61 protein-coding genes, 1 other RNA gene and 1 other annotated feature (1 of these 63 running past the window's edge) are annotated in these 54,462 nt (G+C 39.9%); of the genes, 5 read left to right on the top strand and 57 right to left on the bottom strand.

Annotated elements, in window-relative coordinates; translation table 11 throughout:
• Window positions 1-227, top strand: a 227-nt coding sequence (locus tag PT278_RS05035) for a hypothetical protein (RefSeq protein WP_277130693.1), incomplete at its 5' end; no start/stop codon positions are given.
• Here the strand turns inward: PT278_RS05035 and PT278_RS05030 are convergent.
• The 10 genes from PT278_RS05030 to mutS all read right to left on the bottom strand — a co-directional run bounded on the left by PT278_RS05030 (window position 224) and on the right by mutS (window position 12,573).
• Complete coding sequence (locus PT278_RS05030) at window positions 224-736, bottom strand: hypothetical protein (RefSeq protein WP_277130692.1); 513 nt, start codon at window positions 734-736, stop codon at window positions 224-226. The genes PT278_RS05035 and PT278_RS05030 overlap by 4 nt on opposite strands.
• A 161-nt stretch (window positions 737-897) precedes the next feature.
• Window positions 898-2,259, bottom strand: coding sequence for a DEAD/DEAH box helicase (locus PT278_RS05025; RefSeq protein WP_277130691.1), 1,362 nt, complete (start codon window positions 2,257-2,259; stop codon window positions 898-900).
• The gene (locus PT278_RS05020; RefSeq protein WP_277130690.1) at window positions 2,252-3,208 is read right to left on the bottom strand and encodes a bifunctional oligoribonuclease/PAP phosphatase NrnA; all 957 of its coding nucleotides are present in this window, start codon (window positions 3,206-3,208) and stop codon (window positions 2,252-2,254) included. The genes PT278_RS05025 and PT278_RS05020 overlap by 8 nt, the downstream gene beginning before the upstream one ends.
• A 53-nt stretch (window positions 3,209-3,261) precedes the next feature.
• On the bottom strand, window positions 3,262-4,398 hold the full coding sequence (gene dinB, locus PT278_RS05015) for a DNA polymerase IV (RefSeq protein WP_277130689.1): 1,137 nt from the start codon (window positions 4,396-4,398) through the stop codon (window positions 3,262-3,264).
• The gene (gene zwf, locus PT278_RS05010; protein ID WP_277130688.1) at window positions 4,391-5,839 is read right to left on the bottom strand and encodes a glucose-6-phosphate dehydrogenase; all 1,449 of its coding nucleotides are present in this window, start codon (window positions 5,837-5,839) and stop codon (window positions 4,391-4,393) included. The genes dinB and zwf overlap by 8 nt, the downstream gene beginning before the upstream one ends.
• Window positions 5,840-5,981: 142 nt before the next feature.
• The gene (gene yajC / locus PT278_RS05005) at window positions 5,982-6,404 is read right to left on the bottom strand and encodes a preprotein translocase subunit YajC (RefSeq protein WP_277130687.1); all 423 of its coding nucleotides are present in this window, start codon (window positions 6,402-6,404) and stop codon (window positions 5,982-5,984) included.
• A 68-nt stretch (window positions 6,405-6,472) separates the two neighbouring features.
• A complete protein-coding gene (gene ruvB / locus PT278_RS05000; RefSeq protein WP_277130686.1) occupies window positions 6,473-7,495 on the bottom strand; it encodes a Holliday junction branch migration DNA helicase RuvB in 1,023 nt (340 codons plus the stop codon).
• Between the two features lie 36 nt (window positions 7,496-7,531).
• Complete coding sequence (ruvA, locus tag PT278_RS04995) at window positions 7,532-8,116, bottom strand: Holliday junction branch migration protein RuvA (RefSeq protein ID WP_277130685.1); 585 nt, start codon at window positions 8,114-8,116, stop codon at window positions 7,532-7,534.
• A 3-nt stretch (window positions 8,117-8,119) separates the two neighbouring features.
• Entirely contained in the window at window positions 8,120-10,000 is a 1,881-nt protein-coding gene (gene mutL / locus PT278_RS04990) for a DNA mismatch repair endonuclease MutL (RefSeq protein ID WP_277130684.1), read from the bottom strand.
• A gap of 2 nt (window positions 10,001-10,002) precedes the next feature.
• Window positions 10,003-12,573, bottom strand: coding sequence for a DNA mismatch repair protein MutS (gene mutS, locus PT278_RS04985; RefSeq protein ID WP_277130709.1), 2,571 nt, complete (start codon window positions 12,571-12,573; stop codon window positions 10,003-10,005).
• Window positions 12,574-13,437: 864 nt separating this feature from the next.
• Between mutS and PT278_RS04980 the strand changes: the two genes are divergently transcribed.
• Window positions 13,438-14,214 (top strand): matrixin family metalloprotease, encoded by a 777-nt coding sequence (locus tag PT278_RS04980; protein WP_277130683.1) that lies wholly within the window; start codon window positions 13,438-13,440, stop codon window positions 14,212-14,214.
• A 683-nt stretch (window positions 14,215-14,897) separates the two neighbouring features.
• Here the strand turns inward: PT278_RS04980 and groL are convergent.
• The 5 genes from groL to PT278_RS04955 all read right to left on the bottom strand — a co-directional run bounded on the left by groL (window position 14,898) and on the right by PT278_RS04955 (window position 21,274).
• Entirely contained in the window at window positions 14,898-16,526 is a 1,629-nt protein-coding gene (groL, locus tag PT278_RS04975) for a chaperonin GroEL (RefSeq protein WP_277130682.1), read from the bottom strand.
• Window positions 16,527-16,543: 17 nt separating this feature from the next.
• Window positions 16,544-16,828 (bottom strand): co-chaperone GroES, encoded by a 285-nt coding sequence (gene groES / locus PT278_RS04970; protein WP_277130681.1) that lies wholly within the window; start codon window positions 16,826-16,828, stop codon window positions 16,544-16,546.
• Between the two features lie 293 nt (window positions 16,829-17,121).
• Complete coding sequence (locus PT278_RS04965; protein ID WP_277130707.1) at window positions 17,122-19,002, bottom strand: M13 family metallopeptidase; 1,881 nt, start codon at window positions 19,000-19,002, stop codon at window positions 17,122-17,124.
• 294 nt (window positions 19,003-19,296) lie between these two features.
• Window positions 19,297-20,478, bottom strand: a complete 1,182-nt coding sequence (locus PT278_RS04960) for an MFS transporter (RefSeq protein WP_277130680.1) — start codon at window positions 20,476-20,478, stop codon at window positions 19,297-19,299.
• 148 nt (window positions 20,479-20,626) lie between these two features.
• Window positions 20,627-21,274, bottom strand: coding sequence for a redox-sensing transcriptional repressor Rex (locus PT278_RS04955; protein WP_277130679.1), 648 nt, complete (start codon window positions 21,272-21,274; stop codon window positions 20,627-20,629).
• Between the two features lie 418 nt (window positions 21,275-21,692).
• Between PT278_RS04955 and PT278_RS04950 the strand changes: the two genes are divergently transcribed.
• Entirely contained in the window at window positions 21,693-23,615 is a 1,923-nt protein-coding gene (locus PT278_RS04950) for an ABC-F family ATP-binding cassette domain-containing protein (RefSeq protein ID WP_277130678.1), read from the top strand.
• A gap of 51 nt (window positions 23,616-23,666) precedes the next feature.
• Here PT278_RS04950 and tsaD read toward each other — a convergent pair whose 3' ends face one another.
• From tsaD to PT278_RS04860, 18 genes are all read right to left on the bottom strand, one after another.
• Window positions 23,667-24,716: a tRNA (adenosine(37)-N6)-threonylcarbamoyltransferase complex transferase subunit TsaD gene (gene tsaD, locus PT278_RS04945; protein WP_277130677.1), complete on the bottom strand. Its 1,050-nt coding sequence runs from the start codon at window positions 24,714-24,716 to the stop codon at window positions 23,667-23,669.
• A complete protein-coding gene (rimI, locus tag PT278_RS04940) occupies window positions 24,713-25,306 on the bottom strand; it encodes a ribosomal protein S18-alanine N-acetyltransferase (protein ID WP_348636158.1) in 594 nt (197 codons plus the stop codon). The genes tsaD and rimI overlap by 4 nt, the downstream gene beginning before the upstream one ends.
• Window positions 25,272-26,012: a tRNA (adenosine(37)-N6)-threonylcarbamoyltransferase complex dimerization subunit type 1 TsaB gene (gene tsaB, locus PT278_RS04935; protein ID WP_277130676.1), complete on the bottom strand. Its 741-nt coding sequence runs from the start codon at window positions 26,010-26,012 to the stop codon at window positions 25,272-25,274. The genes rimI and tsaB overlap by 35 nt, the downstream gene beginning before the upstream one ends.
• Window positions 26,013-26,041: 29 nt before the next feature.
• Window positions 26,042-26,560, bottom strand: coding sequence for a folate family ECF transporter S component (locus PT278_RS04930; protein ID WP_277130675.1), 519 nt, complete (start codon window positions 26,558-26,560; stop codon window positions 26,042-26,044).
• A 58-nt stretch (window positions 26,561-26,618) separates the two neighbouring features.
• A complete protein-coding gene (locus PT278_RS04925) occupies window positions 26,619-27,356 on the bottom strand; it encodes an acyl-ACP thioesterase domain-containing protein (protein WP_277130674.1) in 738 nt (245 codons plus the stop codon).
• Window positions 27,356-28,219 carry a 16S rRNA (cytidine(1402)-2'-O)-methyltransferase gene (gene rsmI, locus PT278_RS04920; RefSeq protein ID WP_277130673.1) on the bottom strand — a complete coding sequence of 288 codons (864 nt, stop codon included), beginning with the start codon at window positions 28,217-28,219 and terminating at the stop codon, window positions 27,356-27,358. Before rsmI ends, PT278_RS04925 begins: the two co-directional genes overlap by 1 nt.
• Window positions 28,220-28,231: 12 nt before the next feature.
• Window positions 28,232-28,579, bottom strand: a complete 348-nt coding sequence (yabA, locus tag PT278_RS04915; protein WP_277130672.1) for a DNA replication initiation control protein YabA — start codon at window positions 28,577-28,579, stop codon at window positions 28,232-28,234.
• 11 nt (window positions 28,580-28,590) lie between these two features.
• The gene (locus PT278_RS04910; protein ID WP_277130671.1) at window positions 28,591-29,451 is read right to left on the bottom strand and encodes a DNA polymerase III subunit delta; all 861 of its coding nucleotides are present in this window, start codon (window positions 29,449-29,451) and stop codon (window positions 28,591-28,593) included.
• Window positions 29,451-29,774, bottom strand: coding sequence for a cyclic-di-AMP receptor (locus tag PT278_RS04905; protein ID WP_277130670.1), 324 nt, complete (start codon window positions 29,772-29,774; stop codon window positions 29,451-29,453). Before PT278_RS04905 ends, PT278_RS04910 begins: the two co-directional genes overlap by 1 nt.
• 4 nt (window positions 29,775-29,778) lie before the next feature.
• Entirely contained in the window at window positions 29,779-30,426 is a 648-nt protein-coding gene (tmk, locus tag PT278_RS04900; RefSeq protein WP_277130669.1) for a dTMP kinase, read from the bottom strand.
• 103 nt (window positions 30,427-30,529) lie between these two features.
• On the bottom strand, window positions 30,530-30,760 hold the full coding sequence (locus PT278_RS04895; RefSeq protein ID WP_277130668.1) for a YaaL family protein: 231 nt from the start codon (window positions 30,758-30,760) through the stop codon (window positions 30,530-30,532).
• The gene (gene recR / locus PT278_RS04890; protein ID WP_277130667.1) at window positions 30,760-31,359 is read right to left on the bottom strand and encodes a recombination mediator RecR; all 600 of its coding nucleotides are present in this window, start codon (window positions 31,357-31,359) and stop codon (window positions 30,760-30,762) included. Before recR ends, PT278_RS04895 begins: the two co-directional genes overlap by 1 nt.
• The gene (locus PT278_RS04885; RefSeq protein ID WP_277130666.1) at window positions 31,360-31,698 is read right to left on the bottom strand and encodes a YbaB/EbfC family nucleoid-associated protein; all 339 of its coding nucleotides are present in this window, start codon (window positions 31,696-31,698) and stop codon (window positions 31,360-31,362) included.
• Between the two features lie 15 nt (window positions 31,699-31,713).
• The gene (gene dnaX, locus PT278_RS04880; protein WP_277130665.1) at window positions 31,714-33,531 is read right to left on the bottom strand and encodes a DNA polymerase III subunit gamma/tau; all 1,818 of its coding nucleotides are present in this window, start codon (window positions 33,529-33,531) and stop codon (window positions 31,714-31,716) included.
• 52 nt (window positions 33,532-33,583) lie between these two features.
• An RNA gene (gene ffs / locus PT278_RS04875) (signal recognition particle sRNA small type) lies at window positions 33,584-33,683 on the bottom strand.
• Between the two features lie 25 nt (window positions 33,684-33,708).
• Complete coding sequence (gene tadA / locus PT278_RS04870; protein ID WP_277130705.1) at window positions 33,709-34,203, bottom strand: tRNA adenosine(34) deaminase TadA; 495 nt, start codon at window positions 34,201-34,203, stop codon at window positions 33,709-33,711.
• A gap of 2 nt (window positions 34,204-34,205) precedes the next feature.
• Window positions 34,206-34,826, bottom strand: coding sequence for a class I SAM-dependent methyltransferase (locus PT278_RS04865; RefSeq protein WP_277130664.1), 621 nt, complete (start codon window positions 34,824-34,826; stop codon window positions 34,206-34,208).
• A 72-nt stretch (window positions 34,827-34,898) separates the two neighbouring features.
• Window positions 34,899-36,041, bottom strand: a complete 1,143-nt coding sequence (locus PT278_RS04860) for a serine hydrolase domain-containing protein (RefSeq protein WP_277130663.1) — start codon at window positions 36,039-36,041, stop codon at window positions 34,899-34,901.
• Window positions 36,042-36,232: 191 nt separating this feature from the next.
• On the opposite strand from PT278_RS04860, the gene PT278_RS04855 reads away from it, so the two are divergent.
• Window positions 36,233-36,766 (top strand): hypothetical protein, encoded by a 534-nt coding sequence (locus tag PT278_RS04855; protein ID WP_277130662.1) that lies wholly within the window; start codon window positions 36,233-36,235, stop codon window positions 36,764-36,766.
• A 39-nt stretch (window positions 36,767-36,805) separates the two neighbouring features.
• On the opposite strand, the gene PT278_RS04850 is transcribed toward PT278_RS04855, so the two are convergent.
• From PT278_RS04850 to PT278_RS04840, 3 genes are read right to left on the bottom strand one after another with little or no spacing between them, the layout of a single operon-like run.
• Entirely contained in the window at window positions 36,806-37,789 is a 984-nt protein-coding gene (locus PT278_RS04850; protein WP_277130661.1) for an SLAP domain-containing protein, read from the bottom strand.
• A gap of 32 nt (window positions 37,790-37,821) precedes the next feature.
• Window positions 37,822-38,379 (bottom strand): L,D-transpeptidase, encoded by a 558-nt coding sequence (locus PT278_RS04845; protein ID WP_277130660.1) that lies wholly within the window; start codon window positions 38,377-38,379, stop codon window positions 37,822-37,824.
• A 9-nt stretch (window positions 38,380-38,388) separates the two neighbouring features.
• Window positions 38,389-39,387, bottom strand: coding sequence for a serine hydrolase (locus PT278_RS04840; protein WP_277130659.1), 999 nt, complete (start codon window positions 39,385-39,387; stop codon window positions 38,389-38,391).
• Between the two features lie 118 nt (window positions 39,388-39,505).
• Between PT278_RS04840 and PT278_RS04835 the strand changes: the two genes are divergently transcribed.
• Window positions 39,506-40,540, top strand: a complete 1,035-nt coding sequence (locus PT278_RS04835; protein ID WP_277130658.1) for a C40 family peptidase — start codon at window positions 39,506-39,508, stop codon at window positions 40,538-40,540.
• Between the two features lie 38 nt (window positions 40,541-40,578).
• Here PT278_RS04835 and PT278_RS04830 read toward each other — a convergent pair whose 3' ends face one another.
• The 21 genes from PT278_RS04830 to cysS all read right to left on the bottom strand — a co-directional run.
• Window positions 40,579-41,616, bottom strand: coding sequence for an NlpC/P60 family protein (locus tag PT278_RS04830; protein WP_277130657.1), 1,038 nt, complete (start codon window positions 41,614-41,616; stop codon window positions 40,579-40,581).
• A gap of 86 nt (window positions 41,617-41,702) precedes the next feature.
• Window positions 41,703-42,653 (bottom strand): C39 family peptidase, encoded by a 951-nt coding sequence (locus PT278_RS04825; protein WP_277130656.1) that lies wholly within the window; start codon window positions 42,651-42,653, stop codon window positions 41,703-41,705.
• 293 nt (window positions 42,654-42,946) lie between these two features.
• Entirely contained in the window at window positions 42,947-43,102 is a 156-nt protein-coding gene (locus tag PT278_RS04820; protein WP_277130655.1) for a hypothetical protein, read from the bottom strand.
• A 238-nt stretch (window positions 43,103-43,340) separates the two neighbouring features.
• Window positions 43,341-43,703: a 50S ribosomal protein L7/L12 gene (gene rplL, locus PT278_RS04815; RefSeq protein ID WP_277130654.1), complete on the bottom strand. Its 363-nt coding sequence runs from the start codon at window positions 43,701-43,703 to the stop codon at window positions 43,341-43,343.
• A 49-nt stretch (window positions 43,704-43,752) separates the two neighbouring features.
• Window positions 43,753-44,262: a 50S ribosomal protein L10 gene (gene rplJ / locus PT278_RS04810; protein ID WP_277130653.1), complete on the bottom strand. Its 510-nt coding sequence runs from the start codon at window positions 44,260-44,262 to the stop codon at window positions 43,753-43,755.
• Between the two features lie 34 nt (window positions 44,263-44,296).
• Window positions 44,297-44,421: a sequence feature (ribosomal protein L10 leader region), on the bottom strand.
• A gap of 32 nt (window positions 44,422-44,453) precedes the next feature.
• Entirely contained in the window at window positions 44,454-45,122 is a 669-nt protein-coding gene (gene phoU, locus PT278_RS04805) for a phosphate signaling complex protein PhoU (RefSeq protein ID WP_277130652.1), read from the bottom strand.
• A gap of 13 nt (window positions 45,123-45,135) precedes the next feature.
• Window positions 45,136-45,891 (bottom strand): phosphate ABC transporter ATP-binding protein PstB, encoded by a 756-nt coding sequence (pstB, locus tag PT278_RS04800; RefSeq protein ID WP_277130651.1) that lies wholly within the window; start codon window positions 45,889-45,891, stop codon window positions 45,136-45,138.
• A 12-nt stretch (window positions 45,892-45,903) separates the two neighbouring features.
• Window positions 45,904-46,704, bottom strand: a complete 801-nt coding sequence (gene pstB / locus PT278_RS04795) for a phosphate ABC transporter ATP-binding protein PstB (protein ID WP_277130650.1) — start codon at window positions 46,702-46,704, stop codon at window positions 45,904-45,906.
• Window positions 46,705-46,713: 9 nt separating this feature from the next.
• The gene (gene pstA / locus PT278_RS04790; protein WP_277130649.1) at window positions 46,714-47,607 is read right to left on the bottom strand and encodes a phosphate ABC transporter permease PstA; all 894 of its coding nucleotides are present in this window, start codon (window positions 47,605-47,607) and stop codon (window positions 46,714-46,716) included.
• 3 nt (window positions 47,608-47,610) lie between these two features.
• A complete protein-coding gene (gene pstC, locus PT278_RS04785) occupies window positions 47,611-48,603 on the bottom strand; it encodes a phosphate ABC transporter permease subunit PstC (RefSeq protein WP_277130648.1) in 993 nt (330 codons plus the stop codon).
• A complete protein-coding gene (locus PT278_RS04780; RefSeq protein ID WP_277130647.1) occupies window positions 48,596-49,471 on the bottom strand; it encodes a phosphate ABC transporter substrate-binding protein in 876 nt (291 codons plus the stop codon). The genes pstC and PT278_RS04780 overlap by 8 nt, the downstream gene beginning before the upstream one ends.
• Before the next feature lie 144 nt (window positions 49,472-49,615).
• Window positions 49,616-50,308 carry a 50S ribosomal protein L1 gene (gene rplA, locus PT278_RS04775; protein ID WP_277130646.1) on the bottom strand — a complete coding sequence of 231 codons (693 nt, stop codon included), beginning with the start codon at window positions 50,306-50,308 and terminating at the stop codon, window positions 49,616-49,618.
• A 74-nt stretch (window positions 50,309-50,382) separates the two neighbouring features.
• Window positions 50,383-50,808: a 50S ribosomal protein L11 gene (gene rplK, locus PT278_RS04770; RefSeq protein WP_277130645.1), complete on the bottom strand. Its 426-nt coding sequence runs from the start codon at window positions 50,806-50,808 to the stop codon at window positions 50,383-50,385.
• Window positions 50,809-50,932: 124 nt separating this feature from the next.
• Window positions 50,933-51,481: a transcription termination/antitermination protein NusG gene (gene nusG, locus PT278_RS04765; protein WP_277130644.1), complete on the bottom strand. Its 549-nt coding sequence runs from the start codon at window positions 51,479-51,481 to the stop codon at window positions 50,933-50,935.
• Window positions 51,482-51,582: 101 nt separating this feature from the next.
• Entirely contained in the window at window positions 51,583-51,753 is a 171-nt protein-coding gene (gene secE / locus PT278_RS04760) for a preprotein translocase subunit SecE (protein ID WP_277130643.1), read from the bottom strand.
• A gap of 6 nt (window positions 51,754-51,759) precedes the next feature.
• The gene (gene rpmG / locus PT278_RS04755) at window positions 51,760-51,909 is read right to left on the bottom strand and encodes a 50S ribosomal protein L33 (protein WP_277130642.1); all 150 of its coding nucleotides are present in this window, start codon (window positions 51,907-51,909) and stop codon (window positions 51,760-51,762) included.
• 223 nt (window positions 51,910-52,132) lie between these two features.
• Window positions 52,133-52,348, bottom strand: a complete 216-nt coding sequence (locus PT278_RS04750) for a hypothetical protein (RefSeq protein ID WP_277130641.1) — start codon at window positions 52,346-52,348, stop codon at window positions 52,133-52,135.
• A gap of 78 nt (window positions 52,349-52,426) precedes the next feature.
• Window positions 52,427-52,993, bottom strand: a complete 567-nt coding sequence (locus PT278_RS04745; protein WP_277130640.1) for a sigma-70 family RNA polymerase sigma factor — start codon at window positions 52,991-52,993, stop codon at window positions 52,427-52,429.
• Window positions 52,994-53,205: 212 nt separating this feature from the next.
• On the bottom strand, window positions 53,206-53,961 hold the full coding sequence (rlmB, locus tag PT278_RS04740) for a 23S rRNA (guanosine(2251)-2'-O)-methyltransferase RlmB (protein WP_277130639.1): 756 nt from the start codon (window positions 53,959-53,961) through the stop codon (window positions 53,206-53,208).
• Window positions 53,948-54,391, bottom strand: coding sequence for a ribonuclease III domain-containing protein (locus tag PT278_RS04735; RefSeq protein ID WP_277130638.1), 444 nt, complete (start codon window positions 54,389-54,391; stop codon window positions 53,948-53,950). The genes rlmB and PT278_RS04735 overlap by 14 nt, the downstream gene beginning before the upstream one ends.
• Window positions 54,384-54,462, bottom strand: partial view of a cysteine--tRNA ligase gene (gene cysS / locus PT278_RS04730; RefSeq protein WP_277130637.1) — the 3' portion only. The gene runs 1,346 nt beyond the window's last position; only the last 79 of its 1,425 coding nucleotides appear in the window; the start codon falls outside the window, past its right edge — the gene reads right to left on this strand; it ends in the stop codon at window positions 54,384-54,386. Before cysS ends, PT278_RS04735 begins: the two co-directional genes overlap by 8 nt.

Below are 54,462 nucleotides of genomic sequence, written 5' to 3'. Positions count from 1 at the left end.
CCCCTCCTGAAGAAATTTTCAACTCCCTCAGCAGCGTTTATTATCTTACTAAACCTTCGAACTCTTGTCAAGCCCTTACGCTTAGTTTTTATTTCGCCGCCTTGCTCTCAAGCCTTTCGCTCTCTTGCCCGACGACAGTTATTAATATTACCAACTTGTCCCTTCTTTTGCAAGCTTTTTTTGCAAAAAAACAGGATGTTATTTCTAACATCCCTCAAAAAGCCTAATTCTTCAACGGTTTTTCAATATGTGATAATAGCAAATTAATGCACTGATAAATGTCTCTTATGTCAGTTTTGCACTCATGAATTACCCAATTATAGATAATTGCATAGACACCGTTAGCAACTAAATCGATTTGTCTAACTGAAAAAGCACCGCGCGGCCTCATGTAATTTTCAATCGCAATTGCGAATTCCTTGCGTAAGGTAATATAAAAATTTCTAGGGTCTTTGCTAATTAGCAGCAAGTTATAGTAGAAAATACGATTTTCTTTAATTTGTGTAAGCATTCGATAAAACATTCGGTTCATCGTCTCGCCATTAAAACTGCGCAAAGTTCTCTGTACTTGCAAAACAACCACTGACACAAACATGTTCGACATATTGCTATAGTGATTATAAAACATTCCCCTATCAATCTGTGCCTTTCGACAAAATTCCGTTACAGTATATTTGTCACATATTTTCTTGCTCAAGTCCTTCTTAAGAATCTTTTCAGAGTATGGTATAGCCATGTTCTAATTCTCCTATTAAATTTATTGTAATCAATATATCAATAAAAGCGCTAACATGCAATAACTTTTTATTTTAAGTTGATTCTCCCTAAGCCCATTACAGCAAAATATTGTCCTATACAAATAAAAAGCAAAGCTGCATTACAACTTTGCTTTTTTAGTTAATGATTATTTTCCCGACGCTGCTTACGTTGGCGTTTAGCCTTACGAACTTCGTGGCGCTGCTCAACTTTGCGCTTTTGCGCCTTATCCTTTTGGATAGCCTGTTTAATCTTCTTCTTATAGCCTGGCTTGCGCTTTTTCTTGGCTTTTTTAACCAGACCATTCAGCTTATTATCAATTTTATGATTGGCAGCATTACGGTCAGTTCGGCGATGATAGTGTTTACGCGGCACTAATTCACCATTCTTAATTTCGACAAAATCAAAATGGACGCCCATCTTTTCTAATCCGGCAATTCGGTTCATTTCTTCTTCACGAATTAAAGTAACGGCGTGTCCAGACAGACCATTACGACCAGTCCGTCCAATTCGGTGAACAACAAAATCCAAGTCGCGCGGAATTTCATAGTTAATAACTAGACTAACACCATCAATATCGAGTCCACGCGCTGCCAAATCGGTAGCAACAACATACTGGAATTGTCCGGCTTCCACTTCCCGTAATGCACGTTTACGCTCACGCTCAGTGATACCACCATGAATTTTAGCCACTTTTAGGCCTTGAGATTGCAAATATTCAGTTAATTCATCAACTTTTTGCTTAGTATTAGCAAAGACAACCGCCAAATACGGCTGACCCATTGTCAATAACTGGTACAAAATCTTTTTGCGATTTTTAGAACCAACGTCTAGCAAATCATTCTTAATTGTTCCAGAAATAACGGTTGGATTATCAATGATAATTTGCTCAGGCTTAGCCATATATTTACGTAAAAAGTTGCTCAATTGCACTGGAATTGTTGCTGAAAAAGCCGCAAACAGCAGCTCTTTCGGCATTCTTTGTGCGATAAAATCAACATCATTTAAAAAGCCCATGTCTAAGGTCATATCGGCTTCATCAATGATGAAGTCCTTGACGTAATCCAAAAACAGCAGCTTCTTTTGGACAAAATCGTGCAGCCGCCCCGGTGTTGCAATAACTAACTGTGGTTTATTGCTGGTAATCTTCTTTAATTGGCGTTCACGATCTGTCCCACCAGCTAAGTGAGCAATCGAAATATTCAGCCCTGATGCATCCCGCAGTTGTCTTGCAACTTGATAAAGCTGCTCTGATAGTTCACGGCTCGGTGCGGTAATAATTGCCTGCGTATATGCAAGTTCTGGATCAATGTCATTCAACACGGGCACCAAAAATGCATGTGTCTTCCCTGACCCAGTAACGGCCTGGACAACCGCATTCTTGTGCTCTAATAACACAGGAATAACTTCTTCCTGAACCTTAGTCGGCTGCGTAAAATTAATCTTGCTTAAACCAGCTTGTAATTCTGGCTTAAGTTTAGCGTCTTTAAAAATATTATTCATGTGTTTTTCGATATTCCTTAGTTACCTGTACCAATTCCGCAAAAATTTGCTTAACTTCAGCTAAATCTTGAGCATTGGCACCACTGGCTAAAGCATGACCACCACCATCATGCTTAGCTGCTAATTCGTTAATGACTGGACCCTTTGAGCGGTAGTGAACGCGATAAGTGCCATCAGGCTTTTCAACAAAAACATTCCAGGCAATGATGTCTTTAATTCGACCTGGTGTTGAAACCGTGCACGAGGCTTGACTAAAATCAGCCCCCAACTTATCAAGAGCTTCCTGCGTCAAAACTGCATAGGCAGCACCGCTAGGGTCAACTTCCATATAATCGAGTACTTCTGCCTGCAATTTTGCCTGCACAAAGGTGACGTCACTCATATTACGAGCAATTTCAGTAATATTAATCCCCGTAGCCGCTAATTTGGCAACAACGTTAAACGTATGCGCTGTAGTTTCAGGATACATAAACCGACCTGTATCGCCAACTATCCCCGCATATAACGGATAAGCAACCTCAGCTGGCATCGGCAAATTTTCTGCCGCTAAAAAGTCCGCGATAATCTGCGAAGCAGCTGGTGCCTCATCATCGACATAACTCATATCAGCATATGGCTCAACATCTGGGTGGTGGTCAATCTTAATTAAAAAATCCCCCTGATCGTATAACTTATTGGCGATCCGTGCCGTATTAGCAGTATCCGTTGTAATAACCAGTGCGCCTTGATAATCTGCCTTAGTTACCGGATCCATCTTGTTAATCCAATCAAGGTCTCCCTCATCGTTTTCACCAGCACACAAAATGCGTTTGTCAGGAAAGTGCAACTTTAATGACCGCGCTAACCCAGCCTGTGAACCCAAGGCATCTGGGTCTGGGCTAGTATGACGGTGCAAAATAATTGTCGAATATTGTTCGATTTTTTGATATATTTCCGCAAAAGTGCTCATAATTACTCCTTCATCTATTAATTGTTTATCCTTTAGTTTACCAGAAAAGTTGCTCAATCTGAAAACAAGTCTAAGTTGACATCTTCAAAATCAGCTTCTAAAAAATCGGTGGCCGTCACTCCCAACAAACGAATGCCATTAGTAAGAAAACTATTGGCCAGCGGCTCAAACAATTCGCGGGCTGCTTGATAAATTTCGGTTGCATTACGCGTTGCATGTGGTAATTTTCGCCGTTTAGTCACAGTCACAAAATCATTATTGCGAATTTTTAGAACAATTGTATTGGCAAAAAAGTTACGCTCCTGCAGCTTTTCTTCCAAATTAGCAGCATAATTGCGAATGTTAGTCAGTGCTACCTGCTCATCAAAAACGCATGGCTCATAAGTCCGCTCAATGCCAATCGACTTACGATTATGTTCATCATCAGGAACAACCCGCGACAAATCAATCCCGTTAGCGTGTTCGGCCATCAAATAACCCATGCGGTTAAAATGCTTAATTAGTTCGCGCACATGGATCTGCTGCAGCCCCTTGCCAGTATAGATTCCCATCTGATGAAGACGTTCCTGCGTTCTGGGACCAATGCCATGAAAATTTTCAATTTTTTGCCTTGCCAAAAAAGCTTTCGCTTCCTCAGGCAAAATGACCGTCCGTCCGAATGGTTTAGCATATTCTGAGCCCATTTTTGCCAAAAACTTATTATAAGTAGCACCAAAAGAACAATTCAGTCCCTCTTCCTTACGAATTCGCGTCTGCAAGTCAATTGCCAGTTGAACAGCCGAAGTTGAACCCAACTTATTCTCAGTTACATCTAAATAAGCTTCATCAAGTGCAATCGACTGCACCGAATCCGTAATTTCGTGCATCATTTCGTGAATTGTCGCCGAAACTGCGCGATATTTAGTAAAGTCTGGCCGCAAAAAGACCAATTTATCTGCCGGTACTAATCTGATTGCCTTAATTGACGGCATTGCTGAATGCACGCCATACTTACGAGCAACGTAATTTGCTGTTGCCACGACACCATGACCATGATTTTTTCGGGCATCTTGACCAATAATCAGCGCCTTATTTTTCAGTGCCGGATGATCGCGCATTTCTACTGAAGCATAGAAGGCATCCATATCAATATGAATAATGCGCCGATGGGTATCATTAAGTGGCAGCAAGTCATCACTTGGGTTAGTCATAAATCCAATGTTCAGTTGCAGAGTCAAAAATCTGGTCTGCAGCCTTTGGCCCCATGCGGTAAGGTAAATATTCTACTGGCTTTTTGCCAGCTTGATTATCTTGATGCCAAGCGTCCTCAATCAGGTCAATAAACTTCCAGTAATTCTTCAATTCACTCCAATGGGTAAAATTAGTTGAGTCATTAACGAAAACATCGTGCAATAAACGCTCATAGCCGTCTGGCACTTGAGCTAGTTCAGACTTAGCAAAAGTATAATCTAAGTTTTCACGGCGAATACCACTCGTTGAAATTTTCTTACCATTAATTGTAATGTAAATTTCCATTTGCGGGTCAATCACAATCGTAATGTTGTTGGAATGTGCCTGACCGTAAGGATTAGACATGTGCTTTAACACGATATCGATGCGGCTTTCCTTTTCCCTAAATTCTTTCCCCGTTCTAAAGTAAATCGGCACACCAGCAACCGGGCCCTTTTGGAATTTAATTTGCCCAGCAGCAAATGTTTCTGTCGTCGAGTCCTCGGCAACATTCGGTTCTTGCTTATAACCAAAAGTCGTATCGCTGCCGAGATATTGTCCACGAACAAAGTGCTGGTCAATCTCTTCCTTAGTCGGCATTACCAGACTATCAAGCAGTTCTTGTTTAGCTTGATGGATACTCTTTGCAGTCAAATCAGTGGGCTGCGGCATTGCCAGCAATGTAATAATTTGAAAAATATGGTTCTGCACCATATCGCGCAAGGCCCCAGAAGTTTCATAATACCCACCGCGAGCTTCAACACCGAGCCGTTCTGCTAAAGTAACCTGAATATTCTTAACGTTGTCACTATTCCACACATTTTTAATTAACGGATTGGTAAACCGCAATGGCAAAATATTCTGCACCATTTCCTTGCCCAAGTAATGATCGATTCGAAAGATGTCATCTTCGGCAAAAGAAGCAGTGATTTGCTGGTTTAACTTTTCAGCAGAAGCAAGGTCACGTCCGAATGGCTTCTCAACAACTATTCTGTTAAAGCCCGTACTTGTCAGATGCTGGTCATTAATGTGCGTTGCAATCGTGCCAAAGAAGCGTGGCGCCATTGCCATGTAGAAGATCCGATTGCCTTGTGCACTATAGCGATCATCAAGTTCTTGTGCCAATTCTTTAAGTGCTTGATAATGTTCAACATTCGTCACATCATGAGATTGATAATAAAAATGACTAACAAAAGCTTGAACATCATTTTCGCTGACTTCTTTGTGAGTTTCATGAATTGCATCACTGACTTGTTCACGCAGATATTCGTGCGTCCATGGCCGCCGCGCCGTGCCGATAACTGCAAAATTATCACGAATTAAGCCTTGCTCATATAAATTGAACAAAGCTGGATACAATTTACGATGGGCCAGGTCGCCACTGCCGCCAAAAATAATCATTACAACTGGAATATTGTTCATAAGGGTACCCTTTCCTAAAATTAAACTTAAGTTAATTCCATTTTATACTATTTTGCATTCAAACTTTAGTTTTTAGACAACTAGACTAATAATTTTTTAGCGCAAAATAAAAAGCGTCAATTGACGCTTTTATTTAAATTTTTTATTCTTCAGTAGAATCATCGTCTGACTTTGGCTCTGCTTCAGTAGGCTTATCAGCAGGTTCTGCTGGTTTTTCTTCCTTTGTAGGTTCTTCCTCAGCTGGCTTCTCAGTAGTATTAGCTTCAGCAGCTGGCAAAATTTGTTGAACAGCCATCCGACTAAAAGTCAGGTAGATACCATCAGCATCAACAACAACTGTCTTGTCATTAGTATCAACAGAATCAATCTTGGCGTGCAAACCGTCAATTAAAATAACGTTGTCACCCTTCTTTAATTGGTTCATCATTTCCATTTTCTTCTGTTGTTGCTTCTTTTGCGGCTTAATCATTGTAAAGTACATGAAAGCAATTAAAACAATAAAGATAATAATCATCACAAAGCTGCTATTGCCGTTACCTGCAGCAGCTAAAAATAAAGTATTCACTTCTACACCTCATAAATTTCAAAAATATATTAACTTCTTAATTATACATAAATTTATCAGCATTTGCACTACTCATTAGGAATCGGCAAGCCCAACTGCAAATATGCTTTCTCGGTTACCATGCGTCCACGCGGCGTCATTAAAATAAAGCCGCGCTGCAGCAGGTATGGTTCATATAATGATTCGATTGTTTCTACATCTTCACCACTATTAGCCGCCAGCGTCCGCACGCCGACTGGACCGCCGTGATAATTTTCAATCATTACCCGTAAAATCTTGCGGTCGGTCTGGTCTAACCCCTCGTCATCAACTTGCAGCTGCTTAAGTGAGCTAGCAGTTGTCGCAAAAGAAATCACCTTTTCGCCCCTAACTTCCGCAAAATCACGCACCCGTCTAAGCAGTCTGTTGGCTACTCGCGGCGTACCCCGCGACCTACGCGCTAATTCATGAGCGGCTTCTGGTGCAATCTCAATCTGAAACACATTGCTTGAACGCTGAATAATCTGCTCTAATTCATCAACCTGGTAATACTGTAAATGTTCAACAATCCCAAAGCGATCACGCAAGGGCGCCGACAATTGCCCAGCTAAAGTCGTCGCACCAACCAAGGTAAACGGCGGCAGCGGTACGTGAACTGCATGGGTTGTTTGCCCCTCACCAATCACGATATCAATATAATAATCTTCCATTGCTGAATAGAGTACTTCCTCAATCGGTTTTGCCAAACGATGAATTTCATCGATAAATAGAACATCCCCAGGATTAAGGTCGGTCAATAACGCTACCAAATCGCCAGCTTTTTCAATCGCTGGACCACTGGTACTCTTTAAATTAACGCCCAATTCATTTGCAATCACAAATGCCAAAGTCGTTTTCCCGAGGCCCGGCGGCCCGTAGAGTAAAACATGGTCAAGTGCTTCATCACGCTGTTTAGCAGCTTTAATATAAACTGCCAGCTCTTTTTTAACCCGCTTTTGTCCCAAATAGTCATCTAAACGCTGTGGTCTTAGCGAAAATTCAGTCTGCTGCTCATTTAATCCCTGACTTTCACCAGAAACAATTGAATCATCATTATCTGTCACCAGTTTCACTTCCTTTGAACACGTTACAACTTATTATAACAAGAACTACTTCTTTAAGAGAAGGGCTAGACCCTTTTTAATATACTGGTCCGCACTTGTTGCATCTTGCTCAGCCAATTTAGGTGCCACTCTGTCGACTTCCTTTTGGGTGTAGCCAAGAGCAAGAAGTGCTAGCAAGGCATCATTAAGTTCCGGTGTGATTTCTTGATCGGCAATCTTATCAACCCGCTGCACAAAGTCACCTAGCTTGCCCTTCAGGTCAAGCACAATCTGTGATGCAGTCTTTTTACCAACACCAGGGAAGCGGGTCAAATACTTAACTTCGCCCTGCTCAATGGCTTCAGCTAGCGAATTACTATCTTCAGCTGCCATGATTGCAAGTGCCGACTTAGGACCAATGCCACTAACACTAAGCAATTTTAAGAACAATTCCTTGTCTTCTTCACTTTGAAAACCATATAAGGTAATGCCCGTGTCACGAACCACTTGTTCAATATAAACTTCAGCTTGTTCATCCTGCTGATAAGCAAATGGGGTGGGACTATAAATCTTATAACCCACACCATTAACATCGAGCACAACGTAATTAGGCATAATCTTGGCAATAATGCCCTTTAAATATTCATACATTAATTATTTTTCCTTTTTAAACATTTTATTCAATTCACTCTGCCGTAAATGAACTAGAACTAGATTACCGCGGGCATCATGATAAGGGTCAGGTGTTTGCCTTAATTCAGTCAACAATTCACTGGCTTCTGCATCTGCTAGCTTAATCCGACCCGTAATTTCTTTTTCAGCTTGCCGTGCCGCAATTCGCTTAATCAAGTTGGCAGTATCAGTTTGGTCAACATTTAAAAAGCTATCCAAAATTGAACGAATTGCTTCTTCAGGATTGCTCTTAATCCATGTCGGATAAGACCGCAAAATAAATGTGTCAGTGCCAAATTCTTCCAAAAATAGGCCAATCTGATTAATTTTTGTCAAATTATCCTTAATTTGAAGAAAATCCAGATTGCCAAAAGAAAGCGTAAGCGGCGTCAACAAGCCTTGCTGAGTGATTTTTTGTTGGGTAATTGTCTGCTCAATTGTAACAAAACGGAGCAGACGTCTAACGGCAACCTGATCCACCAAATATAAGTCTTCACCATTTGCGGCAACCAAATAAGTTCTTGTTTGACCAACCAAAGTTAATTCAGGAAGATTGTTAGCTAAAACTTCATCCCCTGTTGAAACAACTGCAGCACTATTTGCATGATTAACAAACGGCGGCAGCTGCCTTTGCCGTGCAACATTGTCATGCCAAGTTTTGGTAATAATATAGCGGTCATCCTCACGCGGCACTGTCAAATCCACATATTGCGTGTGCTTAGGCGTTGTAATCTTAGCGGCATGACTTTCATGCACCTCATTAGCAGGAATAGTCCGCTTAGTATCCACAACATTTTTATTTAAATTAAATTTAAGCTGGTCAACTAATGTCTCTTGCTTAGCTGCGATCAAGTTCGCCAGCCCATCACCCTGGTTATTTTCTTCTAAAAGTGTAGTGCTAATCGCATTCGTAATTAAGCGGCTAAGTTCACTTTCCTTCGACAAGCGCACTTCCTGCTTAGTGGGATGCACGTTAACATCAACTAGCAGCGGGTCAACTTCAATCTTCACAATCGCAATTGGGTAATGTTTAGCAGTCAAATGCGTGCCGTATCCTGCCATCACGGCAGCTGCGAGCTTGAAATTTTTAATATAACGACCATTTAACAAGATTGAGACAAAATTGCGCGTTGAGCGAGTTAATTCTGGTTTCGATATTAAACCAGTAACCGTAAAATCGTTGTCGCTGCTGCTAAATGGCAGCATTTTTTCGGCAATATGGCGACCATAAACACTAGAAACTGTCTGCTGTAAATTACCATTACCAGCAGTTCGTAATAAAACACGCCCTTCATTAGTTAGCGTCAAAGCCAAGTTGGGATAGCCCAAGGCAATGCGGTTGACAATATCAACAATTTTCATGATTTCGGTACGGGGACTGCGCAGATACTTTAACCGCGCTGGCGTGTTGTAGAACAGGTCCTTAACCGTAATTTGCGTACCCTTTTTAGCAGCCGCATCTTCCTGCAGCGTTTTCGCGCCAGCGGTAAATTCGGCTCGTGTTCCCGCTGCTTCACTAGCATTAGTTAAAATTTCCACGTGACTAACCGCTGCAATCGAAGCCAAGGCTTCCCCGCGAAAGCCCAAGGTACCAACATTAAACAGGTCACGTTCGTTGGTAATTTTACTTGTCGCGTGCCGGGTAAAGGCAAGGTCAACTTGATCGCTAGCAATTCCCGAACCATTATCTTGAACAACGATTTCCTTTAGGCCAGCATCAATAAAATCAATTCGAATTCGGCTGCTGCCAGCATCGATTGCATTTTCAACCAATTCCTTAACCACACTCGCCGGTCGTTCAATTACTTCTCCGGCCGCAATCTGGTTAGCTAACGTTTCCGACAATTCATGAATTTGCGTCATGATTAATGCTCATCCTTCAAGTCTTCCTGCCAATTTGCAACCAGCTGCATTACTTCAAGCGGTGTTTTATCAGCTAGATAAAGATTAGAAATTTCATCAAGGATATCTTTTTCCTTGCCTGTAACTTCATTTGCTGGCTCATCAAGGTCATCGCCCACAGCTGCTTCATCAGTATTAAACAAATCTAATTGTGTCGCTGCCGGACCTAAGTTGCTGCCTTGAGCTTCAAGCCGCTTTAACAATTTGGTAGCTTCACGCAAGACTTTGCGCGGCAATCCCGCTAATTGCGCCACATGAATGCCGTAACTCTGATCCGCTGGTCCTGGTAGAATTTTATGTAAGAAAATCAACTTGCCATTTTCTTCGGTTGCCCCAACGTGAATGTTCTTGAGGTGAGGCAGCTTTTGCTCCATTGCCGTTAATTCATGGAAGTGCGTTGCAAATAAAGCCTTCGCCCCAACTTCATCATGCAAATACTGGACAATTGCGCCAGCCAAGGCCATCCCGTCATAGGTTGCCGTCCCGCGACCAATTTCATCAAATAATACTAAACTGCGCTTAGTAGCTGCCTGCAATGCCGCATTGGCTTCCGTCATTTCAACCATAAAGGTACTTTGACCCGAAATCAGGTCATCTGCAGCCCCAATTCGCGTGAATATCTGGTCAAAAATCGGCAGTTCCGCACTATCCGCTGGCACAAATGAACCAACCTGTGCCATCACTGCAATTAGTGCCATTTGCCGCATGTAAGTACTCTTACCAGACATGTTCGGACCAGTAATTAAAAAAATATTGGTATCTTCGTCAAGCTTGACGTCATTAGGAATGTAGGCGCCCGCCTTCATCACCTTTTCAACTACGGGATGACGTCCTGCAATAACCTTCACATCTTGATTTGCAGTATGGAACACGGGCCGACAATAATTATTTTCTTCGGCAACTTGCGCAAATGAACAAAATACATCAAGACTTGCTAGTTGTGCAGCTAATTTTTGTAAAGCAGCAATGTACTTCTTGACTTCTTCACGCAACTTAACAAACAAGTCATATTCCAAATCTGTCGACTTGGACTGTGCTTCCAAAATTAAATTTTCGTGCTCCTTTAATTCCGGCGTGATATAACGTTCCGCATTGGTTAACGTTTGCTTACGGGTATAACGATCTATCGGCACCTTACTCTTGTTAGAATTCGTCACTTGAATGTAGTAACCAAAGACCTTGTTATAACCAACCTTGAGGTTATCAATTCCCGTCTTTTGCCGTTCCGAAACTTCCATTTCGGCTAACCACTTTTTACCATTATTCATTGCATCGTGGTAACGGTCAAGCTGGCGATCAACGCCAGGACGAATAAGTCCACCATCAGTAGTCACAATCGGTGGCTGATCAACAATTGTCGTCGTAATTAATTCCGCAACACCCTTTAGCGGATCAATCTTAGTGGCAAAATCTTGCAAAACCTTGCTGTCTGCATCCTGCAATGCCGTCAAAATTGTCGGTACTGCCTGCAAAGAATGAGCTAGCTGCAATAATTCACGGGCGTTAACGTTGCCAAAGGCAATCCGACCCGTCAATCGCTCCAAATCATAAACGCCCTTGAGAGCATCAATAATGTTTTCGCGGGTAAAATAACCATCAAGTAGGGCTTGCACCATTTCTTGGCGCTTAGTCAGTTGGTCAACTGATAATAGCGGCCGCGCTAACCACTGCTTGAGCAGGCGACCGCCCATTGCTGTATGAGTCTTATCAAGAACCCAGAACAAGGAACCCATCTTTTTGCCAGTTTTCGCAGAAGCTGTTAATTCCAAATTGTTCTGCACCGTATGCGACATTTGTAAATACTGACTGACTTCATAGCTTTGTGCCACCTGCAAGTGTGCCAAACTGCGCTTCTGCGTTGTCAGTAAGTAACCAACTAACTGTTGAACCGCTGCTTTTTCAACATAATTAGTCAAATTTTGTTCAACGAAAGACACTTCGGCATGCTTTTCAGTTAATTCAACTGGTGCCGAAACCGTAATATTGGCTTTATCGAAAAATTCACTGTCGGCATCACTTAAATGCCCATTATAAACAACCTCGCGTGTGCGCAACGACAACAATTCATTCGCTACGGCCGCAAATGTTTTTAAGTGCGTCGCAAAAATTTCACCGGTTGACAAATCACTATAGGCTAAGCCGAAGCCGCTCTTAGTTGTCACTACTGACGTTAAATAATTGGCATCTTTGGCTTCACTTGGCTTGTCATTCATCCGCGTACCTGGCGTTACCAGCTGGATAATTCCCCGCTTAACCATTCCTTTGGCATCCTTAGGATTTTCCAATTGCTCACATAAAGCGACTTTATACCCCTTCTCCACCAAAGTATCAACGTAAGAATCAACCGCAACGTGCGGCACACCTGCCATTGGAATTGGATTTTCACTCTTATTTGAGCGGTGCGTCAAGGTCAATTCCAAAATCTGGGCACCCTTAACCGCATCATCTTCAAATAATTCATAAAAGTCACCGACGCGATAAAAAAGAAAGGCATCGGGATATTGCTTTTTAATTTCGTAATATTGCTCCATCATCGGAGTTGTACTTGCTTTGGCCATTTATTCCTCTTCTTCTTTGCTATTACTGCTATATTATACGCTATCTCTTGGGGCAAAAGAAAAAAGACCACTAGTTAATGATCTTTTTCTTAAGTTTGCTTGAAGCAACATTGCTTATCAAGTTGTCTACTATAACTATGTAAAAATAACTAGCTAATAAAATTTTTTCAAGCTTGTTAATTCGCCAACTATACAATGCAACTACTGGTTTCCAGGCTAAAATTAAAGTGCAAAATTAATTTATATTTTATTATTATATATAAATACAAGTAAATATATTTTTTAATAAGAAAAAAGTAACAAATCCACATTTATAAGCTTTTTTGAGCATTTTAATTGTCTTGTATGTATCTATCAAATATAATTAAAAATACGAGTTTAAGCAATACTTATATTGGTATCTAATTTCTTAAACTTAAAAATAAATATATGTATACAAAAAATCGTTTCTCATAGGTAGTACGAGCAACGATTTTTTTGTTTATTTGTTAAAAAGATATAAAATAAAAAGGGGAGGATAAAAGATCAATCTAATTAATTAAGCAAGATTATCACAGTATTAAAGAAAAATTCAAGTACAATTTGGACAGTTAATATTTGAATTTAAATTCAATCACTATGCTAATCAAACGTTATACCATCTTACTAAATATTTTACTATATGAGACTAGCTTATTTACTTTTTTAATGAAACCGCTTTAACTAAAAATTGGACAGACTTTAGAATTAAATACGGTAACAAACCAATAAAGGCAAATACCTGTCAACTATAGGCAAATTATTAATCAAGATTTTTATAATCACTTAAAAGTTTTATACCCAAATTAAGGAGCGTTAATTATGAAAACAATAAAGAACGTTTTATACGCACTATCAGTATTTGTATTACTATTCATTAGTGGTCCGCCTGCTTACGCAGCTACGGCTAAATTTTACGAATATTCCGGCACAGACTTAATCAAACAAGACTATTACGAAATCAAACAAAAGAAGACATTCAAATATAACTTAAATGGAAAGCAAGCTTATAATTCTGCTGCCTTTGTTCCTCAACGTAATAACTTTGTTGGTTATAGTTGGCCTGATAAAAATAATATTACCTATACTACAGACGGGACATCGCGCCAAGCTGCATTAACAGATGACGCTGCGCAACGGATCAATAGTATGAATATTGTAAAATTAGCACCTTCTGCAAGTAATCCTGATATTACCGTACATTATGTCAGTCAAGAAAAGATCAATAGCTTTAATAGTGATCCTAACCACGATCCAAATATTATGGCCTTAGGCCTAACAGTATATGGAAATGTCTGGCTGACGTCTAATAAGTATGCGCCTAAAACGTTTATTCACGTTAATGTTTACGTCAATAAAGAAGAAAACAACTCAGGCTATAGCTTATCTAACAGAGTTAAATGGCGTTTAGATTATCGTAATGAAGCAATTATTATTCATGAATTTGGACATGCTTTAGGCCTAGATCACAGTAATAATTATTCAAATTTAATGTCTCCAAGCAACTCTCAATTTAGTGAAAATGCGATGAAAAATCATACACAAATTCTCGATCAAGATTTTTATAATCGGCTTAGAACCCTTTATACAGAAAATTAACTAGAACACTATTTAACAAAATATCGATAAGACAAGCTTTGCTTATTAACACTAGTCCTTTAATAAGGTACTCTACTTTATCTTGCTCTGTTATACCCTAAGGGCAAAAATAGTTTCAACAATTACAAATTGGTAACTAACATAAAAGTAAACTCTTCTGAGTAAACAGAAATAGACATTACTATTGATGTTATATATGGTACTTTCATAATCATCACAATTAATATATAACAAAAAATATTCGAATGCAAGTAACTTTTTAAAATTATCTAATATTTATTTACTATTTTAACTTTATTATTTACTATAACATATATACGTAAATAAATACTGCTATATCAGCATTTTCTATACTTAGAAATCTTTTTTCTCACATTTTAATATACACGAATATTGAAATTGCTTACATTTATTAAATAACAATTTTATAAATTTATTGAAATTATATTTTGCAAAAAAATAGATATTACTTTTTTAACACCTAAATTAAACTCACAAAAGTCAGCATTACCAATAAAAAAGGCCATCAACTTGATGGCCTTTTTTTCTTGAAATTAAATAAATTATTATTGAACAAGTCGCCTTTTAGCAGAGTGGCTGCCGACAAACTTAACTATTGATTCTCACTACACACAAAAAGTCGCTCAAACGAGCGACTTTTTTAATTATTATTTATCTTAAAATTACATCATTCCAGGAGCGCCGGCACCAGCACCTGCGTCAGGTGTAGCTGGCTTATCTTCAGGAATTTCTGCAACTACAGCTTCAGTAGTTAAGAGAAGTGCAGCAATTGAAGCAGCGTTTTGCAAAGCTGTCCGTGTAACCTTGGTTGGATCAATAATACCAGATTCAACCATGTTCTCCCAGTTACCATTAGCAGCATTGTAGCCGATCTCGTTGTCTTGCTTTTCAAGTTCGTTCAAGATAACTGAACCATCTTCACCAGCGTTTTCAGCAATTTGGCGAACTGGTGCACTCAAAGCACGTAAGACAATGTTGATACCAGTTTGTTCATCAACAGTATCACCTTTAAGGTCTTTAACAGCTGATTCAACATCAACTAAGGCAGTACCACCACCGGCAACGTAACCTTCATCAACAGCAGCACGAGTTGAGTTCAAGGCATCTTCGATCCGGTAACGGCGTTCCTTCAATTCAGTTTCAGTAGCAGCACCAACGTGAATAACTGCAACACCACCAGTTAATTTAGCCAAACGTTCTTGCAACTTCTTCTTGTCAAAGTCAGAAGTAGTTTCATCGATTTGCTTTCTAATTGAATCTTCACGATCCTTGATTGCTTCATCAGAACCAGCACCATCAACAATTGTAGTTGAGTCCTTAGTAACTGTAATCCGGCGAGCTTGACCTAATTGGTCAAGTGAAGTGTCCTTCAATTCAAGACCCAAGTCTTCAGTAATTACAGTACCACCAGTCAATGCAGCGATATCTTGTAATTGTTCCTTGCGGCTGTCACCGAAGCCAGGTGCTTTAACACCAACAACGTTGAAAGTACCACGAACCTTGTTCAAAACAAGTGTTGGCAATGCTTCACCATCAATATCGTCAGCAATGATTAACAATGACTTTCCTTGTTGTACAATTTCTTGCAATAATGGCAAAATGTCTTGAATGTTAGAAATCTTCTTGTCGGTAATCAAAATGTATGGATTATCGAGGTCAGCTTCCATCTTGTCGTTGTCAGTTACCATGTATTGTGACAAGTAACCGCGATCGAATTGCATCCCTTCAACAACTGATAATTCAGTTTCAATACCACGAGAATCTTCAATAGTAATTACACCATCGTTGCCAACTTTTTCCATTGCGTCAGCAATTAAATTACCAACTTCTTTAGAAGCACTTGAAACAGCAGCAACTTGAGCGATTTGGTCTTTTGAAGAAACTGTATGGCTGATCTTGTGTAATTCATCAGTTACAGCCTTAGTAGCCTTTTCAATTCCGCGGCGAACACCAACTGGGTTAGCACCAGCAGTTACGTTCTTCATTCCTTCACGAATAATTGCTTGGGTCAAAACAACGGCAGTAGTTGTACCGTCACCAGCGATATCGTTGGTCTTTTGAGCAGCTTCAGCAACTAACTTAGCACCCATGTTTTCGTAATGGTCCTTCAATTCAATTGCCTTGGCAATTGTAACACCATCGTTAGTAATTTCTGGGTTGCCATATGATTGCTCTAAAACAACGTTGCGTCCCTTAGGACCAATAGTTGTCTTAACAGTATCAGCTAGCTTGTCAACACCCTTTAATAGGGAACGTCTTGCGTTTTCTGAAAATTTAATATCTTTTGCCATTTTCATTCGCTCCTTAATTACTTAACAACTGCTAAAATATCTTTTTCATGAAGAACTAAGTATTCTTCGCCTTCATGTTTAACATTAGTGCCAGAGTACTTATCGTATAAAACGACGTCGCCCTTCTTAACAGTCATTGGAATCTTGTCACCAGTTTGAGTATAAGTACCTTCACCTACAGCGACAACTTCACCTTCAGTTGGCTTTTCTTTAGCATTTGATGCTAAGACAATGCCACCAACAGATTTTTCTTCTTCTTCTTTAACTTTTACGATCACGCGATCACCGATTGGTTGTAACACGATTGCCTCCTAAAATTAAATTTGATAATTTTTATTTTCTTTATATCAGTTAGCACTCTTATTAGCTAAGTGCTAACTTACAAATATGATAATAACCTCTTTTGCCAAAAAATGCAAGAAAAATTAGCACTTTTTTACTTAAAGTGCTAATTTTATTTTTTGCAAGTTCTTAATTCCCATAACTTCGCATATAATTCAATGTTTTTTCTATCTTTTTTGATTAATTCAGCCACAACAAAACCCCTGAGATTAACTTCAGGGGTTCCTATTAACTAATATTTATGAAAGAAATACTACCAAATTAGTACGCGCTTCTTGGGCGATAGCCACATGCCGTCAGTCTTCTTAACCTTAAAGACCTTGTAGAAATCCGGTTGGCACTGCACTTGGACATTAACCCTCAAAGCATCAGGTGAGTGAACATCGTTGGCAAGCAAGTATTGCGTCCATTCTGGGCTTGCTTTTAACCGCCAAATTCGGGCGTAATTTTTAAAGAGTTCACGTAAGCTAACATGATCTTTCTTAGCAGCAGCTATAGCTACAGATAAGCCACCTTGATCGGCAATATTTTCCGATACTGTCAGCTTACCGCTAACCTTTTTACCGCCATATTTGATACCGTCAAATAATTTGATTTCTGCATTAACACGCTTATTAAATGCTACGTGATCTTTTTTAGTCCACCAATTATGCAGACTGCCATATTTATCAAACTTAGCACCATTATTGTCAAAGGCATGAGAAATTTCATGACCAACAACTGTACCAATGCCACCCAAGTTAGCAGCCTCACTTTGCTTCTTACTATAAAATGGGGCTTGCAAGATAGCTGCAGGAATATTGATATCATTTCGCTCATCATTATAAAAAGCATTAACTTCATCACCAGTAATGCTCCAGTCGTCACGATCAACTGGTTCATCTAACTCTGAGACCATTTCTTTAGTGGTCTTGATATCCATTGCTTTTTGATTAGCATACAAACTACCGCCTTGGCTTGCTGGAACATCATAAAAGTCCGTAACATCGTCTGGGTACCCAACCTTGACCTTCATTGCCTTTAATTTGGCGATTGCTTTTTGTCTAGTTGACTTAGACAGCCACTTATTCTTTTGCAAACGTTGTTCGTAAGTTTTTAAAATTTCTTCAACCATCTTAGTGACGTCTTTTTTAGCAGCAGGACCAAAATAAGTTTGACCATAATATTCACCTATTAAGTCGTCAAATTCACTATCTGTAATTGCAAAAGCTTGCTTTGCAGTTGAAGGCAATTCTTTTTGACCAGTTTCTGCCTGCGCAAATGGAGCGCTAGCGTCAATAAATTGCTGTGACAAATCCCCGGCAACGCTATTAATGAATTCAACAATCATCCAGCCCTTAATTTCAGCGAAGTTATCCTTATTAAGCAACCCATTAACATTATTCAAAAAGTCTGGATCCGTGACAATAATCTGATCAGGTTCTTTGCCGATTGCTCCCTTTAAAAATCCAGCCATATCAAAGTTGTCAAATTTTGCTTCAAAATCTTTGACACTCATTGGATGATAATTGCTAGTTACTTCAGCACTATCTTCAGCTGACTTAGTGTTTTGAACGATCTTACTATCAAACTTAATTGCGTTTTCAGCATAAGTAGTGGCTTCATCTTCCGGCACGCCAGCTAATTTCAATAGGTTGATAGATTGCTTTTGATAAATATCAAGTAACTTTTTCGAATTGGGATCCTGATAGCTAGTAGCGTCAGATAAAATCGTTCCCGCAGAGCCAAAATAGAGGGCATTCTTGCGGGCGTTTTTCAAATCAGGCTCAACCTCCCAGCCAATCGGCAGCGGCATCATTTCATTAAATAATTTTGCAGCGTTGGTATTAAAATCAGCAAAATCCTTAATATTTTCCAGTTCTGCCAAATCCTTCTTAATTGGATGAGCACCATCACGGTTACGTTGATCCATATCTAGAGCTTGCTTATAAAAATCAACGACTTTGGCAAAATTAGGGATATTCGGCAGCGGCTTTTTGCCATTAGCAAAAGCTGCCATATCTTGACTTAATTCCGTGTTCACCTTAGTTGAAAGCTCATCAAGAGTACCTGTACTAACACCATCAGCTGGTATTTTAGCTTGCTTTAACCATTTAGAATTAACAGCTAAATACAGATTATCTTGCGGACGCATACCAACTTTAGGTTTAAGTAAGTTGCCAATACCCCCGCGTTTTCCTTTAACTTGCTTACTGCGATGTTGCGTAGTTTTACTCTTACTAGTGGCAGCTAAAACCGGCTGACTGAGATAATTACTAGTATTAGTTAAAACAAGCGACCCACTCATTATAATGGCAGTCAGTACTGCTATTATTTTCGATTTTTTCTTCATTTACTTACCTCATGTACAAGTAACTTAATTATTCAAGTTTTATTATAGCAATATTTGACTGCAACAAATATATTTTTTTGTGCAAAGTATTCTTCATTACAGCTTCAATTTAATCAACTGCTTGGCACACATAATGCAAATAGAAATAATCATTGCACTAACAGCGATTACAAAAATCAAATGACCATCCACCTTGACCAAAAAGCCACTAATTACTGACATCATTGGACCCATCATTCTTGTTAAAGTTGTTGACGCCGAAGTTACCATCCCGCGATATTCTTTTTTGGTTAGTGCTTGCACAATTGTGAAAAAGTTAGCCTGCGACCACACACTGCCAACTGATACTAGGACATAGCCAATCGTCACTAGCCAAAATGAATGCAATCCTAGCATGACACTAAAGCCAATTAAAATAACTAAACCACTGATTAGCAGCTGCGAGCCAACTGTAAATCTTTGATTAAAATGTAAATAAATAAAATTTGCAGTAATTCCAGCAACTGAAGCTACTGTATAAAAGATGCTAATTTGCGTAACCGATACTTTCAGCGTTTGTTTTAAAATAAACGTTAACATTGGCACCACAACTTGAAAACCTAAGTTAGCTGCCAAAAAGCCAATAATTAACCATTTTAAGTGAAAGTCATGCCAAATAAATTGCAATCCCGCAATAGTTTTATGAGCAATATTTTTAGTTGTAGCTATCGACTTTTCTTCCGGTAGCTCCTTAATTGTTACTGCTAAATATGCAAAACTAACGCTATCCAATAAAAAGCCAGTAAAATAGCCGACTAGATTAATTATCAGGGATGCAATTCCGGGACCAAACATGCGCTGAACTGAAGAAATCAGCCCAACACTTCCCGATACCTGAGCCAACTCTTGCGGCGACAGATTTTGGGCAATCATGGTCTGATAACCAACCCAAGATAGTAGGTCAAAAAAGCCAAAAGCAAAAATTATTACCAAAATGCTCCACAAAGGTAAGTGATTGTTAATCATTGTTGGTACAAATAATGCCAAAATCATTTGCATCACTAACGCAGTCAGCATTACGTTCTTTTGACAATAGACGTCAAAGAGTGCGCCAATTACCAAGCCAAATAGTGCAGTTGGCAAATATTCCATTGCACTGAGCAATCCCATTGTTACTGATGAATGATTAATCGTCAGCATTAACAGAGGTACCGCAAACGTGTAAAACTGGTCACCAAATCCTGATACTGCATACCCTAACAATAGTTTTCGTTTATTATTAAAATTTTTATTCTTCATTTCCTCGATTATCCATAGAAGCTGTATTATTTTTTAACAAAACAATACAGCTTCTACTTCTGCATCGATTACACTTGCAATTTTGATTGTAACCACCTCTACTTTACTAAAACAAAAAGCCATTTACACAAGTGTAAATGACCTTAAGCTAAATATTCTTTTCGTTATCCTTATCGGCATCAAGGAAGTAAATTAATGTTTGCAATTCAGTTGCCAAATCAACATTCTGAATCCGAATTCCAGTCGGAGCAGACAAGCGAATTGGCGTGAAGTTCATTATTCCCTTAATTCCTGATTCAATCATTTCATCAGCTGTTGCCTGTGCAGTTTCAGCTGGAACTGTCAAAATTGCAATCGAAATCTGTTGATCGCTCAATTGCTTTTTCAATTCGCTCATGCTGTAAACTGGCACACCACTTAAAATTTTGCCGGTAATTTCTTCTTTAATATCAAACGCACAAGAAATACGAATATTGTTGCTTCTCTTAAAGTTGTAATTAAGCAAGGCATGCCCTAAGTTACCAACACCAACCAAGGCAACATTAGTCAACGTATCTTGATTCAAAATCTTTTTAAAAAATGATAAGAGGCTCTTAACATCGTAGCCGTAACCACGCTTGCCCAGTGCGCCAAAGTAAGAAAAATCACGTCTAATTGAAGCACTATCAACCTGAACTGCTTCCGACAATTCGGTTGAAGAAACTTTTTCTTTGCCACTCTCATTTAAAATAATTAGATAGCGATAGTAGAGTGGCAATCTCTTTGCTGTCGCTGTCGGAATTTTTATCTTTTCCATTTTTCAAACGGCCCCCAACTTTTATTTGTGAATAAAGCACTAATCAGTCTTATTTTACTCGCAAAATCACATTTAATGCAAATATTTTTTCACAATCTATTCAATTCTATCATAGAAAAGCCTTATAACTAGTAAATGTAGGCCTCTTTTATCCAAGCAAATAATTTAACAAGACTACTTAATAGATTAATCTTCCCTCTTATCACGTTATTGGCACCACTTGCCTTAATTAAGCAGACAAACCTCATATCCTTGCTTAAAATTGCTATAAACAAATGAATAGGAGTCAACAATGTTACTTGAAACACAAAATTTAGTTTAGCGTAATTCACAACTCAAATAATTTTCTTTTTTCTTACCTATAAAGATACACCAGAATTTCAGCTCTTATGCTAAAATGGTCTCTAGGTGAAAATATATGATAATTGCACAAGGGCACGATTTAGAAAAACAATTCGGTGCCAATACTCTATTTAAAAACGTTAACTTTTCAATTGACGCAAATGCGCGGATCGGACTTGTCGGGGCAAACGGTGTCGGCAAGACGACACTGCTTAAAATTATGACAGGCGAAGAAGACGCAACCCATGGTGAATTTACAATCAACAAGGGCATTGCTGTCGGCTACATCGCTCAGGAAAATAGTCTCGATGAAAATAAAACCATCTGGAACGAGATGCTGGATGTTTTTGCCCCATTAATTAAAATGGGTGAAAATATCCAAACAATGCAGGAGCAGATTGCCAACCATCCTGAAGATGAGGCCTTGCTCAAGCAATACGACCAGATGCAGTTCAACTTTGAACAGCAAGGCGGCTACACTTACCAATCCGATATTAAAAGCATCCTGAACGGCTTTAAATTTCCTGAAGATACGTGGACTAAGGTAATTGGCAGTCTTTCTGGCGGTGAAAAAACCCGTCTAGCCTTTGTTAAGCTGCTGCTACAAAAGCCGCCACTATTGCTGCTTGACGAGCCAACCAACTACCTTGATTTGGATACATTGGACTGGCTGGAAAACTTCCTTAAAGGTTATTCTGGCGCTATTTTGGTAGTTTCCCACGACCAGTACTTTTTGGATCATTTGGCTAACCAAATTTTTGAATTACAATTTGGTAAACTGACCGCCTTCAAGGGCAACTATTCTGATTATGTTGCCCAACGTGAACTGCGTGATCGCCAGCAAGAAGAAGCCTACGAAAAGCAACAGGATAAAATCAAAAAAGATGAAGAATTTATCCAAAAGAACATTGTTCGGGCCACTACCACTAAGCGAGCACAAAGTCGGCGTAAACAACTCGAAAAAATCGAGCGGATTAAGCCGCCTAAACATAAAAATAAGGTTCGCATTACCTTCAAGAGTGAGCGCCCATCTGGAAAAGAAGTTTTAATTTTCAATCACTTGTCAATCGGTTACCCAACCAAAACCATGGTACAAGATGTTTCTTTTCAAGTTAATAAGGGGGACCGCGTTGCGGTTATTGGACCAAATGGTATTGGTAAATCCACGCTTTTAAAAACAATCATGAAAGACTTAACCCCTAAAGAAGGGTCAATCAAGTACGGCGCTTCGCTTGATATTGGCTATTATGACCAAGAATTACAACAACTTGATCCTGGAAAGACTGTTCTTGATACCATTTGGGATCGCCATAAAACGATGCCTGAACGTGATGTGCGCTCAATCTTGGCTAGTTTCTTATTCACTGCCAAAGACATCGACAAGACCGTTGGTCAATTATCCGGTGGCCAAAAGGCCCGCTTGACCCTAACTGTTTTATCACTTGAACATAACAACTTTTTGTTAATGGATGAGCCGACCAACCACTTGGATATTGAAGCTAAAGAGGTGCTCGAGCAAGCTCTGCAAAAGTTCGATGGTACCCTGCTCTTTGTCTCCCATGACCGGTACTTTATCAACCAGCTGGCCAACAAGATTGTTGCCGTCAAAGATGGTCATGCCAAAATTTATGAAGGTAATTATTCATACTACTTGGATGAACAAGCTAAGCAAGCTGCTAGTGCCGCAACTCCTGCTAATCAGGATACACCAGTAGAAGTAGAGGCTGCAAATTCTACTAAGCTGTCTTATCAAGAGCAAAAGCAGCGCGACTCACAAAAGCGCAAGTTGCAACGCCAAGTAGAAGATATTGAAGCCAAAATTGAAGAATTGGAACAAAAAGAGCAAGAAATTCAAACGCAAATGGCTAATCCCGACATTGCTTCTGACTTTGGTAAGTTAGGACCACTGCAAGAAGACCTAACTGCTACTCAATCTGAATTAGATAAAGCTAATGAAGATTGGGAACAAGCATTAACTGAATTAGAAAATTTTGAATAACCAAAAAAGACGAAGAAGTTACTTACTTCCTCGCCTTTTTTAGTTTAATAATTATTCCAGCAAACTCTTCGCATACGGTAATTCCAATGACGGATCTGCATTGAGCGTCATATCAGCAAACTTACCTTCGTTATACAAATTATAAGCCGCTGCACCAATCATTGCTGCATTATCACCACACAATTTGAGGTCAGGCAAAATCACCTTTGGCCGTATCTTTGCCGGCAAGGCTGCAATTTCCTGACTCATACGATCGCGTAAACCATGATTAGCAGCTACACCACCGCCCATAATAAAGGTTTTTGGTTGATACTCTTTAATTGCACGAATTGTCTTAGTAGATAACACATCCACAACCGCTGCCTGAAAACTAGCAGCCAAATCATACTTGTTAAGTTCTTGGTGAATTTGGTCAGCATGATGACAAGTATTGATAAAGGCACTTTTTAGACCAGAAAATGAAAAGTCATAATCATCGTCAGTCAGCATTGCTCGTGGAAAGTTAAACGTATCTTGACCCTGATGTGCCCAATCATCAATTGTTTTACCAGCCGGATATTTCACACCCAGAACTCGACCAATCTTGTCGTAAGCTTCTCCTGCAGCATCATCGCGGGTATCACCAACAATTTCAAAGTGCGTGGGATCTTTCATCAAGACAATTTCAGTATGTCCCCCGGAAACTTGCAAGGCAAGAGCAGGATATTCAATTTCATCTGTTAATTGAGCCGCCATAATGTGACCCATAATATGGTCAACACCGATTAACGGAATCCCCGTAGCCATCGAAGCAGCTTTGGCAGCACTAACACCAATTAATAGTGCTCCAACAAGTCCAGGACCGTAAGTTACCGCAATTGCATCAATATCATCCCAAGTGGCATCCGCTTGCGTCAATGCTTCTTTAGTAATTTGACTAATTACCTCAATATGATGTCGACTAGCAACCTCTGGAACTACCCCACCAAAACGTTGATGGCTCTTAATTTGCGTTGCCACAACCAAACTTTCAATTTCACGGCCATTTTTAATGACTGCTGTAGAAGTTTCATCGCAAGAACTCTCATAAGCTAAAATCCGAATATCTTTTTGTTTGCTCAAAACTTAATCCCTTTCTTATTTCGTGTTTGTGTTAAATCCAGCACCATATTTAAGCCATCTGTTTGTGTTTCCTGATAATAATTCGGTCGAATAAAAGTTGGACTGAAGCCAAGCTGCCGGTACAATTTTTGCGCTATCAGGTTATCCACGCGAACTTCCAAGCTAACGCATTCGCAGCCCCACTCTTGTACTAATTCAATCATTATCTGCATTAGCTGTGTGCCTAGGCCTTGCCCCTGCCAGTTAGGAGCAACCGTGATATTAGTTATGTGCGCTTCAAGCTGATTGATACGCACACCTGCATAAGCAACCAAGGTTGAAGATTGATAAACAACTAAGTATAGCAGGTTAGACTTGGCCAATTCTGACTGAAAAACCTCGGCATTCCACGGCATTCGTCCATTGTAAGCCTGCGTTTCCAGCAGCAGCATATTAGAAATATCATCAGGCTTTGCCCGCATAATTTGAACGGTTTGACCAGCAACGCTAAACACAAATGGCTGAAATTCTATCTTAAGTGGCTGTTTTTTAAAATGAGAAAAATAATTATGCTGCTTAAACTTCTTCCACATAATTACTATCTGGCTCAAACGGCTTCCCCGTCTTCTTGTGCCAGTCAACCTCTGCCTGCGTCCGCCGCAAATAATTAGGTAATAACTGGTCAGGATCAGTTGGCGTGGCTGCTTCTGCTAATTGACCAATTAAGCTAGCATGAATAACATTTTGGTCATCAGTACCGTAACTAAAGGGTACAGCCAATGCCTTAATTAATTCTTCCTGCCTAGTAAAGCCAGACCCAATAAAGATAATCTTGCTTAACGGCTTATCAGCTAAATATTCCTTAACAGCTTCCAGCAATGATGAAATATGATAGTGACCATCAGCCAGGACGTTAACTGGCAGGCCACCTTCATTAACATAACCGCCAGCAAAGTAGTTATCGTTACGGGCGTCAATTCCCGCTACAATCAGCGTATCCTGATCGCTGCAGCTAGCAGCCAAAGCCTGCAAGGTTGAAATACCGACAACTTCTTTATTTAAAATACTAGCAAACATTTTAACCGTCGTAATTCCAATCCGCAATCCCGTATAAGATCCCGGTCCAATTGCTACCGCAAAACGATCAATATCTTTTAACTGCAGGTCATTTGCCCGCAGGATTTCATCAATTAAAGGATCAAGATGTTCACTATGGTTGCGCTCATCCTGCTCACTTTTTTCAACAATAACTGATTGGCCGTCATTCAAGGCTACGCTCAAGTGATTAGTGGCCGTTGATACACTTAAAATTTTCATTTCAGATTACTTTTCCCTTTTTAAAAAATCTACCTTTTCATTTTAACACGAGAAAGGGCCTGCAAAACAAAGTAGATAACAAACATTTGTATCCAAGGAACAATTAATTCTTTAGGTAGTCGCTGCACTAAGGCCGCATTAAAGTTCAACCCATACAAAACGTGCACCCACAACGTATTCAGACCGACGTTAACAATTATGGTAACCAGTAAGGTCGACAAGATAATCCGCCAAATCTTAACTGGCCGTTGATAAAAAAATAGTCCATAAATTAATGGCCCAACCATCGCACTAAGTGTAAAACCGATGAAATAGCCACCTTGATTACCAAAGATAGCTGAGGAAACAAGGTCCCCAATCGCGCCGCCGACACCGCCCCATACGGGACCAAAAATGAAGCCTAGCATCACGCTCCCAATAAAATCAAGACTGACGTGAACAACTGCCGTGCCAATACTAAAGCGATGCAAAATTATTTTGATTGCAATTACGACTCCAAGTAGAATTAAGTCACGTAATTCCAGTTTTAGCGTTCTTTTTGAAATCATCGCCAACACTTCCTCTCATTAAAAAAGCATGACGACCAGTCATGCTCAATTAATTATATTATATTTTGCGCCAAGTTAGTTCACAAACGGCTCTAGGATTGCTTTCTTCATCCTCAATCACATGATAGGACTTAATATCTTGCCCATCATCCTGTACATTAACACAGGCAAATGGCTCCTGACCATACGTTACTTCCTGATTGAACTTAATATCAATGCTTTGAATAATGTGCTCACGCAAAAATTCGCGGTCCAAAGTATCAATAAACCAACTAAAGTAATGACCGTTAGTCATATGATGGTTAGTATCTAGGTCATCATAGCGAACGCGATACTGCCGCTTAACTTGATATTCCTTTTGCGGCCGCAAGCGAGGAAAACGTGGCAATTTCTTTAATAAGGGAATACCTAAGTCGGTCATCATCTTTTCATCTGTTGCGACCATTTTACGCTTTTTCAAGTCAAACAAGACCCACTCACTCTTAACCGTAATGAGCATCTTACCTTGTTCATCAATAAAGTTAAAGTCCCGATACTCTAAGAAGCGATTATAACCAACAGCATCAGTAGTAACTGTAATGTGGTCATTAGGTTGAGGCAATGCTTGAACCTCAATATGGTATTGCGTGACAACCCAGCCCAAACCACGCTCGGTCAAGGCATTAGTACTTGCCTCACCACTACTTAGTTGGTGCTCGGACACACTCATCATCAAGTCAACCATTGCCGGCAGTTTCAAATGCTGGTTTTCATCACATTCATAATATTCAATTCGTTTTTGTTCACTATATTTCATTAGTTGCCTCTGTTTTGATGATATTGATCGTAGAGTTCATTTTTCGAAACATTGTTCAGCTGGGCTACTTCTTTAATGGCTGATTTTTTGCTTTCACCTTGAGCAACTCGATCATCCACTAACTTAATCAACTCTGGCCATGTTAGTTGTTTAATTTCAGCTGTACTCGGCGATACCAGCATGACAAATTCGCCGCGCGGTGCGTTTTCAGCGAAATAATCATTCAATTCGGCAACCGTTCCCCGGACAAACTCTTCATGAATCTTAGTTAGTTCTCGCGCTGCCACAATCTGTCTATCCGGTTCCAACACCGTTGCCATATTCTTTAACGTCTTAACTAGCCGATGCGGTGCTTCATAAAAAATTGAAGTTGCATGGGCCTTCTCCATCTCTTCAAAATAAGGCTTTTGCTCACCTGCTTTGCGGGGCAAAAAGCCATAATAGGTAAACGGCTGTGCATCAAATCCCGAGGCAATTAAGGCAGTCGTAAATGCCGACGGACCAGGCAGCGGTACTACAGGAACATTATTTTTAATACACTCCTGCACTAAAATATAACCTGGATCAGAAATAACCGGCATCCCCGCGTCACTGATTTCCGCAATTACTGCTCCCTCTTGCATTAGTTGCACTAATTCCGGCGCACGCTGCTTAGAATTATATTTGTGAAAAGACAGCATGTGGTTATGCACGCCAATCTTCTCTAACAAAATGCCACTGGTCCGCGTATCTTCAGCCGCGATATAGTCTGCATCTGTTAATACCTTTTTAGCCCGAATTGTAATATCTTCTAGGTTCCCAATTGGTGTTGGTACCAAATAAAGCTTGCCTTTATCATCCGCATAACTACTTTGCCGCTGCATTTTATCCGTCCTTTAATGTACTTTCTTCTTTTTCTTTTCGCCGAAATTATCAAGAATATCCAAACAAAACATGCAATCAGAACTCGGATCACGGTGTGAGCCATAGTACATGTTGCAAATATGATAACCCGAGTTATAAATCTGCCGCAAGGACTCAAGTCCACTCTGGGTCTTAATTGTTCCGTTATGCACATTGGCATTCGTCATTTTGTCTAGTTTTTCACGTAAAAGTTGGTTCTCAACCTTTAATTCGGTATTTTCCTTGAGTGTATCTAAAATATCATTTTCTAAACTCTCGATTGTCTTGGTCATTTTCATCATCGAATCGTGGAGTTGTTGCAATTTTGAATAAGAATCCACCATCAAACCACCTACCGTTTCCACTGCAAAGCCAGATAATCCAATAAGTTACGGAAATTAACATTGCTGTAACGCATCTTGTCAATTTCTAATAAATTTTGGAGCATCTTAGCCCCCGCCTGTTGATCTTTATCATTTAATTCTGTTTGTGCCATTTTCTTTAACATTAGCCAAACATAATTTTGGCTAGCTTTACTTTTAGCAACATCCGCTAATTGATGGGCGCTGACAATCGATAGCAGATCGTATTCCAACATTTCTTGATAAAAATATTTAATCTCTTGGTCCAATTTGCGGGTATCGCCAAGTTCAAGAATTTGGTCTTTAGTGAAGCCGTTTTGAATTAAAAATGCAGTTTTACCATCTGCTTGATCGTCAGCCGCAAAATTAATAATTTGTGTTCGTGAACGCACTGTCGGCAAAATTTGATCTACATTATTGGTAATCAAAATTGTTACAACAGGAGCAATTGGTTCTTCGAGCAAATTAAGTAGGGCATTAGCTGCCGGCAGCGTTAACTTTTGTGCCTCATTAATAATAAAAAAGCGGCAGCTGCTCTGAACCGGACTTTTGCCTAATTCTTCCTTTAATGGGCGAATCTGGTCAATCCCTAAACTCTGCTTACCTGCAGTAGTTACCAGCAAGACATCAGGATAGTTCCCTGAAATAATCTGCCGGCAATTCTGACAAGTGCCATCAGGCCGCTTTTCACCGGTACAATTAAATAAACAGGCAAGCCAATATGCAGTATTAACTGCCTCATCTTCATCACGGTCAACAAATAAATAGCTATGCGCCAACTGCTTTTGCTGGTAAGCCCGTTCTAAAAAAGCTGCCTCCTTGGCACCTTTTTGCGTAAGATCAATAGCCATTAAAATTGCTTAAACGCTTCTACTGGTAAGACAAAGCAAGTCGCGCCGCCAACCGTAATTTTAATTGGCTGACTGCTCATGTCAAAGCCTGTCATTACCATATTAGGGTTCATATATTCTTCGCGCGCCTTGGACTCTTCCTTAATGATGTGTAAAACTTCCTTTACATGTTCATCATCAATCCCAATAAGAAATGTGGTATTGCCTTGACTTAAAAAGCCACCAGTTGTAGCTAACTTAGTCGCACGAATATTTTCTTTAACCAATGTCCGCTGCAGCCGACTGGCATCTTCTTTTTGTACAATTGCGATTATTAACTTCATCAAATCAGTCCTTTAGCAATTCTTTTGGTAAACGGTTTACAACAATTTTAACACAATCTGCTACTACCTGACTAAGAGGTCGATTAGCATTGACAATCTCAATGCGGTCAGAATATTGCTGGTTAACCCACTGGTAACCCTGATAAACTTTTTGGTGAAAAGATAATTTTTCTTGTTCAAGCCGGTCTTCTTGACCGCCATGGTCCTTAGCAATCCGCGCTAGGCCTACCTCAGGCTGCACATCCAAGAAAATAGTTACGTCAGGTTCAATCCCGCTAGTGGCAAAATCATTGATCGCCTTAACAGCTTCAATTCCTAAGTCCCGACCAACACCTTGATAAGCTAATGAACTGTCAACAAACCGATCGGAAAAGACAACCTGGCCCTTTTCTAAGGCCGGAATAATTGTTTCTGCCATGTGTTGACTTCTTGAAGCCGCATAAAGTAATGCCTCAGTCTTAGCGCTCATAGCGATATTAGCCGGATCCAAAATAAATTGCCGAATTTGTTCCGCGATTTTTGAACCGCCTGGCTCACGAGTCACAAGATATTGTACCCTAAGCTTAGGGGCAATTTGGGCTACAACTTGTTCCAAAACCGTACTTTTTCCGGAGCCATCTGGCCCTTCAAAACTAATAAAAAAACTTTTCATAAAACTCTCCCATGCCTCTATTTTACAGAAGTTCTTTCTATATTAACACCCCAACATACTTTTAATTTTAGCAAAAATAAAAAAGCCTACCTTGGTAGACTTTTTATTCAGAAATAGCATTTGTGTAACCACTAAATCTTGTATGCCGCCGGCGAGCTTCATTATACAAAAAGGAATATTTAGCCTGCAAAATTTTGTTAGCAATAATATTGTCATCTGACATATCTAACGTCGTCGGATCCAAACTTTTTTGCACGGCAATTTCATCCTGCAGCTTTTCAATCACGGCAACTAGTTTGTCGTCGCCCATTTCTTTAACCTTAGTTCGTGCCATTAGATTGATGTTCTCCCTTGAACTGCGCGCTTCAGCGTAATTGAATTGGCATACTCAATATCGCTGCCGACTGCCAATCCCGCTGCTAGCCGCGTTACTTTGATCCCTGCCGGCTTAATCAGCTTGCTGATATACATTGCCGTGGACTCACCTTCTGGAGTAGAGTTTAACGCTAAAATCACTTCTTTAACACTATCCTGCTTCTGCAGGCGGACAATTAATGACTTAATGTTGACTTCTTCGGGACCAATCCCGTCCATTGGCGACAATACACCATGCAGAACATGGTATAAGCCGGTATATTCGCCCATTTCTTCAAAGGCCATCACATCTTTAGGCTGCTCGACAACCATAATCGTTGTCTGGTCGCGCTCGGGATTAGCACAAATTGAACACGGATCTTTCTCAGTAATATTGCCGCACACTGAGCAGCGCCGCAATTTTTCTTTGACATCTTTAAGGGCTGTACCAAAGTTATTAACATCATCGTCTGGCATGTCTAATGTATAAAAAGCCAGCCGAGTGGCTGTTTTTTCACCAATGCCCGGTAATTTCATATATGAATCAATCAAATGCGCTATCGGTGTTGGATATTGCAATTAAATCATACCCTTCGTGTACTTACCTAAACTCGCTTGGGTGGCTTGGTCAATTTCTGATAAGCCTTTGTTAACAGCATCAATGATTAAATCCTGCAGCATATCTGGATCATCAGGATCAATTGCTTCCTTGTTAATCGTAATCTCTTTTAACTTACGGTCACCGCTAAAAGTAGCAACAACTAAGTCGTCAGCAGACTTGCCCACAAATTCTTGAGCTGTAATTGTTTGCTGCTCCTGCATCATTTGTTCCTGCATCTTTTTAGCTTGCTTCATCATTTGCTGCATGTTCATTCCACCCATGCCGCCCATTGCACCAAAATTAGGTCTCTTACTCATTTTGCTCTCCTTTATTTAATCTTTGATATTAACCACATCACCAAACAAGTCTTTGGCTTTTTGAACGACTTCATCACTTGCAGTTTGCTTGTCAGAAACAACTGGTTCACTTGCCGGTTCTTGACCAGCATGATCTTTTTTCTTCGCCAGCAAGTCTTTGCCATGCGTTTGCAAAAAGTCTTTGCGCACCTTGAGCCAGTCTTCATCTGGCACTAAGACAATCTCATAGTCATGCTGCGTAAACTTGGCAATTTCACTAGTTAACTTAGTCAAAAAGTTGTCATCTGCACTAGCATTTTCAAACCACAAAGTATACTTACACTTCATTACTACTTGGTCGGAACTAGCTGCTACTGGCTGCAGAACATCAAGCAAAGCTCGCTGTGAAACTGACAGAACTGACTGCAAATCCGGCCAAATATCTTTAAGCGCCAGCAAGTCTTTTTTAGTCGCATTCTCTAACACATGATAGACTTGCTTACGATTCTGCTCATTAGCATGGTCAGTGTTACGTACTCGTTTTTTCTTTGGCTTTTCAGTTACGGTATGGCTTGCCTGCGATTTGCTTTTGGCAGCAGAATCAATATGGTAAACCTGATCGCGATTAGTCTTGCCTGGCTGCTTAGATAAGTTCGAAAATTTTTCAGTTAAATCCACTACTTGCTTTTTTAAAGCCGTAATCTCAGCCTGCAAATCAACGCTTTTATCATCAGCCAGTGCAGGTACACTAGCAGCCGGCGCACTAGCCTCAGCCTCTTGCTCACCGCTAGTACTTGCAACCAAAAACACCTCTAGCGGAATTTGCTGCTGATTGGTATAACGCAAATCATTCAATGCCGTATTGGCTGCCGTAATTAACTGAAAATAGCGCTGCGTTGGAACAGACCCAATCTTTTGTATAAAATCGGCACTCAAGAAATTACTCTCATTTTGCCCCTCTGCCTTAACTACCATCAAAGCATTAGTCGCCATATCAATCAATTCATCCAGAATATTTTTTGAAGTAGCACCATTTTTTAACTCTACTTGAGCTAAAGTCAGGGCTTTGGCTGTATCTTTTTCTAACAATGCCAGCAAAATTTCTTCAATTTTTTCTTTAGCAGCAAAACCGGTAATCTGCAGGGCATCGTCATAATTAACCGCATCTTTTTCATAACTAAGCAGTTGATCCAAAATGCTCAAGGCATCCCGCATCCCACCGTCAGCAACCTGTGCGATAACGGCTAGCGCCTTATCCTCATACTTAATCTGCTCTTGGTCCAGAATATACTTCATCCGCTCTTCAAGATCAGTTTGCGCAATTCGCTTAAAATTGTAGCGCTGCGTCCGGGAAATAATAGTAGCCGGGACCTTCTGCAATTCCGTCGTTGCTAAAATAAAGACAACATGCTCCGGCGGTTCTTCCAATGTCTTGAGCAGAGCATTGAAGGCCCCAATCGACAACATGTGAACTTCGTCAATAATATAAACCTTGTACTTACCCTGTGTCGGCGCGTATTTGACCTTATCGCGAATCTCGCGAATCTCATCGACACCGTTATTAGAGGCGGCGTCAATTTCCATAATATCGGACATTGCACCCTTGTCGGCAGCCAAACAATTAGCGCATTCGTTGCAGGGTTCGCCATCTTGCAAATTAGTACAATTTAAGGCCTTGGCAAAAATCTTGGCACATGAAGTTTTTCCAGTTCCTCTGGGACCAGAAAACAGAAAAGCGTGCGAAACCGTACCGCGCTTAATCGCATTTTTTAGAGTATTCGTAATATCTTCTTGACCAACAACACTGTCAAAAGTGCGGGGCCGCCATTTGCGGTATAACGCTTGATAAGCCATGTTCATCTTTCTCTAGTAAAAAACTCTTAACTCTTTTGCAGAGTTAAGAGTTTATTGATATCTAATAAAAGGCACATGCCTGAGCAACCTTAGTGCTGCTACCTTCCGGTCCTGACACGCTTCAGAGGTCAAACATTGCCCAATAAATATGATACCGTATTTAACGTGACTTTTCCACTACTTTGCTGAATTTTTCGCTAATTTTTGCTGACGACGAATTTCTTGAAAAAAGTCCTTCAGCATCTTACTTGCCTCTTCACGATACAAGCCGCGCACAACATTCGGATGATGATTAAACTTCGTGACAGCAAACAGGTCAACAACACTGCCTGCTGCACCAGCCTTGGGGTCAAGTGCGCCATAAAAGACATTCTTAATGCGCGAATTAATAATCGCACCAGCGCACATTGAACATGGCTCCAAAGTCACAAACAAACTGCAATCAATCAGCCGCCAGCTGCCAAGCTCCTGGCAGGCTTGTCTAATCGCCATCATCTCGGCATGCTGCGTACCATCTTGGTCAAGTTCACGCCGATTGTAGCCTGTGCCAATTACTTGCCCATCGGGATCAACTACAACCGCACCAATTGGCACCTCACCTAAGTCTTGGGCTTTTTTAGCTTGGTCAAAGGCTAGCTGCATGTATTTTTTCTTATCTTCACTAGAAAACATCATTAATTGTTCACTGCCTGTAAAATATAGTAACCTTTGTCCCGCGTTAAGACGCTGCAATTACCAAAAGTTTCTGTCAGCAACTTACGCGCACTTGGTTCACCCTGCTTCTTCTGAATAACAACCAGCAAGACGCCATCGATTACCAAGTGATCCTTTGCGCCAGCTAAAATACCAGAAACCACCTTTTTACCAGCACGAATTGGTGGATTAGTTACAATTAGACCAAACTTCTTTTCTGCAGGAATATTCTGATAAATATCAGATTGGTAAATCGCAACATTAGTGATTTGGTTTAATTGGGCATTTTTACGGGCTAATTCTAAACCGCGCTCATTGACATCAACCAGATCAGCAGACTGCTCGGGCCAGAATTTCGCCGCAAATAAACCTAGCGGGCCGTAACCAGCACCAACATCTAAAATATTAGCTGCTGGAAAACTCACATCAGCCATTGCCTTAATTAACACACCAGAACCATAGTCAACCCGCATTTTTGAAAAAACACCGGCATCAGTGTTGAACTTCAAATCCACGCCGTTGACGTGATAATCAACCACATGTTCATCATGCTTGGCGGTTGGATTTGCCGCAAAATACATTTGATTTTTTTCGTTAGCCATTACTCGCTCATTTCTAAAATTAATCTTTCACTAACAATTTTACTCTTAAAATCCCTACCAGTAGCTAAAAGATTACTCTGGCAAAAAGGTCCCCGGCTTAATATGCTGTAAAATACGGTAGCCGACTTTCTTCTCTTTAGCTGCACGATCATTAGTTTGGTTCAAAAACATGATAATCCCATTTTGATTATCAGCAGTTAATTGTGCCCACATACCAAAGTGAGTGCCGTGCAAATTACCATAAGCAATCTTTACCTTGCCGGACTTTTTAATATGAAGACCGCCGGAATAAGCCGTAACTTTACTTTCCAAATTGGTTAAATATTGAAACTGCTTCTGCGTCAAAATTGTCCCATCAGTCAAGCCGCACTGGATTTGATAATATTCCATTGGCGTTGTCAATAGATTGCCAGCACCTAATAATTGTGAGGCAAATGCCTGTGTCAAATTCACGGTATTACAGTAATTAGCACCACCATTTGAGTAATATGAGCTTGCTATCAACTTAGACTTAGGTAAAGCCGCAGCCGTAAATGTACTCTTCAAGCTCAAAGGCTTAACAATTCGCTTATGTAAATTAGCCTGGTAAGATTGCCCCGTTTCTTGGCGGATAATCCCAGCTAGTAAAATATAATTTGCGTTATTGTAATTATATTCACCACCTTTGGCGAATGAAAATTTGTTAGCATTGGCAACTGTCATCTTAATTGCGGCACTTTCAGAATACTTATGCTTGCGCCAAACCTCAGTATTCGTTGGTTTAATCCCCGATGTATGAGTTAACAAATTGCCAACCGAGATTTTCTTAGCATTCTTTAGGTCAGGGAACCACCGGTCAATTTTCGTATTTTGGTTAAACTCCTGATTAGTTTCTCTTTCCTCAGCCATAATCTGCACAATCATTGCGCCCGTAACTATCTTTTGCAGTGAGCCAGTTGGATAAACAACTTTACGGTTGCCATTCCCGATTTTGCGATTGCTCGAGGCGTAACCATAACTAATCTTTTGCGGCACCCCATTTTTAATTACCACAACTGAACCGCGCACATGATTTTGCGCCATTGTATGACGGACAAATTTACGCAGCGACTTCTTCCCTGAAGTCGCAGCTGCTACTTGTTCCGGCTGACAGATGTTCGGCACCCCAAGAGTGCTGACACCAAACAGTAACGCCAATTCAACTATTCCAATTTTAAAAATACTTTTCTTCTTCACAGTTAATATTAATATTCCAATCTGATCTTTTTAAAACTTTACTGCCAAAGGCATACTCATATAACAGTAATATTTTTACCCTTGTTATTCAAGTTTAACAAAGCTAATAAACGAGGATTTTACCATTTTGTCTCTTTTCGGTAACAAAATATGAGCTTATAATAAGGTAAAATAAGTACAGGAGATTACAAATGAAATTTAAGCACACTTTACTAATTGCGACTGCCTTAATTACGATTGGGACAATCGCAATAGTTGCCCCACAACCCGCTGCAGCTAGCGTCAAAATCAAATCTTATCCTAAAAGTATGCGCGGCACATGGTATTACTATGATACCTACACGGGAAAGCTCGATAAGGAAGTTTTCACCAAAAAGACTGCTAAATTCTATGTTGGCAAGAAAAAGGTCGGCTACAATACATTACACACTTATGTTAAGCACGATCAATATCTAAGCAACAAGACCTACTTACAAAAGACAGGCCATTGGGCATATGCCAATGGCAGTACTACTGTTAATGGCCTAACTTGGCTTAACATCCGCGGCTGGAATCAAGGGATGGGTAATGGTCTTTACTATAATATGACTACACTTGATGGTAACGAAATTCTAACTAATGCCAGCGGCGCCAAAATTTGGGTCGACCATCATGCATACCGCACACCAGAACTCGCTAAAGCCCTTGAGAACAAGCATTACCAATATTTTAATTATCAAGAATAAATAAAAAGCACTTCATAATGAAGTGCTTTTATTTTTGACTTAATATGTGACCCCAACAGATGAATAAACATAACCATCGGTCGTGGTTGCAGCCCCAACACCAATTGCCTTGTCACTTGGGTTAAGCAAAATATCGCGGTGACCCCAATTAGAAGCTGCATCATCATAGATGTATTCAAAGATGGCATTATCAGCAACATCAGCTGATGTGCCGCCATTTGGTGCAGGCTCCAATTCCTTATTGGCATGATTAGTAATCCAGCCCCACGGATCCATTGCAATACATTCAGCGATACTATGATATGAAATACCAGCCTTATTAAAATAATCTTCCAAAATAAAGTTACCAGCTGCGTCTACATGGTCAAAATTACTTGGCAATAAGGCAGCTCGTTTTTCAACAACTTCATCATAGTGGGTATCTTCGGTTACTAGCGTCAAATTCCGCTTTGCACGTTCTTCATTAAGGTCTTTCAAAAATTCTTGGCGAAACTCATTAATTGAAAAATCTTTAATCGTTGACTGTTTCGGCTTCTCTACCGGTTTAGTTGGCTCAGGCTTTGCAGTATTGGCATTAGTTGGCTTATCCACAACGGGTTTAGGCGTTGCTATATTAGTTGAATTATTGGGCTTGGAATTAGTTGCAGGTGAATTTTCAGCTGCTGAACTACCTGAATTGACAGGGGATTCTGTCGGTTCAGCTTTTAACAACTTTACCTTGCTCGTCAAGACATATCTACCATGACCAATTGCATAATACTTCTTGCCACGGATTTTTTTAGTGCCGTAAATTGTGATTTTTTTACCCTTTTTCAGGATTATTTTACCAACACGGTGGCCCTTTTTATTGTAAATACGGGCCTTTTGCTTGAGAAGAGCTGTTTTGGTTAAAGCCGGAACATGTAATGTTGTTTGTGCCGTGATTGTCTCAGCACTTGCAACATCATTGCTCAGTGCCAAACCGCCCCATGCGCAGCCTAGAGCAACAGTTGTCATCATTATTTTACGATAATTAATTTTCATTTTTTACCATCTTTTCCTAAATCCACTAATCTTTACTTAATAATCACGCGTATCCCCGTTGGTGCATGATAATAAAACCACCGTGCATCGCTAGTGCTCAAATGGACACAGCCATGAGAGGTTGGCTTTTTACCCAAGTTTTTAGCAACTGACTTAATCGTTTTGTGCTGCAGAGTGCGCGGGTTTTCATGGAACAAGTACAATCCGCCTTGCAAAAAGCCCACCGCATATCTGGCACCCATCCGTTCACTGGCTGAATAAAACCACGGTGCGCGATAAGTATTTATTCGGTAATGTCCCCGCGGTGTTTGGCCATGCGCACCAGTTGAAACGTAAAATTCATAACGCGTCTTTTTCCCCCGCTTTAAATATGCCCGCTGCTTGTTAATCGAAACAATAATGCGGTCTTTTTTAGCACTTAGATGCTTGGGGTATGGTTTAATCTCAGATGACTTGGTATAACTAATTGGTTCGCGCATACTTGCCTGTGGTACTTCATCACTGGCATTGACTGGTAACGAACTGCTTGATAAGGCAATTCCGCAAACTACAAAACCAATAACTAATAATCGAACTTTTTTAATCATCATTCTTCTTCCCTAATCATTTAAATTCTGATAAGTAAAACGCATCAACTTAGCTGTATCAGAAAACTCGTTATTGTCATGCAGTGTAACTGTAATCAAGCCAGCACCCTTGCGGCTACTGCCAACAAAACAATAACCTGCTCGCGGCGTCCAACCTGTCTTCATACCATCAACCTTAAATGATTTGTGGTAGTATTTTTTACCCGGCAGCATCCGATTTTGGTTAACCATTCTCTGCCCCGCAACCTTCATAGATTCAGTCGCAAAATACTTCATCGAACTCGGATAGTCATGAACCACATGATAAGCAATAATTGCTAAACTCTTGGCCGATAATAAATTCCCCGAAGTCCGACCGCCCTTAACATAGTAGCCATAGCGCGCCAAATCATCATTTTCTAGTCCTGAAGCTGACGCAAATTGGGCCTTAATATGCCACAATTTAGCTTGTTTGTTCATCATTTTAATAAATTTGCGGTTTGAGCCAGCAACCCATTGGCCTAAGCGGATTGCCGAATTATCATCAGAATCAATAATCGCCGATTCAAATATCTGCTTAACAGTATACGTGTGGCCTTTTTTCGCATGAAAACCATCAAAGTTTGGATTGGTCCCCATTTTAATCAACGTCTTAGAAAATTTAAGCCTTTTTTGCCAATCATGAGGGTGATTAGCCAACTTACGTCTAGCTAGATAAATCGTCATCAATTTTCCGGTTGATGCGGTTAAATATTTTTTATTAGCATTCTTTTGCAATAAAATCGCACCGGTTTTGCGATTAAGTACAATGTATGCCCTTGCCTTAGTCTTCGGCTTCTTAGCAATTATTTGGCCATCAATCTGACCAACAGTTTTTGATTGATGATGACTGTACACCTGCTTTTTCCTTTGGTGCAGCGGTATCGCACTTTCATCAGTTATTCCTGTACTAGTAGCTTTAACAGGAATAACCGCACTAATTAATAAGCAAAAGATTGCGGTAATCCCCACAAAGCAACGCCTAGTTTTCAAATTTAACAGCCTCCCACATAACTATTCATTAACGTTCATTTCAAAAATAATCATTCACGCACTCCATTATAATATAAAATATTAACTGTGTATTGTATTTTTAAGAAAGGATCCTAATATGTCAACTAAAGTCAAGCATTTTTTGACTGCTCTATTAATTAGTACGGCCTGCATTCATAGTGCCAACGTTAAAGTCGCAGCTGCTAGTCAAGAAGCAGTGCCAAATACTTCAAGTCAAACAACACAAAATAATAACCAGCCAACTACTCCGACGGCCGCCAAGCCCGAACCTGTTATTTATCAGCAAAAAGGTTCAGGCGTTATCTTTCAAACCCATTATGGCTTCAGTAAAAAATTAAACCAAAAAGGTAAAGCAACTAAAGGCTACTATAATAAACGGATTAACTATTCTAAAGTTGCCCAAACTGCCAAAGGTACTTTTGTCAAAACAAAACATGGCTGGTTGAACAAAAATGCGTTCAATCAATATTTAATCACTAAAAGCAAATTAAATTATAAGATGATAGTTAACGCCAATAGCTCCTTGTATAACAAGCCGGCTTACACTAATGGTGCCCGCAAAATCACCACCACCAATAAGCTGAGCCTTAAAAATAAATGGGTGCATGTCAATATGATTGCGCATACTAACATAAACATTACTTATTACCGGTTCAACCTTAATCACCAAAGTTATTGGCTTCAAGGGACAAAATTAAAGTTCAATCTAAATACCTTAAAAGGCAACAATCATCAGTTAGAACGTGCCATTATCAAAGGCGAAAAGATGATTGGTCATTCTGTTTATAATGAAAATACACGCCACTATGATTGTTCCAGCTTTATGAATTACCTCTACTCAAATATTGGCCACCATTTAGGCTCAACAACATTCAGCCAATGTAAAAATGGCCGCGGCGTTAGCTACCAACATAAAAAGCGTGGCGACTTGATTTTCTTTGACGATAAATCTGATGGTCACTTGGCACACGTTGGGCTTTACTTAGGCAAAGGACTTTTCTTGCACGACAGTCCATATACAACTACTGGCGGTGTTGACGTTTCAAGTCTACATGACGCATTTTGGAATTCTCGCTCTGCCAAATCCAAAATAGTCCATTACCCTGATGGTATTGTTAGAAGAATTATTTAAAAACAAAAACGCACTTCTGTTAAAGTGCGTTTTTATGATTAATTTCTTTCGTGAACTGTCTTGGAATTAGTCACTGGGAAAATTCGTTTAGCATAATAATATTGTTGGAAGTTAGCAGCAGTTACTGTTACTCCCCAATTAGGCCATGAGTGCAAGGCCTTGTTATTACCTAAGTAAATACCAACATGATAAACATCTGGTTTTGGCCGACCATAGAAAATAATGTCACCACGTTTTAAATGGTTCAAGCTGACCGTCTGTAAAGTGCTGCTTTGAACAAACGAACGACAGCCCCATTCATGAGTTGAATGCCATCTTGGATTGGCCGGCGATGGATCAATTCCAGTAGCGTACATACATTGCATAATCAGCCCTGAACAGTCAACCGAAGTTCCCGGCGTCTTAGAAGTAAAGTCAATCCAAGCAGTACCCGCATTTTTATATTGATAGCCGCGCTTGATAAAAGCCTTAACATAGTCACTTCTAGTTGAAGCATAATTCAAACTCTTGTCAAGTGGACTAGTGTAGTAACCCTTTAAATGCAAACTCTTCATGTGTAACTGCCGATATTGCTTAGGAATTTGGTAACGGCGCACGGTTGAGATCTCAATTTTGGCACTTTCAGCCGAAGTTGCATCATTGGTTTCAGGAGCATACAAACGCCAAGTGGTATGCAGGCTATGATACCAAGCTGCAGGATAAGTTACCGTAAATGTCCCATCCGCACTAGTAGTATATTTCTTTTCATCAACATACTTCTTGCCATTCCATTTTTGTAAGTATACCGGCCGAATTTCCTGACTGTTTAAAGAAACTTGATCCTCAATCTTATCCCCGGCCGTCCACTTATATTTAGTACTTAAACCACTAAATGTAGTTGTTGTTTTTGCAGTATTATTTTCCGGCTTACTAGTATCTGCAGGCGAAGTAGTTGTATTATTAGTAGCCGCTTGACTTGAATTACTTGCCGCAGTAGTTGAACTAACACTATCAGCTTCAACAATTGTTTCCGATGCTAAACCACCTAATAACATTACTGCTGCAACGCCAGCAAATAATTGTTTCCTATATTTCATCTTTTTTCCTTCCAAAATACAAATTAAACTAACTAGCAATATAATATCATTAGCAATTAAATATGTAAATTAGATTTGGAATTATTCTAATAGCTCAAAGCCCTTAAACCATCACCTCGCCAGTGATTAATAAAGTCACTTTCATTCATTGCAGCTTTTTTGCCAGTCCAAGGGTCATTGTAAAAAATTTGGCCATCATGATAACCCGTCAAAGCTAACGCATGATTAGAAAAACCATCGACATCCTTAACCCAGGCAACCACTAAATGTGAATGTAACAATTTATTTTTAACTGCCGTTAGACTACTACCAGTCATTACTTTAGCTTTACCTAAATAATGCTTGACCACACCTTTAATTCCATTTGGCGTTACCCAATAGCCACCTGGATATTCTTTATAAGGTGAACCAATAAAACCCTTATCCGGATTACTGCTGCGTGGCGTTTTCTTGGCAACTGTAAATTTAGAAACTTTTACACCAGCAAAGTTTAACATCATTGTCACAGCAGTCATTTCACAGCCCGTCGGCAACTCTGGCCTCTGACTGATTACTTTGGCATTATTTTTAACCCCAGTAATTTTGCCATTTTCAATCCAATAATATGCTCTTTTGGTCGAAGTTGAAACTTCACGACGTTGTCCATTTGTCCCGTAATAGCTATAGGTTGCATGATGCGGCGTCTTTCTCACGCCTGTGAGCATGGCCCCATTTTTATCAAACAGATAATGCGATTTTCCTATTGTTGTTGCACCTTTAATTTTTTGCCCGGATTTATAGTAGTAAGTCTTTTTACCATTTACAACCCAGCCCTGCTTCTGTAGTTTAGGCTTAGCAGTTGTCGTGGTCTCGGAATCACTTGCGGCACTATTTTGCTTCGTATTATCATCCTGCTTGGCAGTATCAGTTTTATTTGCCTCTTGAACAGTGTTTTGCTTGTCAGCTGGCGTAGTGGTTGCAGCTTTAACCGTTGCAGTCGACTTGCAGCCCATTAATGCAAGAACAGTAATCATTGTAACAATGATTTTTTTATTCATAATTTTTCGGTACCCTTTCAAATAAATTACTATACTATTATAATTTACGCTTTTGCAAATTTGGGTTCAATAAATTTTTTAGAAAAGATTGGGAACTAGTTATATTACTAATTCAAATTATTTTGAATATTGCTTTTATAGATGATATAATTCTATTGTAAATAAAAAGGAGTTGCGCTAGTTACACAACTCCCTGACGTAGATTCCACTAAAAGTGGTTTACTACCTGAAAATAATGTTTTGACAAAATCGTCATTCCCAGTTAGAGTTAGACGGTTTTTGTTTGCTCAAAATTACTTGAGCAAACTTCTTAGCAGTTCAACTACTAATGGCAGTAGATTGATTATCACTGCCGCCAGCAGCTGGTACTGCTTCATTTTAGCCAGCTTAAATGCCAATTTGACTAAACTAATAGCGAAAATTAACATCAGTGCCAAAATGATTTGCACCTACCTGTCCTCCTTTCTGATAATAGATTGGAGTATGAATCCACTCATGCTCATAGGCATCAGTCCTTTCACTCACAGGTAGTAAACCGTCTTTTAACTTTTCTACATCGCAATAATTATAACAAAATAAATTACTGTTAGTGTCACATATTTGAACGGCAAATCAATAAAACAAAAAACGCGCATCCGCAAATTGCAGATACGCGTTTTTTATTAGCTTTGTCCAGTTGGACTGTAACTATTTAAGGGTTACAGTAGCTCCAACTTCTTCAAGCTTAGACTTAATGTCGTTAGCTTCATCTTCAGAAACGCCTTCCTTAACGTTCTTAGGTGCGCCATCAACCATGTCCTTTGAGTCCTTAAGGCCAAGACCAGTAATGTCACGAACAACCTTAATAACTTTAACCTTTTCTTGACCTGCTTCAGTCAATTCAACATCGTAACTTGACTTAGCAGCAGCTTCGGCACCAGCACCTGCAGCAGCAACTGGAGCAGCAGCAGTAACATCAAATTCATCTTCAATAGCCTTTACAAGGTCATTTAATTCAAGAATTGAAGCACCTTTTAAGTCTTCAATAATCTTTTCAGTATCTAAAGCCATATTTAAGTATCCTCCGAAAAATTAGTATTAGATATATTTACAATCTTTATTATTCTGCAGCTTCGTCTTTTGAATCAGCAACAGCTTTAACAACACATGCGAAGTCGCGAACTGGAGCTTGCAATACAGATACAAGCATTGAAAGTAAGCCTTCGCGGCCAGGAATAGCAGCAAGTTCCTTGATTTCTTCTTTAGAAGTCAATTTACCTTCAAGCATACCACCCTTGATGTTCAAAACTTCAAAGTTATCTTCGTATTTAGAAACAATCCGTGCAGGTTCAGTAATGTCATCAGCGTTGTCAGTGTAAACAACAGCAGTAGGACCAACGAAAGCATCATCAAGTCCTTCAATACCAGCCTTAGCAGCGGCACGTCTTAAATAAGTGTTCTTGATAACCTTCATTTTAACGTCGTTTTCACGAAGTTCCTTACGCATAGCAGTAACTTCTTCAACAGTTAAACCAAGGTAGTCAATAATTAAGATAGCCTTTGCAGCTTTAAGTTCTTCAGCAAAAGCATCAACAAGCTTTTCCTTTGCAGCAATAGCAGCTTTACTCAATCTAATTCACCTCCATAAAATCATTAATAAATCCTAAAAAAGGCCGAAAACCCCATGCCACAAAGACATGGAGTTTTGAAAATCTTCATTATCTTCTGGCCTCGGCGGGAAATTAAGGCGTTATGCCACCCGAGTCTTAGGTAGAATTTACTTTAACAAGTATAGCATGCCTATTTAATTTACGCAAGCATTTATTCTGCTTTTGGGTCAGCTAATTCAAATAATTCACCAGAAATTTTATAAATAACCCAGCTGGCTAAGTTAACAATGTGGTCACTAATTCTCTTGAGCAGTCTAATAATCACAAAATAACTGGCGGAAGCAACTGCCGCATTAGGTTCTTTTTCAATTCCATCAATAATATCTTTACGCGCCTTTTGGTAATTGGCAGTTACAGCTTCACGGCGATCAACCATTGAACGTGCCGTCTTTTCATCTTCTTGAACATAGGCTGTTAAAACTTCAATTAACATTTTGCGGACTTCGTGGGTCATTTGCGAAATGATTTCTTCAACTTCTGGAATTCGCGGATTACCCTTCACTCTGACAGTTTCAACTGCCAAACTGATTGCATTTTCGCCAATTCGTTCCAAGTCAGTAGCTGCCTTTAAGATGCTAATTACCACCCGAAAGTCGGTCGCAACTGGTTGCTGAAGTGCCATTAAGTCCAGTGCCTTTTTTTCAATTCTAATGGCTTCTTTTGGTACAACATCAGCTTCTTCAATCATTTTTTGAGCTGTTTTTTTATCATGAGCAACAAACGAACGTGTTCCTTGGTCAATTTGATCGTTAACTAGAACGCCCATTTCCATAAATTGCGTATTCAGCTTCTTTAATTCGTCTAAAAATATCTCGTGCATGCTTTCCTCGCTTTTAGCCAAACCGGCCGTTTAGGTAATTACTTGTGATTTCTTTTTTAGGTGCTATGAACATTTCTTCAGTTGAACCTGACTCAATTAAATCACCATTCATCAAAAACGCAACTTGATCCGAAACTCGGCTCGCCTGCTGCAGATTATGCGTTACCATAATGAACGTATACTTGGTCTTAAGACCCATTAGCGTTTCTTCGATTTCAGAACTAGAAATCGGGTCTAGAGCAGAAGTTGGCTCATCCAGCAGCACCACAGCTGGTCTTACTGCTAGCGCCCGGGCAATACAAATTCGCTGCTGCTGTCCACCTGAAAAATCCTGCGCATTGCGATCCAGACTATCCTTGGTTTCTTCCCAAATCGCTGCCTGCTTCAGGCTTTCTTCAACCCGCTGCTGAATTAATTCCTTATCCTTAACACCAGCAACCTTCAAGCCATAAGCTACATTATCAAAAACAGAAAACGGGAACGGTGTCGGCTGTTGAAAAACCATCCCAATATTTTTGCGTAATTCAACTAAGTCAAGGTGTGGCCGATAAATATCCTGCCCGTCCAGCAAAATATCACCCGTAATTTTGATATTATCAATATCATCATTCATCCGGTTAAGACAACGCAATAACGTTGACTTCCCACACCCTGAAGGTCCGATTAAGGCCGTCAATTTCTTCTCCGGAAATGCCAGGCTAATGCCATGCAAAGCTTCAAAATCACCATAATTTAATCTGACATTTTTGACTTCCATGATATTCTTCATCGTTATGCTCCTTTAGCCAAAACTGCCTTGGATATACTTTTCAGTAATTTTCCCTTGCGGATTAGTAAAAATATTGGTTGTTGTATCATATTCAAGTGCATGGCCTAAATGGAAAAATGCGGTATAGTCGCTAATCCGCGAAGCCTGCTGCATATTATGCGTCACCATAATCATTGTGTACTTACTGCGCAATTGTTTGAGCGTATCCTCAAGTTTTGCCGTTGATACAGGATCAAGCGCACTAGCTGGTTCGTCAAGCAGTAACACTTCTGGCTTTAGGGCAATTGCGCGGGCAATACATAAACGCTGCTGCTGTCCGCCGGATAATGCTAAGGCGCTTTTATCCAGCTTATCCTTGACCTCATCCCACAAGGCAGCGGCCCGCAAACTTTCCTCAACAAGTTGATTTAGTTTTGCCTTATCTTGTTCACCATTTGCCTTTAACGCATAAGTAATATTTTCCTTAATTGACTTCGGGAAGGGATTAGGCTTCTGGAAGACCATGCCAATCGCCTTGCGTAATTCGTAAACGTTAATTTTCTTCTGATTAATGTCAAGTTCGTGGAACATAATATTGCCGTCAACTCTAGCAACACGGTCATTCAACCTGTTTAACGACCGCAAAAAAGTCGATTTGCCTGAACCTGAAGCACCAATCAAGGCTGTGATGGTGTTCTTTTTAAAGCCTAGACTAACATCAAACAGTTTTTGCACTGTACCGCCATAAAAGACACTTAAATTATGCGTATAGAGGGCACATTCGTCATTATTAAAAGTTTTAATATATTTTTTTTGCGTTTGCCAATTTTCCATATAAATTCCTTATTTTACTTTAGCAGCAGTTAAACGCTTGTAGAGCCAATTACCCAAAAAGCGGGCGCCAAAATTAAAGATAATTACCACAATTACGAGCAAAGCCGACGTTGCTGCTGAAACGAGATTTACATCAGGAATAATTCCTTCAGTGTTTACCTTCCAAATATGCACTGCCAAGGTTTCTGCTGGCCGCATCACATTCAAAAAGCTAGTCGGGCTGAACATATTCCAATTAGAATAATCGACTGTTGAACCACTTTGCCCAGCAGTATAGATTAGTGCGGCAGCTTCTCCAAAAACTCGCCCAGCACTTAAAATAACTCCCGTAATAATTCCCGGTAATGCTGCTGGTAAAACAATCCCGCGAATTGTTTTCCAATTTGACAATCCCAGTGCCCAACCTGCTTCACGCTGCGTTTGCGGAACGCCTTCAATCGCCTGTTCAATATTACTCGTCAAAATCGGTAAATTGAAAAAGGTTAGTGCCAAGGCACCAGCAATAATTGAAAAGCCTAAGCCAAACTGAACTACAAACAAGAGGTAACCAAACAACCCGACAACAATTGAAGGCAGTGAACTCAAAATTTCAATCGTTGTTCTAATGAGACGTGTTACCCATGTATCCTGTGCATATTCAGCCAAATAAATAGCTGCTCCTAATGCAATTGGCAGTGAAATTAACAATGTCAACACTAGCAAGTAAAGTGAGTTAAATAATTGGTCACGAATACCGCCGCCAGCTTCAAATGATGAGGAAACTGATGTTAAAAAATGCCACGATAAATGTGGTACACCAGCAATTAAAATATTTCCTAAAATACCAACTAATATCAAAATGACAATTGCAACTAACAGATAAATTACACCTGTGGCAATCCGATCAGCTCTTTTTGAATTCATCAGCTACCTCTTCTTTCCAATTAAGCGAACCAAGAAGTTAAACACTAGCGACATAATTAATAGCAGTAAAGCTAGTGACCATAAGGCATTATTAGGCAGTGTACCCATAACAGTATTGCCCATCTGACTGGTTAATTGACTAGTCAAGGTTGCTGCGGGGCTAACCAAGTTATATGGCATTAGAACCGCGTTCCCAATCACCATTTGAACGGCTAATGCTTCACCAAAGGCTCGCGCCATACCGAAAATAATTGCCGTCAAAATCCGCGGTCGTGCAGCCCGCAGCACAACATGATAGATTGTCTGCCAGCGTGTTGCTCCCAGAGCTGCAGATGATTGCCGCAAGTCCTTAGGAACTGCCTTAAAGGCATCAACCGTTAATGAAGTAATCGTTGGTAAAACCATGACGAATAAAATTAAAGTCGCTGCCAAGATACCAAATCCCGTACCGCCAAAGATAGTGCGAATCACGGGTACAATCACTGTTAAACCTAAAAAGCCATAAACAACTGACGGAATACCGACTAATAATTCCATGACTGATTGCAAAAAGCGAGTTTGCCTGCCAGATTCATATTCTGTCATAAACAAGGCAATAGCAATGGCAAATGGGGTGGCCAATAAGGCTGCCAGTAAAGTTACCGCAAAAGAAGTAACAATCATTGCTGCAGCACCAACATGTTCCTTGCCAGCACCAGGATTCCAGCTACTGGTAAACAAAAAATGAAAAACGTTTACCTTATCGTTAACAAAGGTTGCTAACCCGTGAAAGCCGACAAATCCGATAATTGACACAATTAAAATAGCAATGATGACAATTGCTAACGCAGTCAAGCCTTTCCCCCAACGCTCTTGGCGCGTTTCTTTAGATTGGCTAGTCAAGCGAGCAATATCAACACCTTCTGGGTCAATCTTTTTAAACTTTACATGTGGTACTTTTTGCTGAGCAATTGCTTGATCGACAACTTCTTGCAAGTCCTGTTCGTGTTTATTCATGCGCACCACCTATTTTTGTAACCCGATTCTGACTATCACGAGTAACTTTCATTTCATTAATGCTTAGGTAACCAATTTCAGGTACCAACTCATGCTGCACCTTTTTACTCAAAACATAAGTGATAAAGGCAGCCGTTTCTTTATCCGGCTTACCCTTAGTATACATGTGCTCATACGACCACAGTGGCCACTTGTTAGTCGGAATATTCTGATTGGTCGGCTGCACATGATCCATACTTAATTTTTGAATATTAGGATCATTTGCATACGGGAAAGAAATATAAGAAATTGTGCCCGGTGTTGTGCTGACAATCTTTTTAACCGTACCATTAGAATCCTGCTCTTGTGAATTAACAGCTTCTTTACCCTTTAAGATTAGGTTTTCAAAAGTTGATCTGGTACCACTGCCACGAGAACGGTTAATCACGATAATATGCAGATTTTTACCGCCAACTTGACGCCAATTCGTGATCTTACCAGTAAAAATCGCCATTAATTGCTTAGGCGACAAATTGCTTACGCCAACACCCTTATTCGCAATTGGCACAATTCCCACAACGGCAACCTGATAATCGCGCAATTTGCTTGCATCAATTCCCTTTTGCGTATCAGCGAAAACATCGGAAGTTCCTACTTGAACCGCACCAGCCTGCACTTGGCTAAGGCCAGTACCTGAACCACCACCTTGAACAATAATATTGCTATTAAGATGGGCTAAGTGATAATCATTACCTGCTTGTTCAATCAATGGCTGCAGAGCACTTGATCCAACAATCGTTATTTTGGCGTGGTCTTTGCTACAACCAACCAAAAAAAGTGGCAATGCTAAAAAAAGAATTAGCGATTTGCCCAATTTTAATTTATGCATATGCTTCCTCAATATATAAACTAGATTTTGTTATAGTTTAACAAAGAATTCATAGTAGACCAAATTATAACCCCTTTAAAATATACGAAAAAAAAGCAACTTACATTTCTGTAAATTGCTTTTAGTTGATTAATCTATTTTAAATTAGTCCAAGTTTAATGGATCTAGCTTGATCCCTGGGCCAAAGGTTGCTGCAACAGCAACACTCTTAATGTATTGACCCTTGGCAGCTGCTGGACGTGCACGCAAGATAACGTCACGTAAAGCATCAAAGTTTTCTACTAATTGTTCATCAGTAAATGAAACCTTACCAATAGCTGTATGAATAGCAGCTTGACGGTCAACACGGTATTCAACTTGACCAGCCTTAACGTTCTTAACGGCCTTTTCGATGTCCATTGTAACAGTACCAGTCTTAGGGTTAGGCATTAAGCCTTTAGGTCCAAGTACACGACCCAAACGTCCAACCTTAGCCATCATCATTGGTGTAGCAACAACAACATCGAAGTCCAAGTAACCATTTTGAACTTTTTCTACTAAGTCATCTGAACCAACTTCGTCAGCACCAGCAGCCTTAGCTTGTTCAGCTTGTGGACCTTCAGCAAAAACAACAACCTTTTGGGTCTTACCAGTACCGTTAGGCAATACAAGTGAACCACGAATTTGTTGGTCAGCTTGCTTAGGGTCAACACTCAAGTTGTATGAAACTTCAACTGAAGCATCAAAACCTGCGTATGAAGTTTCTTTAACTAACTTCATTGCTTCAGCAACTGAATATAATTTCTTTGAATCTACTTTTTTAGCAGCTTCTAAATATTTTTTACCATGCTTTGGCATGTGATTTCCTCCTTAATATGTGGTCAAACAAGCCCAAGTAGGCTCTCCCACCTAAATTGTTATAAATAACAGGATTAGTCTTCGACTTCGATACCCATGCTTCTAGCAGTACCTTCGATCATCCGCATAGCAGCTTCGACATCAGCAGCGTTAAGGTCTTGCATCTTAGTTTCAGCAATTTCCTTAACTTGGTCCTTGGTTACCTTACCAACTTTCTTGGTATTAGGTTCACCAGAAGCCTTGTCGATCTTAGCAGCTTGCTTCAATAATACTGGAGCTGGTGGAGTCTTAGTAATGAATTCGAATGAACGATCTTCATATACTGTAATGACTACAGGAATAATCATGCCTTTTTGATCAGCAGTTCTAGCATTGAAGTCCTTAGTAAAACCAACAATGTTGATACCTGCTTGACCTAAAGCTGGACCAACTGGAGGTGCGGGTGTTGCAGCACCAGCTGGGATTTGTAATTTGACAACGTTAATAACTTTCTTTGCCACGGTCAAAACCTCCTTGATTCCGTGTGTGGTTAAAATGGAGAGGTTACCTACTTCTCCTCCCACAATAATAAAAGTACTTTAGTATCTTATCATCGTTTACCGATAATTGCAATACTATCTTACTTTAATCAATCTTTTTAACTTGGTCGTAGTCTAGCTCTGTTGTAGTTGCTCGACCAAACATGTCAACAGAAACAAATAATTTGTACTTGTCTGGTTGAATTTCAGTGATCTTACCTTCGACACCGTTAAAGGCACCATCGATAATGGTAACTGTTTCGCCAACTTCAAAGTCAATTTGTGGTCGTTTAGCTGGTTCACCCTGCTGACGCAATAAGCGGTTAACCTCTTCATCAAGTAATGGTGACGGCTTAGAACCACCACCATGAGAGCCAACAAAGCCCGTAACATTCGGGGTGTTCCGCACAACAAACCAGCTTTCGTCAGTCATGACCATTTCAACTAAAACGTATCCAGGGAAAATCTTTTCTTCGACTTCCTTCTTCTTATCGTGGACAGTTTCAATCTTTTCTTGTTCAGGCACCATTACCCGAAAAATGTAGTCTTGCATTCCCATACTTTGCGCACGTGACAGCAGGTCAGACTTAACTTTATCTTCATAGCCTGAATAAGTATGCAATACGTACCATTGCTTCTTTGTTGTTTCAACCATTTAACTTAATTTCTCCTTTTAATTTTTGGCAAACAAAAAAACCTCCACCGAGGTTCTTTCAACTAATGTCCATTATAACACGGATCAAAAATTATTTCTATTTACATCACTATCTGTGTCAAACTACTAAATGCTAAGTCAAGCAGACCCAAATATGCCGCAAACAGGATTGAAGTTACGATGACAATTGCTGTATCGTGACGATTTTGTTTAGCAGTTGGCCAAGTAACTAACTTCATTTCTTGAACAACGCTCTTAAAAAACTTAATCATTAACTCCTACCTCGTTTCCTTGTGCACAGTCATTTTACCGCAATGCTTACAAAACTTTTTCAGTTCAAGCCGTTGAGTGCGATTTTTACTTGCCGTGATTGAGTAGTTACGCGAGCCGCAGACGCTGCAGGCCAAAGATGCTTTTTTCACTGCCATAATCTCACTTCCAAACTCTTTCATTTTAACAAAAAAATGCCGCATGAGCAATTAATATTAGTCAAGAAATTTATTCACGATAAGTAAAAGCCAGTCTATACAGACTAGCTGCTGCTTAAAATTAATTTTCCAAACAAAAAGCAGCTGCTAATTGAGCAGCTGCTTTTCTAGTGGTCAAACTTAATGCGTAACCACCGGGCGTAGAACATTGTAATAGTCGGATTTACTTCTTAAGATTCTCGTTTACGAAGGATTCGATTTTTTCGTCAGTATCTTTCAGGAATGGAAGCATATCTGCTTCTGTCTTCATGGTATCTCTACCATTCTTTTCCATAAAATAATCCCAAAGAGCATCTCTAACTGGAATTTCAGAATCACTCCAGTCAAAAACTTCCTTCATCTGACGATCTAACAATGCAGTTTTTTCAATTTCTGCCATCTTAATTACCTCCTAAAAATTTATTCTACAAGGAATATTATACCGCATTTTTAGATAACCATATAATATTATCCTTGCTTATAACAATGTCTTGCGCATTTTCTGCATTAGACGTGAACGGGCTCTGACTAAAGTTATCTGTTCAATCTGCAATTTTTGCAGGACTTCTTCTTGATGCCAAACACCTAAGACAATTAATAAAGTCTTAATTTCTAAGTCTGATAGCTGCGCGCATAATTCCGTAAACTTTTCACTAATTGGAATTTCCGCAAGCTGTGTTGTCTCCTGATGCAGTGGTTCAATCCCCTTTGCGGCAGCCGCTTCAAGTGAGGTTGCCTGCGCAAATGCGCGCCGCCGATAGGCCATATCATAGCGCAACAATGACTTGGCATGATTATGAAGCCTAATCTTAAAGTAGCTGCCAAACTTGCCCTTGTCCTGCTCATAGCTCATTGCTGCTTGGTAGCAAACAATCAGCGCATCCTGATCCCAATCTTGACTATCATAAAAGCGCACAAAATATTTTTGCTTAACACTATTAATCAACGGTCGATAAAAGTAGCACAATTTTATTAGTGCATCATCATTACCTGCCTGAACTTGCCCAATTAATTCTTGTTCGTATGCTTCTGTCAGTTGCATCATATTCCTCCTTAATAGCAATTTCAAAACTAATTAAGGCAAGAATACTGATTTTTTTAACTGCAAAATATCGAACTCATGTTCAGGCTTAGCAGTTAAATTTGTTTGCCAAAAGCAATAAAAACAAAAAATAACTTCTGTTGAAAGCGCGTTAATTCGCAAAAAATATTAGTCTCAGCATAAAAATAGCCTGCAATTGCAAGCTGTTTTTATCTTTATTTAAGTGGATTGCGGCTATTTAACATTTGATAAAGTAAAACACCCGTTGCTACACTAGCATTAAGTGATTGAACATGTCCGACCATTGGCAAAGTGAGCATCTGATCCATTTGCTCTTTCAATAGTCGAGCAATGCCCTTACCCTCATTACCAATAACGAGAACTGTTTTGCCCTTAGCATTCCACTCGCGGTAATCTGTCCCCTTCATATCAGTTCCAAACAGCCAATAACCACGCTTTTTCAGCAATTGACTAGTTTGAACAAGATTATTGACACGGGCAACCGGGACATAATCAATTGCCCCAGTAGAAGTCTTGGCAACAACAGACGTTAAGCCAGTTGCATGGCGCTTAGGAATAATAATTGCATCAACGCCGGTTGCATCGGCTGACCGCAAAATTGAGCCCAAATTATGCGGATCTTCAATTGAATCAAGCATTAAAAGAAATGGTTCTTTGCCTTGCTCATCAAATTGATCGAGCAATGTTTCAAGATCCGCATATTCAAAACTGGCAACAGTCAATACTAAACCTTGGTGATTGCCTCCCTGCACTAACCGATCCAGCTTGTTTTTAGGGACAGTTTGAATAACAATGCCCTTCTTTTTCGCTAAGGCATAGACCTCATTAGCGAAACTATCCTGCACGCCTTGCTGCAAAAATACTTTGTTAATCCGATCCTCATCCTGTGTTTTTAAAAAATCAACACCTGCATGCCGACCGAAAACAAAATCTTTATCAATTGAAGTCATAGTTATCAATGCCGCCTTCCTCAACCGTCTGAATACACCACGTTGTCAACTCACGCACGCGGTCCTTTTTATCTAGTAAATCCAAGTAACCCCAAACAGCCTCAAAGCCTGTTGACAGCTGATAAGTTGCTAAGCTCGTGTTTTTGGCCTTGGTATGGGTCTTGGCATTGCGGCCGCGCCGAAAAGTTGCCAATTCATCTTCAGTAAGCATCTGCTCATCCTGCATTTTAGTAATCAATGCAGCTTGTGCCTTCGCTGAAACATAATGTGTTGCTTCACGTTGCAAGACTTGCGGTTTTACAATGCCGCCCTTTAATAAATGGCGTCTAATAAATAATTCGTACACAGCATCCCCAAGATATGCCAGCGTTTGTCCACTAAGCGTATCTGGGTTAACTTTTTCTTCCGTTAACTTTTTAATTTTAGTCACGTGTCCACCTTGTTCCCTGCGGGGTATCTTGAATTGTAATCCCCAGTTCTTTTAATTGATCGCGCAATTGG

The sequence above is a fragment of the Lactobacillus sp. ESL0703 genome (genome assembly GCF_029433435.1).
GTDB lineage: Bacteria > Bacillota > Bacilli > Lactobacillales > Lactobacillaceae > Lactobacillus.
The sequence above is the reverse complement of the archived record's forward strand: the minus strand, read 5'-3'. Positions and strand labels throughout refer to the sequence as shown.

Excerpts from the sequence above, each read along its gene's own strand:
- PT278_RS05030 (WP_277130692.1), bottom strand. The coding sequence starts at position 736 with ATGGCTATACCATACTCTGAAAAGATTCTTAAGAAGGACTTGAGCAAG.
- PT278_RS05025 (WP_277130691.1), bottom strand. The coding sequence starts at position 2,259 with ATGAATAATATTTTTAAAGACGCTAAACTTAAGCCAGAATTACAAGCT.
- PT278_RS05020 (WP_277130690.1), bottom strand. The coding sequence starts at position 3,208 with ATGAGCACTTTTGCGGAAATATATCAAAAAATCGAACAATATTCGACA.
- dinB (WP_277130689.1), bottom strand. The coding sequence starts at position 4,398 with ATGACTAACCCAAGTGATGACTTGCTGCCACTTAATGATACCCATCGG.
- zwf (WP_277130688.1), bottom strand. The coding sequence starts at position 5,839 with ATGAACAATATTCCAGTTGTAATGATTATTTTTGGCGGCAGTGGCGAC.
- ruvA (WP_277130685.1), bottom strand. The coding sequence starts at position 8,116 with ATGTATGAATATTTAAAGGGCATTATTGCCAAGATTATGCCTAATTAC.
- mutL (WP_277130684.1), bottom strand. The coding sequence starts at position 10,000 with ATGACGCAAATTCATGAATTGTCGGAAACGTTAGCTAACCAGATTGCG.
- mutS (WP_277130709.1), bottom strand. The coding sequence starts at position 12,573 with ATGATGGAGCAATATTACGAAATTAAAAAGCAATATCCCGATGCCTTT.
- PT278_RS04980 (WP_277130683.1), top strand. The coding sequence starts at position 13,438 with ATGAAAACAATAAAGAACGTTTTATACGCACTATCAGTATTTGTATTA.
- groL (WP_277130682.1), bottom strand. The coding sequence starts at position 16,526 with ATGGCAAAAGATATTAAATTTTCAGAAAACGCAAGACGTTCCCTATTA.
- PT278_RS04965 (WP_277130707.1), bottom strand. The coding sequence starts at position 19,002 with ATGCGTCCGCAAGATAATCTGTATTTAGCTGTTAATTCTAAATGGTTA.
- PT278_RS04960 (WP_277130680.1), bottom strand. The coding sequence starts at position 20,478 with ATGAAGAATAAAAATTTTAATAATAAACGAAAACTATTGTTAGGGTAT.
- PT278_RS04955 (WP_277130679.1), bottom strand. The coding sequence starts at position 21,274 with ATGGAAAAGATAAAAATTCCGACAGCGACAGCAAAGAGATTGCCACTC.
- PT278_RS04950 (WP_277130678.1), top strand. The coding sequence starts at position 21,693 with ATGATAATTGCACAAGGGCACGATTTAGAAAAACAATTCGGTGCCAAT.
- tsaB (WP_277130676.1), bottom strand. The coding sequence starts at position 26,012 with ATGAAAATTTTAAGTGTATCAACGGCCACTAATCACTTGAGCGTAGCC.
- PT278_RS04930 (WP_277130675.1), bottom strand. The coding sequence starts at position 26,560 with ATGATTTCAAAAAGAACGCTAAAACTGGAATTACGTGACTTAATTCTA.
- PT278_RS04925 (WP_277130674.1), bottom strand. The coding sequence starts at position 27,356 with ATGAAATATAGTGAACAAAAACGAATTGAATATTATGAATGTGATGAA.
- rsmI (WP_277130673.1), bottom strand. The coding sequence starts at position 28,219 with ATGCAGCGGCAAAGTAGTTATGCGGATGATAAAGGCAAGCTTTATTTG.
- PT278_RS04910 (WP_277130671.1), bottom strand. The coding sequence starts at position 29,451 with ATGGCTATTGATCTTACGCAAAAAGGTGCCAAGGAGGCAGCTTTTTTA.
- PT278_RS04905 (WP_277130670.1), bottom strand. The coding sequence starts at position 29,774 with ATGAAGTTAATAATCGCAATTGTACAAAAAGAAGATGCCAGTCGGCTG.
- tmk (WP_277130669.1), bottom strand. The coding sequence starts at position 30,426 with ATGAAAAGTTTTTTTATTAGTTTTGAAGGGCCAGATGGCTCCGGAAAA.
- PT278_RS04895 (WP_277130668.1), bottom strand. The coding sequence starts at position 30,760 with ATGGCACGAACTAAGGTTAAAGAAATGGGCGACGACAAACTAGTTGCC.
- PT278_RS04885 (WP_277130666.1), bottom strand. The coding sequence starts at position 31,698 with ATGAGTAAGAGACCTAATTTTGGTGCAATGGGCGGCATGGGTGGAATG.
- dnaX (WP_277130665.1), bottom strand. The coding sequence starts at position 33,531 with ATGGCTTATCAAGCGTTATACCGCAAATGGCGGCCCCGCACTTTTGAC.
- tadA (WP_277130705.1), bottom strand. The coding sequence starts at position 34,203 with ATGTTTTCTAGTGAAGATAAGAAAAAATACATGCAGCTAGCCTTTGAC.
- PT278_RS04865 (WP_277130664.1), bottom strand. The coding sequence starts at position 34,826 with ATGGCTAACGAAAAAAATCAAATGTATTTTGCGGCAAATCCAACCGCC.
- PT278_RS04855 (WP_277130662.1), top strand. The coding sequence starts at position 36,233 with ATGAAATTTAAGCACACTTTACTAATTGCGACTGCCTTAATTACGATT.
- PT278_RS04850 (WP_277130661.1), bottom strand. The coding sequence starts at position 37,789 with ATGAAAATTAATTATCGTAAAATAATGATGACAACTGTTGCTCTAGGC.
- PT278_RS04845 (WP_277130660.1), bottom strand. The coding sequence starts at position 38,379 with ATGATGATTAAAAAAGTTCGATTATTAGTTATTGGTTTTGTAGTTTGC.
- PT278_RS04835 (WP_277130658.1), top strand. The coding sequence starts at position 39,506 with ATGTCAACTAAAGTCAAGCATTTTTTGACTGCTCTATTAATTAGTACG.
- PT278_RS04830 (WP_277130657.1), bottom strand. The coding sequence starts at position 41,616 with ATGAAATATAGGAAACAATTATTTGCTGGCGTTGCAGCAGTAATGTTA.
- PT278_RS04825 (WP_277130656.1), bottom strand. The coding sequence starts at position 42,653 with ATGAATAAAAAAATCATTGTTACAATGATTACTGTTCTTGCATTAATG.
- rplL (WP_277130654.1), bottom strand. The coding sequence starts at position 43,703 with ATGGCTTTAGATACTGAAAAGATTATTGAAGACTTAAAAGGTGCTTCA.
- phoU (WP_277130652.1), bottom strand. The coding sequence starts at position 45,122 with ATGCACGAGATATTTTTAGACGAATTAAAGAAGCTGAATACGCAATTT.
- pstB (WP_277130651.1), bottom strand. The coding sequence starts at position 45,891 with ATGAAGAATATCATGGAAGTCAAAAATGTCAGATTAAATTATGGTGAT.
- pstB (WP_277130650.1), bottom strand. The coding sequence starts at position 46,704 with ATGGAAAATTGGCAAACGCAAAAAAAATATATTAAAACTTTTAATAAT.
- pstA (WP_277130649.1), bottom strand. The coding sequence starts at position 47,607 with ATGAATTCAAAAAGAGCTGATCGGATTGCCACAGGTGTAATTTATCTG.
- pstC (WP_277130648.1), bottom strand. The coding sequence starts at position 48,603 with ATGAATAAACACGAACAGGACTTGCAAGAAGTTGTCGATCAAGCAATT.
- PT278_RS04780 (WP_277130647.1), bottom strand. The coding sequence starts at position 49,471 with ATGCATAAATTAAAATTGGGCAAATCGCTAATTCTTTTTTTAGCATTG.
- rplA (WP_277130646.1), bottom strand. The coding sequence starts at position 50,308 with ATGCCAAAGCATGGTAAAAAATATTTAGAAGCTGCTAAAAAAGTAGAT.
- nusG (WP_277130644.1), bottom strand. The coding sequence starts at position 51,481 with ATGGTTGAAACAACAAAGAAGCAATGGTACGTATTGCATACTTATTCA.
- secE (WP_277130643.1), bottom strand. The coding sequence starts at position 51,753 with ATGATTAAGTTTTTTAAGAGCGTTGTTCAAGAAATGAAGTTAGTTACT.
- rpmG (WP_277130642.1), bottom strand. The coding sequence starts at position 51,909 with ATGGCAGTGAAAAAAGCATCTTTGGCCTGCAGCGTCTGCGGCTCGCGT.
- PT278_RS04750 (WP_277130641.1), bottom strand. The coding sequence starts at position 52,348 with ATGGCAGAAATTGAAAAAACTGCATTGTTAGATCGTCAGATGAAGGAA.
- PT278_RS04745 (WP_277130640.1), bottom strand. The coding sequence starts at position 52,993 with ATGATGCAACTGACAGAAGCATACGAACAAGAATTAATTGGGCAAGTT.
- rlmB (WP_277130639.1), bottom strand. The coding sequence starts at position 53,961 with ATGACTTCAATTGATAAAGATTTTGTTTTCGGTCGGCATGCAGGTGTT.